This is a genomic window from Algibacter luteus (genome assembly GCF_900141715.1).
In the GTDB taxonomy this organism is placed as follows: domain Bacteria; phylum Bacteroidota; class Bacteroidia; order Flavobacteriales; family Flavobacteriaceae; genus Arenitalea; species Arenitalea lutea.
In genome coordinates, this window is the sequence record NZ_FQYK01000008.1 from 57,672 (window position 1) to 115,342 (window position 57,671).

Consider the following 57,671-nt stretch of genomic DNA (forward strand, 5'->3'; position numbering starts at 1 on the left):
AACGCTCCATAGAACCATTTGTTTGCTGAAGAAACTGCTGAATTTGATAGTCTACATTTTTTCGTACTTCTGCATCAGATACAGGAATACTATCTTGAATGGCATGATGCGCGTACAATTTTCTTTCTAGCATTAAACCAAACAGTTGGCAATCATCAACGCCTTCAATAGAACCTCCTGCAGCTATTATTTGTTCTTTTTCTTTTTGAATATCAGACTCAAGAACTATAAAATCTCCAACAACCGCAGCTACCCCGTCTACTTTTCTGGCTTTAGAGGTATCAACAGAATCCACTTTTTTGGCTACCTCCTTTACTTCATCATCAATGATTTCTTGCGCATAAGTGGCACTCGCTAAAAAGGCAAAGCTTAAAACTAAAAGGGGTTTTAGGTTAATTGTATATTTCAAATTGTTTGTTTTTAATGGCATCTTTTGTGATATCTTTTTCTAATTCTTTTATCAGTTCTAATTTTCGCTTATTAATTACTATCTGGTCTATTGTAGGCTTTACATACTCTAACGGCGCAGTATCATTTCTTACAAGTACATCATTAATTTGCATCAAATATACTCCTAATGAATCTTTGAGTTGTACAAAATTAGATTTTTTTAACAGTTGATTTTTGTTTTCAGAATTTACCGCAGGTATTTTCCTTATAACATGACTAAGTTTAATCCAAATAGAGTCATTAAACGAATAGGATTTAAACTGAATAGAAATAGAATCTAGAAGCTTTTTATCTTTATCATTATAACGTTTAAAGCGTGTTTGAATATCATCATAATTAATAATATTTTCATCGATATGCACGTAACGAAACTTCAGAAGTTCTTCGTTTAATTTGAACACCTCTTTATTGGCTTCATAATATTGTTGCGCTTCATTTAAAGGAACAGTGGTGTCAATACTTCGTTTGACTAAGGCTTCAATATATGCTTTTGAGTATAAATCATTTTTATATTGAACAACCAATTTATTGAATGCCTCTTGTTTCTCTTCGCTTAAGTTAAGTTTTGCGCCATCAACAAATAATTGTTGTGTAGCCCATTTATTAATAAAGTTTTGAACCAAAAGTGTACTGTCTTCTTTTGATATTCCTTCTGCCAAAATATCTTCTATGTCTTCTTGATACAGGTAATTTTCATTGACCCTTGCAATTGGAGTACCATCTACTGATTTTTTAATAAAATCACAAGAACATACTAAAACAAATAGCCCTATTAAAAAGTGTTTTATTCGCACGTTTATTGTTTTTGTTTTGATTTTATATCGCTAAGCACGTCTTCATTAACCTTAACAACATATTTGGCTTTCAAATCATTAAGCCATTTCTCTTCTTTGTAATTTTGATAATCACTAATTACTTTCCCTTTAGCTTCGTTGAAAGACTTTTGTTCTTTGGGTAAAACCTCGTTAACTTTTACAACTACAAAACTATCATTATGTTTATATATTTTAGAAACTCCTTTTTTAAATTCAAATGCTTCTGGTAGTGCTTGATGTTCAGCATCCATAACATCCGAAGTAAAAATCACATCAATCTTATCATTACCATTTACAAGGGATTTAATTTGATCTAACTTCATGTTTTTGCTTAACAGTTTGGATACTTTTTTTAGTGTTTTTTGTTTGGTTGAAACTGCAACCACTGCATTAATCCTTTCTGGTTTAAAATAGTTAGCCTTGTTTTTCTCATAAAAACGCTCAATTTCTATGGAATCTGATTTTGATGAATTCCAGATAGTATTTTCCATTAAATCAAATAACAACAATCCATCCCTATACTCTGCAACAATGTTTGCATAATCTTCATTTTCAGATTCTAAATGATCTTCTTGATACTTTATCAAACTTTCCTTTAAGAATGATTGATATTTATCTGAAACTATTGTTTCGAAAGGTGCTTCTTTTGTTCTTAGACGTTGTGTGTTTAGCAAATAAACTGCAAAATCATTGTTAGTAAATTGCTTATCTCCTATTTTTATTAAAGACTCACGACCATTAAAATTATCAGGCAAACTCCAAGTCCTCTTAAAATAATCGTTGTTTAATATTGATACGAAATACTCCAAATTTGGTTCAACTCCAATATTATATTTTAATTTAAGTTTATTGATTAACGCCTCATCTATTAACTTCGATCTATCATCTCGTTTAACCTTTTCTACCAATTCCGGTTTCATTTCTTCAAAACTCGGCACATTAGTAATCTTATGAAGTTTTACAATATGCCAACCAAACTCTGTTTTAAAAGGCTCGGATACATCCCCTTCTTTTTCTAAATTAAAAGCTACATCTTCAAAAGCTTTGGCTCTTATTTGTCCTCCAGAAAATGGTTTTAATTTCCCTCCATTTGGTGCTGAATTTTTATCGTCTGAAAACTGTTTCGCCAAACTTTCAAACGATTCTCCTTGCGTCAATTTTTTATAAATTTCTTGAATTTTAACTTCGGGCTTTTCACTTAAAGAATCTTGATTTTTTTCAACTAGCATAATGTGAGCCACGGTTCGCTCTCCTCTAGATTTACGCTTATCAAGTACATTAACAATGTGATATCCAAAACGGGTTCTAAATGGCTCCGAGATGTCTCCGACATTTGTATTAAACGCTACGTTTTCAAATTTATACACCATTTTAAAGCCCGTAAAATAACCTAGTTTTTCCCCAAAAAGAGTTTGACCATTATGCACTTCTGCCCTAACCTTTTCAAAACCTTCATTTAATGCTCTATCTCTTAACTTAAGGATTTCAGTATAAGCTTTAAGGGTATCTTGTGGGGTTGCGTTTTCATTTACCTTTACTAAAATATGATCCGCATTCACTTCATATGACATTCGGTTATACGCTTCTTTTACCAACGCATCGGTAACTTTCGAATCTGTAATGTAGTTTTTAGCTAATTGTTTTTTGTATTTATCTAGCTCTTTTAAATACGACGGTTTTTTATCTAATCCTAAACTTTTTGCTTCTTTTAATTTAAGCTTGTAATTTGTAAATAGCTTTAAATATTCATCAATATTTTTTTGAGAATCATCTTGTACTAAATCTAAGTTTTTATTATAAACTCTTAAAAACTCGGATGTATAAACAGGTTCATCCGCAACGGTAAATAGTACATCGTTCTTAACCGATTGCCCATTTAATTGCATAATTAAGCAAGCCAAAAATAATGTTAATGAATATTTTAATTTCATCTGTTCAATCTTTATTAATTTCATAGGTAAATCGTCATTTACTAATAATTAATTATATTAAAATCAACTTAATTATTAATGCTAATTTCTTGGAGTATTTTTTTTTCAACGATTACAAAAATACTAATATAAACCTATAATACAAGTTGTTTTGCAAACGATTAGAAAAAGTAAATATTATACCTAATAAACATAAAAACATATATATAAATTGTATTTTTAATTCAGCTATATTTGGAATATAGATTAACCAGTATTATCAATAAAAGTGAAACCTTAAATGCGAAAATTAAAACTTATTTGGGATTTTCATGGACCCGATGCTCTTAAAATTGCTGAACATCATGAAATCCACCTCAAAGAATACATAAAACTTGAAGATTTAAATATTAATTTAACTGGATGTGAAGTTTTATCCAACAATCATTCTATAGCCTTTTTAGTTGTTGATGAAGACCAAATGAAGCCTATTAGAGATGCTTTAAAACCGCATAGAGGACAAATTTATTCTATTGCATAAAAACGAAAGCAAAATATGATAATATTGGAAATAATTGGGCGATTATCTATTTTAAAAGCAACCAAATAAACCATAATAAAACGTTAACTATTGAGTTATAAGTTATAACTAACCATATTACTACGTAATGAAAATTACAAAATCTATAAAACAACTGGTTTGCTTTTTTAGTATTGTAAGCTTACATTTCTCTGTAAAAGCGCAGACACCAGAAACTGACAATTCTACTCATGAAAAATGGGAATTTGTTTTAGAAGATACGGGCGATATTTTACAAATAGCCATCCCATCAATTGCTGGTTTAACAACGATAATAAAAAAAGATTGGAAAGGCACCAAACAGTTTGCTTTATCTTATGGCACTAGTTTTATTGTTACGCATTCATTGAAAAAAATAATTAAAAAAGAACGTCCTGAAGGGCGGAATTTATTCGATGCGTTTCCCTCAGGTCACACCACTTCTGCGTTTTCCGGAGCTTCATTCATTCAACGACGCTATGGATGGAAATACGGCAAATGGGCTTATTTAGGTGCTGCAATTGTAGGAGTTAGTAGAATGGAAGGACCAGATGGATGGCACGACCTTTGGGATGTTTTAGCTGGAGCACTGGTTGGCATTGGTAGTACTTATTTATTTACGACAGAATATCAAAGAGAGCATATGGAAATGGGTTTTTCTACAAATAAAGATGGGTTTTTAATCGCTTTTAGATATAAATTCTAATTAAGTATTTATAACCAATTTATAGCCAATACCACGTACATTCACAATTTTCAATTTAGAATCAAATTCTAATTTCTTTCTTAGCTTCGATATAAAAACATCTACGGTTCTGCCGATATAATCGCCATCATCACCCCAAACCATGTTTAAGATTACATCGCGCTCTACAGTATCATTAACCGACTTGTAAAGTAAATGAAGTAATTCTGCCTCTTTACTTGTTAATTCTATTTTTTGGTTGTCGATGATAAGCTCTGTATTGTTTTTATCAAAATGATAAGCCCCTAATGAAATCAAATTAGAATTAAATTTCTTCTTTAAAGATTGTTTCCTTTTATAAAAGAAAATTATTAAAATAATAATTACTAGTGCTAAAATAATTGCATAAAAACCGTTGCCAAATTCTTGAGGATTTGAGTCACTATTTAATAAAGTGATAAATTCTGCGCCAGAAAGCTCTTCATCTATTATGGTGAATAAAATATTATAGCACGATTTTGGTTGTATTCTGCCACCACAAGGAATAATATCAAGTTTTGAGGTTTCGTTAACTTCAAAACTGTAAATAATTTCAGAAGTATTGCAATGTTCTACCTCAACAATATAATTATTAGCAATTTCCGTATCATCTACAATATCTTTTACCATGGCCACTAAACCTTCAGAAGTAAAAGCAAAATCAGATTCAAATTGTATTCTATATTGATTGTTTTCTTTAATAACTGGCAACACCCTTGAAGTGCTATCCGAAACGCTTTGTAGAATTTTATGCCCTAGCATACGAAGCGCTACTTCAATATGTTTGTCTTTTAAAGAATTTTGTGCATTCAAACTCCCTGCAAATAGCAATAAGCACGAAAAAATACCAATTTTTGATCTAAAATACCCCAAATTCATTTTACAAAACTATGGTATTAAACGACAATTAATAATGATTTACACAAAATTTACATTAATTTACAATCGTTTAAACAGTTAATTTTCTAGAAGTTATAGATTTGATAGAAATTAATCAAAAGAACAACAGTTATGAAAAAATCAATTATAATTACTTGTATCGTTATTGCAGCCATTAGTTTTTTCGGTTTTAATTATCTGAGTCAAAACAAAAGTGATGAAAAGGCCCTAAATATTGCGAGTATTGAAGTTACTACTGAAGCCAAAAAATCTGATGCAGATTTTATTTATGGTATAGGTCCTAGATTTGGTCCTATTAAGAAAGAAATTATACATAACGATTTATCAATCACTCATTTTTTAGACGACATGCAACAAGATAGAATTACCTCTATAGAATCTATTGAATTGATAGTTATTGAAAACGACGTAGAATCTAATAAGCGAATTAAAGCTAAAAGTAGTGAATTTAACGAAGCACAAATTAACTTGCTTAAATCCATTAATTATTCTGATGGATTTAAACTAAGAATTGATTACAAAGAAAAACATTTTGGATCGACTGAATTATTTGATGCCTATTCTACGCCACACCATACAGTTGTTCCAGAAACACAAGCCGAATATATTTATGGAAAATCTGCCTTAATTAATTTCTTTGTTGAAAACACTAAAGCAGCTACTGCTCAAATTCCTGAAGACAAACTTAAACCTGCCAAGTTATATTTTACTGTAACTAAAGAAGGAAGCATTGAAAATGTGAATTTAGACAGATCTCCAGGATTTCCTGAAATTGATGATTTAATGACACTGTTAATTTCTGAAACTCCAGGTGGATGGATTCCTGCTTCCAATGCTAAAGGTGATAATGTAGACCAAGAATTGGTAGTTTCTTTTGGTTTAATGGGTTGCTAATCCATATAAAATAAGATCATAAAAAAGCTTCGGATTAATTTTCGAAGCTTTTTTTAATACTTTTTTTAGGATATTGCTTTTTTATATTTCTAATTAATTCCTCCAAACCATTTAATTTCAATTCGTAAACCTGCTCCAACATGATTCCCAATTTTCCTTTAGGGAATCCTTTACTATGATACCACACCACATAATACTCTGGCAAATCAATCAAATAGCGATCTTTATATTTTCCATAGGGCATTTTGGTATGTGCTAAGTCTATTAAAAATTGTTTGTCTGGTAGCATAATTTAATTTACGTATAGGTATTTATCATACTTCTTTAATTCAGCATCAATATAGGCTTTCCAAAGTGCTTGTGAGGTAAAGTTCCTAGAAAAATCTGTTTCAGAATCATATTTATCCTGCATTTCAGCTAATTCAGAATTGATATCATTATGCATTTTTTGCAATTGTTTTTTTATCGAATTAGAAACCTTCAACAGGCCAATTCTATATCGAAACTTACGAGCATACAATTCAGTGATATCAAAATGCAATCGTTCGTGATCTAATATATGTGCATCGGCACGTTCCACTTTGTACCAAGACTGCTTTGGGTAAAAGTGTGCATTAACTTCTGTGGTAAAGGCTACCACATCATTATTGCTTTTTTGAGTTATAGAGAAACCAAAAGTAATACCCGAAGCTGTTGTAGCAACTGCATCACTATTTACAATAGGCTTTCCTTTAAAATCAGACCAAGTTATCTTGTTTGAAGGATTCCAAGATATAACCGGTTCGTTTTCTTGTGTTAAAACTGAAAAGAAAAATAAAAATAGAAACTTTAAATTTAATAGTGCCATAAAGTTAAAAACGTATAGCACTTAGTCTTATTGTTTTACCTCAACAATTGTTAAATCGTCGTATTTAACTAAATAAACAGTATCATTATAATAGCCACCAAATAACTTCTTTTTGTAGGCAAACTTGTTTTCTACATATTCGGTAAGTGGAGCATTATTAACAGATGCATACAAATCGTGAGAAGAAACCAAACGCAACACAACATCCATCGTTAAATCGAAACCTTTTACTGCTCTTTTGTTAGGCGTGATGTTATATAGCTTATTATATTTTTTTACGAAAGAATTATGGTCATTTTCACTATACTCTTTTGATGCTGTCGCAAAATGAAATTGTAAGGTAGACAAGTGTGTGTTATTTATTTGATCGCCCTCAAAAGCTGAATTAATATTAGTTGTAAACAACATGATATTAGGTGCTTCTTCATTAGTTTCTGGATCTTTCTTGTTGTTTAAGGAAGCCAAAACACTAGTTACATTCGAGGCGTAACCTTCGTTTTGAGTTTCTAAAAACACCACATTTTTACCTGGTTTTAAAGCGGCTTCAATATCTTCTTTAGTAACAAAAAATTCATCTTTACCTTCTTTGTTTTTTCTAGAATAAACCAAACTTGCCGCATTAAACTCACGTTTTAATTCGTTGGCAATAGCCATATTTTTTGTATCCGCTATAATGATAACATTTCCAACTAAAGTATCAGCTTTTACAAAATTTACCACTTTTGACTTCAGTAAATCGTCCGATGGTCTAGATTGAAATACGTTATCGTATAATTTTAAATTAGTGCCTATTGGTGAAATTACCGGCGTATTATACTTCTTCAAATCTGATGCGACCTTATTAAAACTATCCGGTGTCAATGGCCCAATTACGGCATCAACATCTTCAAAATCGTTATCTCTTAAAATGCGATCTACTTCACTAACTTCATACCGCGTATCATAAACATCAACCTTTAAAGAAATTCCTAAAGATTTTAAAGAATCAACAGCTAACAATACGCCCGAATGAAAATCTAGAGAAGCCTGTAAATAGGGATCTTTCTTTATACTATTTTTAGTGTCCGATATAGAATCAAAATCTACGCGATGCATTCTAAAAGGCAACATCACAACAATATGCTTTGTTTCAAAATCAGAAATACTATCCAATAAATTAATGGCTAAATTCTCACCTGAACCAGCACTTTCAATAGCATTTGAATGCGGTATTTTTAAAATCATACCAGATTTTAAACCCGTTTCTTTAAGGCTTGGGTTTAAAGCTTCAATTTCTTCTTGCTCCAAACCTAATTTAAGTTTTAAACGGTAAAACCCTTCCTTTGGTAAAACTTTATAGTAACTGTATTTATCATCGTATTGTTTTTGTCCTTCTTTATCAATATTAGGAACATTTATAACTTGACCTTCTTTTAAAACCTCATCTATACCGGGGTTTAACATCTCCAACTCAGTTACCGAAATACCAAATTTGTAGGCAATACGCCACTTCCCTTCTTTAGGTTGAACCGTATACTCTTTAGTTGGCGCTACCTCTTCAACAATTTCTGTTATTTTATATATTGGAATTTGAAGTTTGTCACCTTTACGCAAAGCATTGGCATACAAAAACTTATTATATTTTTTTATATCTTCTTCTTCAACTTCATATTTTTTAGACAAACTATAAAGCGTTTCTTTTCGTTTTGTTTTGTGTTCTTTAAAGCCTAAAAGTGATTTGTTGATAGTAATCTTAGGAGTTCTAGCCTTAGAAATAGGAATAATTAAAACCGTGTTAGGTTTCAACTCTTTCTTTACTTCAGGATTAAGCTGATAAATATCAAAAGGTGTCACTAAATAACGCTTTGCAATATCTTCAATTGTTTCTCCTGTTTTAACTTGGTGTGTGCTAAAGTTTTGAGCATAAACTGCGTTAAAACTAAATGTTAAAACCAAAATAAGTACTAATAAAACTCTCTTCATATTGTTTTCTGTGCTCTATAAATATAGTAAAACCTAACCACTTTATAATATACGCTTCATTCTTAAAAAAAGTTTAAAACCAACCCTTTTAATCTTAGTAGCATATAACATGCCAAATTTTATTTGGGCGTTACCACTAGGGTCGGGCTATTCGCTACAAGTCCTCGGTCGTGCCTCCCTGTGGGCTTTTATTCATGCTTTTCTATTTTATATTAATGAATTCATGAACATAAATGTTTCACTAATATCCCTAACGCGGGCAAACCTGCAAAAACCTGTTTATCAAATTATTCCCACTCTATGGTTGCAGGTGGTTTCGAACTAATATCGTAAACTACTCTATTAACGCCTTTTACTTTATTTATTATATCGTTTGATGTTTTTTGAAGAAACTCGTATGGTAGATTTACCCAATCGGCAGTCATTCCATCAGTGCTTTCAACCGCTCTAAGTGCTACACATTTTTCGTAGGTACGCTCATCTCCCATTACACCAACACTATTTACTGGTAATAACATAGCACCTGCTTGCCAAACTTTATCGTATAGCCCCCATTCTTTCAAACCATTTATAAAAATAGCATCAACATCTTGCAAAATACGTACTTTTTCAGCTGTAATATCACCTAAAATACGAATGCCTAATCCTGGTCCTGGAAATGGATGACGTCCTAATAATTCAGGATCAATACCCAAAGTAGCTCCAACGCGCCTTACCTCATCTTTAAATATCGCACGCAATGGTTCTACTATTTTAAGTTTCATAAAATCTGGTAAACCGCCCACATTATGGTGACTTTTTATAGTAGCCGATGGCCCTCCTGTTGCCGATACACTTTCTATAACATCAGGATAAATAGTACCCTGTGCCAACCAAGAAACATCTTCAATTTTATGAGCTTCATCGTCAAAAACTTCAATAAAAGAATTTCCAATCGCTTTTCGTTTTAATTCTGGATCCTCAATACCAGCCAAGGCTTCAAGAAAACGTGCCGATGCATTAACACCTTTTACATTAAGTCCCATGCCTTCATATTGATTTAATACATTCTCAAATTCGTTTTTACGAAGTAATCCATTATTAACGAAAATACAATATAGGTTTTTCCCAATAGCTTTATTCAATAAAACCGCCGCCACTGTTGAGTCAACACCACCAGAAAGACCTAAAACAACTTTATCATTACCTACCTTCTCTTTAATAGCTTCTACAGTTTCTTCAACAAATGAATCTGGTGTCCAATCTTGATGTAAACCAGCAATACTAACAAGAAAATTTTCTAAAAGTTGCTTGCCATCGGTAGTATGATATACTTCCGGATGAAATTGAATGGCATAGGTTTCTTCACCATCAATTCTATACGCTGCATTTTCAACATCGTGTGTACTCGCAATTAGCACACCGTTTGTTGGTAACTTTTTGATGGTATCACTATGGCTCATCCAAACCTGACTTCCGGTGTGGATATGCGCAAAGAATGGCTCGTTGCTTTTAATAAAAGATAAATTAGCACGACCATATTCTCTAGTATTAGATGGTGCTACCTCTCCACCCGAAAAATGAGCCAAATACTGTGCGCCGTAACAAACAGCAAGCAAAGGCTTTTGTCCTCTAATCTGTGATAAATCTGGATGCAATGCATCTTCACCTCTCACAGAATTCGGGCTACCAGAAAGTATCACCGCTTTATACTCTGCTAGGTTTATTGGAATTTTATTGAATGGGTGTATTTCGGAGTATATGTTGAGTTCTCTAACTCTACGGGCAATAAGCTGAGTGTATTGCGATCCGAAGTCTAAAATAAGTACCTTGTCATGTTGCATGCGCAAAAATAGGAATTGATTTTATATTGAGGAATTAGGATTCGTTCTTTTTTTAACAATTTTTAAACCATAGAATCTAAAATCATTTCAATATCCTTTTCTGTGGTATCTGGATTAATAAAACAAAATCTAGAAACCGTTTCGAAAGTATCGCCCGTTTTCCATTTTGTAGGTGTAACCAATGCAAATCCTTTTTCATGATTCTCGTAGGTCCAATGTGTATAATCTTCGGGGTTCCATCCTATTCTTCTATATAAAACACAAGATAAACTTGGTTCTCTAACCAACTCTACATGAGGTAGTTTTTTAATTATTTTACCAGCCATTTGAGCCAGTTCTATACCTCTTTCAACAGCTTCCTTATAGCGATCTGTTCCGTGGGTAGCTAATGAAAACCATAATGGTAACCCTCTAACGCGGCGTGTTAACTGTATTTGATAGTCGGCTGGATTAAAACCATGCGCGCCTTCGTCTTTAAAAATTTCTAAATACGATCCTTCTTGAGAGTGTGCTTTTTTGGCTAATTCAGGTTTTTTGTAAATAACCGAACCACAATCATATGGAGAAAACATCCATTTATGCGGATCTATAGTAATACTATCTGCTTTTTCAATACCATTAAATAAGTGGCGAACAGAATCTGCTACTAAAGCGCCACCACCATAAGCTGCATCAACATGAAACCATAAGTTTTCGTTTGCACAAACCGCAGCAATCCCTTGTAAATCATCAATTATTCCAGCGTTTGTTGTGCCTCCTGTTGCAACAACTGCAAATAATCTTTTTCTTTGATGTATCGTTAAATTATCAATAGCTTCTTGCAACTCGGTACCTAATAATTGATCTTCAGTATCTACCAAAATTACATCGGCATCAATAACTTTTGCCATGGCTTTTATTGATGAATGCGCTCCTATAGATGTTATAATCAATCCTTTTTCACCTCTAAAATCATCATTTTCCCTCCAGTGCTCTCGAGCTGTTACCATGGCCGATAAATTCGCTGCAGTACCACCGCTTGTAAAAACTCCAAAAGCACCTTGAGGCATTCCTGTGAGAGATACCATCCAGTGCATCGCTTCGTTTTCGCAAAATATGCCTCCCGCGCCTTCCATCCAATACGCACCATGAATGCTAGAAGCCGATGTAACTAAATCGAACATAATAGCTGCTCTTGTAGGCGCTGCCGGTACGAATGCTAAATGACGCGGATGATCTATAGGTACATTAGCTTTCATTAAATGCTCTTTCCATAGGTTAAAAGCAAATTCTCCCCCAATTCCTTTCGCTGTGATAGTTTCTCCCACGATTGATTTTAATTCAAATTCACTCTTAGGTTTACCTATTTCTCGCTCAGTAGCCGAAATTCTATCTATGGTATATTTCATAACATCCATGGTCATTTCAACTAAATCTATATCTATTTTGTGCATACGCTTTAATACTTCATTATTAAGAACTCACTTTTTAAAGGTTCTAAATTTTTGATTAACATCGCTATCAATAATTCACCATAATCCAAATAAAACTCCGAAAAATTAGCATTCCGCTCTTGTAAACTTCCATTTGGGAAGAGCTCGTTTTTAATTTTTATCATTCTTTCAACCTCATCAGAAAGTTTTCTTTTTTGAGCTTTTAATAAACGTTTTTCTAAAACATCTAAACCTTTAAGCTGTTTCACCTCTTGAGCTTTTACAGCACCTAAAAAGGATTTATCCGTTTGTTTAGCCAATTTATATAAGTCTTCAAATTGCTTTACTAAATGCTCTTTCTGAGTTGAAAAATCGATGTCTACATTAGAAATTTCCCTTACCTTTTTATTAATAAAAGCGTCTCGCTTTAAAAAAATGTCTTCAGCAGAAACATTTAATTTTTCAAGTTTTTTATGTTGACTTTCAGATTGAATTAAAACAGAATTACGCAATAATAATATGGGAAAAGGTATTTTTACTTCATCAAAAAATTGCTTTAACTGAAACCAATACGCTAACTCTCCTCCTCCTCCAATATAGCATAAGTTTGGTAAAATAACTTCTTGATATAACGGCCTCAAAATTACATTTGGTGAAAACCGCTCAGGAAATTTAGCGACTTCTTGTAATATTTCATCTTTGCCCCAAACAATATCAGTATTTAAAACTTTAAATATGCTATTATCAAAAACGATACGCTCTCTTAAGTTTTCTTTTAAATAGAATAAATTAATTTCACGTGGATTAACTTGAATTTTATAGGCTTCAGAAATCTTCGAAAGTACTTCGTTAGTTTTTGAAACCTGTTTAAAAGATGTTTGATTTATGAGCTCTTCTTCAATATATGGAATAAATAAACGCTTCAATTTAGGTTCATTAGCGTCAATAATGACCAATCCGTAATCTTTAAATAATTCGTTTGCTAAATATCGTGTGGCATCGGCAAGATTATCATGATGTAAATAAGCCTGCTGAAACATTTTTTTCAATTCTTCGGCTTGAGAAGAAGTTCCTAGCACCTGTGATAACAACTCATAAACCTCATTTAAACCTTCCGTATTCAATTCACCTACAGCGCCTTTGGCCTTTCTATTCCATTGAAATTTTCTGCCTTTAAGATTGAAGTAATTTATTTCATCAAAATCATGATCTTCAGTTGCCATCCAATAAACTGGCACAAAATTATATTCAGGATGTCTTTCTTTTAGTGCCTTTGAAAGATTTATTGTTGAAACTATTTTATAAAGAAAGTATAACGGACCGGTAAATAAGTTGAGTTGATGCCCGGTTGTAATTGTGAACGTGTTATCTAAACTAAGACTTTCAATATATTGAAGTGTGATTTCTGAAGTATCTATTTCATTATACTGCTGTTTTAAAACATTTACCAATACATCGCGAGATTCTTTTTTTATTGTGCTTTTCTTTTCTTCAATTTGTAAATTGAAACTGTCGATATCTGGAAATCGATTGTAGAAAGGTTTTAATACTGATTTTTTATCTAAATAATCACAAATTAAAGGTGAGAAATAACCAGTTTCCTTAAATGGTAAATGTTCTTGCTGCATATAACTAATAAAAACATGTAAATATACAGCTATTCAAAATTCTAATATCTAAAATTTTAGTTAAGAAATAGCTATATGTCCATTGATGTAATATTTGCAGAGACTTAAAATAGGTCGATAAAAACAATCATATTTTCAATATTTATCAGGGTTTTTCAATATCAATTCTTATACTTTTTAATTCTCTCATTATTAATTAATTAAATGTTAATTTATTGGCTTTTTTTTCAAGAATTCATTATCTTATTAACAATAAAAAAAAGATAGTTATGAAAACGTTAAAATTCAACAAATACCTACTAGCTCTTTTTCTTTTAATTGTTGGAGTAAACACCTTATTTGCACAAGATACGGACTTCATTGAATTGGAAGCCAGAGTTATAGATAAAGATACTAAAGACGCTTTAGTATTCGCAGATGTACTTATTTTGGACACAAATATTAGCACGGTTACGAATACTGATGGCGAATTTTTATTAAAAGTACCTCATACCAATTTAGATGGAAGTATTATCATTTCTCACTTAGGTTATGAAAAAAAAGAATTGAAAATTTCATCAATAATGAACAATGAAAAAATTGCGCTTGAACCTGCAATAACAGAATTGGATGAAATTAGTATAAGTCTTGTGACAAAGGATGCGAGAGATTTAGTGGAACGCACCCTCGAGAAAAAAAGCAGTCTTTACAATAACGAAAACTCTGTAATGACCGCATTCTATAGAGAAACTATTAAGAAAAGAAGAAAAAACGCATCGCTTTCTGAAGCTGTTGTTAAAATTCATAAACAGCCTTATAATAATTTTAGAACTGATAATATTGAACTAATAAAAGCCAGAAAGAATACCGATTATTCGAAACTTGATACTCTTGCTTTGAAATTACAAGGTGGACCATTTAGCAATTTATATACTGATATTATAAAATATCCTGAGTTCATTTTTACACCTGAGGACATGCCTAAATATAAATTTAGTTACGGAAAATCTACTAAAATTAACAATCGTCAAATCTATGTTGTGAACTTTAAACAGAAAGAAGACATTGGTATTCCGTTATATTTTGGTAAACTTTACATAGATGCTGAAACTTTAGCGCTAACCAATGCGGTTTATAGTTTAAATGTTTCAAATAGAGAATTATCAAGTAGAATGTATGTTAGAAAAAAACCTAGAAAGGTAGATGTCTATCCGACAGAAGCAAAATATCGAGTTAATTATAGAACAACAAATGGCAAATGGCAATACGCTTACAGCAATATTTCTTTAACTTTTAAAGTGAATTGGAAAGGTAAGTTATTCAATTCTACTTATACTTTAAATAGTGAAATGGCAATAACAGATTGGCAAATTCAAGATACAAAACTTGCTAAAAAAAGAAGTAACTTAATTACGCCTTCAACGATTATTAGCGAAAAAGCATCAGGCTTTTCAGATCCACGATTTTGGGGAGCATATAATATTATTGAGCCAGAAAAATCAATTGAATCGGCAATTAAAAAAATTCAGAAGCAGTTAAAGCGAACTTAAAAATATTAAACTTTAATGAATTGCTAGATTAACAAGAATAGGTTCATGATCTGATAATTTTAGCTTAAAATTTTCATGTGAGTGTACTTCAATATCTTTATCAACCAAAATGTAATCTATTCTAATTGGATAATTAAGTCTGGGATAAGTCCCACCAAATCCTCGTCCTGATTCTATAAATGAATCAAACATATTATGTGATAATTTTCTATAAGTATTTGAATACTGTGTGGCATTAAAATCGCCTACAAAAATTACTTTTCCTTTAAATGCATTAGCGTGCTTAATAATTATTTTTGCCTGTTCTTCTTGCATAATTTGAACCTTCTCAACCCTATTAGTGAGTTTAAAAATTCCTGACAGGTTTAAATCGGAATTTCTTGGTCGTAATTTAAAAGATTCAAGATGAATATTATAAACCCTAACAATCTTACCATTGAACTTAATATCTGCATAAATTGCTTGATTTCTAGAATCAGGAAAATCAATATATCCTTTATTAACTATAGGGAACTTAGAAAACATAGCCATTACAGATTTTCCTGAGGTAACTAAATTAGTTTTAAACCAAAATGGATAATCTTTAAACGGTTTATATTTTATTGCTGAGAATTCTTGGAAGCAAACAATATCCGGTTCTCTTTTAATTATAAAATCTGCTATCTTATCATCCCCTTCTCGATTTCCATCTTTACCATCATATTTAAAACCATTTGCGTTATAACTTAAAATTGATAAATTATCTGAATTTATTGATTCTTTCAAAGAATTAAACTGTACAAACGAATCAAAAAAGAAGAAATAAACTATAACAGATAAAATTGAAAGTAAAAAAAATTTATTTCGTGTAATCAACCAAAAAACTCCGAGTATTACATTTAATGTAAAGAGAAAAGGTATAATTAGAGAAAACACAAAAGCTAAAAAACCGTTATAACAGGAAACTATTACACACCCAGTCATCAAAAACAAACTAGGTATTAAAGTCATTGTGCGACCTATATCTCGCCAAACAAATTTGAGAGTAATAGAATTTAACAAGTTATTATTTTTTAAAATAACGTTATTTGGCCATCATCAGCTTCTAAATCTGGGTCTTTAGAATCTGAATCATTTATAGAAGGATTACTTTTAATTTCAGTTGATACTTCTTTTTCATCAACAACTTCTATTTCATCGGCATGCACTTCTTCAGGTGCATCATATGGCAGTGGTTCAAGTAGATTTACTTGATTTACTTTTTCTTTTGTTAATTGATTACCTAATGCGTTAATACCTTTAATTGAAATAAACTCCTCTAAATTGAATTCTAAATTCTCCTTTCGGTCTTTACCTCGTTCTTTAGCAAAAACGACTTCGGCCATGGGTCTCCAGTCTGTTGAAACAATTTCTAATTGAGAATTTGGATGCTCTGAAATGAAGCTTTCTTCTTTCCCTTCCTGTTCTATTAAAAAACGCTTAACATAATACAATTCTTTTTCACCATTAAAGTAAATAGCAGAAATAGGCTTCTTAGGCACCCACTTTTCAAGAACAATCATGTCGTCATCAAAGTGCATTGTAACTTCAGGCGTCACTGTTTTAATTATTCCAGATTGTGTTATAATTAATAGTTTATCTTCGCCTCTAAATTCACCAATGAGCTCTCCTCTTCCGTCTACATTAAGACGTTGAACAGTTTCATCATACCAAATTTTTCGAGGTTTTAAAGTAGAAACTCCTTTTTCTTTTAATTCAATTCTCTTAACAGAGTATTTAGTCACTAAATTTCCTTTAGAAACGCGACCTTTAATAATTATATCTGCGAAATCTATATCCCACTTTAGTTTCTTAATACTTCCTGCTTGACGTAAATTAACCGTGACAACCTCAGCTTCACCATTCGGGTTTGCCGAAAAATATAAAACTGAAGATCCTTTACTTCCATTTGTTAAATCATACTCTCTATCTCTAGTGACTCCTGTAACAGCAAAACGCTTTATGTATGAAGGCCCCTTTCTTCCATCACGATAAATCATATTATAAATAGTACGTTTATCTTTCTTCTTAAATACGGCGACGTGTAAAATATCTTTACCAACAAACGTTTTTGAATCTACTTTTGTAACCATCATTTTCCCTTCGGCAGTAAACACAATAATATCGTCTATATCACTACAATCGCAAACATATTCATCGCGCTTTAATGATGTTCCTATAAAGCCTTCTTCTCGATTAACGTAAAGTTTCGTATTTCTAATAACAACTTTAGTAGCATCAACATCATCAAATATTTTTATTTCTGTTTTGCGCTCTTTACCTGCACTATACTCCTTTTTTAGCCTAGTAAAGTACGCAATTGCATAATCTATTAAATTTGCTAAATGATGTTTTACTTCAGCAATTTGATCTTCAAGCGCATCTATTTTTTGTTGTGCTTTATCAATATCAAATTTAGAAATACGCTTGATTCTAATTTCAGTTAAACGCACAATATCGTCTTCAGTTATAGCGCGTTTTAAATGTTTAATGTGTGGCTGAAGTCCTTTATCAATGGCTTTTATAACGCCCTCCCAGGTTTCTTCTTCTTCAATATCACGATAAATTCTTTTCTCTATAAAAATTCGTTCTAAAGAAGCGAAATGCCACTGCTCTTCATACTCAGATAATTTAATTTCTAGTTCTTGCTTTAGAAGTTGCACCGTGTTGTCTGTTGAACGACGAAGCATTTCAGTTACGCCAACAAACAGTGGTTTATTGTCCTCAATAACACAACCAAGAGGTGAAATTGACGATTCGCAGCTCGTAAACGCATACAATGCATCAATAGTTTTATCTGGTGATAAACCGGAAGGTAAATGAATTAAAATTTCAACTTCGGCAGCCGTATTATCTTCAATTTTTTTTATCTTGATTTTACCCTTATCATTGGCTTTTAAAATCGAATCAATAAGAGAAGATGTTGTTGTACCAAAAGGAATTTCAGTAATTACCAGTGTATTTTTATCTAATTGAGAAACTTTGGCACGAACACGTACTTTCCCCCCACGTAAACCATCATTATAATTTGAAAAATCTGCTTCTCCACCAGTAGGGAAATCTGGTAAAATGGTAAATCGTTTTCCCTGTAAGTGTTTTATTGAAGCATCAATAAGTTCAATAAAATTATGTGGTAATATTTTCGTTGAAAGTCCAACTGCAATCCCTTCACCTCCTTGCGCCAGTAACAATGGAAACATGACAGGCAAGTTAATTGGCTCTTTTCTTCTCCCGTCATAAGAGGCTTGCCATTCTGTGATTTTCGGATTGTAAACTACATCTAGCGCGAACTTCGATAAACGTGCTTCTATGTAACGTGAAGCTGCAGCACTATCGCCAGTTAAAATGTTACCCCAGTTACCTTGGGTGTCTATTAATAAATCTTTCTGGCCAATTTGAACCATAGCATCAGCTATACTTGCATCACCATGCGGATGGTATTGCATGGTATGACCGACTATATTTGCAACTTTATTATATCGACCATCATCCAAATCTTTCATGGAATGCATGATACGACGCTGTACTGGTTTAAAGCCATCTTCAATGGCAGGAACTGCACGTTCTAATATAACGTAAGACGCATAGTCTAAAAACCAATCTTTAAACATTCCCGTAACTCGGGTTATGGTTTCTTTAGGTTCGTCTTGTCCGTTAATTAACTCGTCGCCGTCTTCAATCATTTAAAAAACCTATTTTTTAGGTGTTCCGTTAAGCATTACTCTTCCTACGTTTCTTAATCTATGTGCTTGCTCACTACTCGTGTGTACGTGCAAATATTTATAAGATCTTTTCGTAAAGTGCGCTTTATCCTTGTTATATAACATTTTAGTTTAGTTTGATTTAATTATTTTATACTTGTATATTTCAAGATATACGATATGTAATACAAATTTAAGATATTTTATCACATTAATTTTAACTTTAAACTAGTTTATAATTAGGTCTATTTATCTAAAAATGTACATAAACATAAAACTATTCTACAATATCTAATTCTACTTTTAAATTATCTATAATAAATTCCTGTCTGGTAGGTGTATTTTTACCCATATAGAAAGAAAGTAACTCTTCAATAGACATTCCCTCTTCTAACATCACAGGATCTAACCGAATATTATCTCCAATAAAATGTTTAAATTCATCAGGTGAAATTTCACCTAATCCTTTAAATCGCGTTATTTCAGGCTTCGGTTTCAGTTTTTCAATAGCATCTCTTCGTTCTTCTTCAGAATAGCAATAAATAGTTTCTTTTTTATTTCTAACTCTAAATAATGGGGTTTGTAAAATATACAAGTGCCCTTCTTTAATTACCTCTGGAAAAAATTGTAAAAAGAACGTTATGAGCAATAACCGAATATGCATTCCATCGACATCTGCATCTGTTGCAATTACTACGTTATTATAACGTAAGTCTTCAAGTGATTCTTCAATATTTAAAGCCGCCTGTAACAGGTTAAACTCTTCGTTTTCATACACTATTTTTTTACTTAATCCGTAGCAGTTTAATGGCTTTCCTTTTAAACTAAATACCGCTTGAGTATTTACATCACGAGATTTTGTAATACTACCAGATGCCGAATCACCCTCTGTTATAAATAACGTGGTTTCTAGATTTCTTTCATTTTTGGTGTCACCGAAATGCACCCGACAATCGCGTAATTTTTTATTATGAAGGCTCGCCTTTTTAGCTCTATCTTTTGCTAATTTTCTAATACCCGATAATTCTTTGCGCTCGCGTTCTGCTTGAAGAATTTTACGTTGTATTTTTTCAGCTGTATCTGGATTTTTATGAAGATAATTATCTAGATAGGTCTTTAAAAAATCATTGATATAGGTTCTAACGGTAGGCAAATCGCCTCCCATATCTGTTGAACCTAGCTTTGTTTTAGTTTGACTCTCAAAAACAGGTTCCATCACTTTTATAGCGATTGCGCTTACTATAGATTTTCTAATATCTGAAGCATCGTAATTTTTACCATAAAATTCGCGAATGGTTCTCACAAAAGCCTCTCTGAAAGCATTTAAATGTGTTCCGCCTTGTGTGGTGTTTTGCCCGTTTACAAACGAATGATATTCCTCGCTATATTGGGTTTTACTATGTGTTAAAGCTATTTCAATATCATCACCTCTTAAATGAATAATAGGATATAATCTATCGGATTCATTAATATTTTCACTCAACAAATCTTTCAATCCGTGTTCGCTAAAATATTTTTCACCATTAAAAACTATGGTTAACCCTGGATTTAGGTATACATAGTTTTTTATCATTTTAACTATGTACTCATTTCTGTATTTATAGTTTTTAAAAATAACTTCATCTGGGACGAAGGACACTTTAGTACCTTTTCTACGTGAAGTGTCTTCTAATAAATCTTTATTAATGAGGTTACCTTGTTCAAACTCTGCTGAAGCAGATTTACTATCACGTGTAGACTCTACTCTAAAAAATGAAGAAAGCGCATTAACTGCTTTAGTACCAACACCATTTAATCCAACCGACTTTTTAAATGCTTTTGAATCATATTTTCCTCCGGTATTCATTTTAGAAACCACATCAACTACTTTTCCTAAAGGAATGCCTCGTCCGTAATCTCTAACAATGACTTTATTGCCTTGAATTGAAATTTCTATAGTTTTACCAGCTCCCATAACAAACTCATCTATGGAGTTGTCTAAAACTTCTTTAAGTAGAATATAAATACCATCGTCTGGTGACGACCCATCACCAAGTTTACCAATATACATCCCAGGGCGCATACGAATATGCTCCTTCCAGTCTAGAGAACGTATATTATCTTCGGTATAATTGGTCTGTTCAAGCATAAATAGGTTGTGATTTTAATACTTTCTAAACACAAAAGTATAAGATAGCACGCTAATATAGCACAACCTTTCAAAAAATAAAACCGCAGCGTTACAAAGTAATTAACAATAAAAGTAAATATTGTTGAGAACGTTAAAAATACGACTACTAGTCTGCAAATGGTTATTATTTTTAAACTAATTTACCGATTTAGAACTAGTTTAAATTATTTATCAAGTTGCTTTTCTAGTCGACACTAATAAAATACCAATAATTACCACCAAGGCACCAAAAAGTTGCAACCAAGTTAAAACCTCGTTTAAGAATACGGCTGCCAAAATTATCGTAGATATTGGACCAATACCAGCTAAAATGGCAAAGTTTGAGGAATTAATCATTTTAATTGAGGCAGAAACTAAAAATGAAGGTATAACCGTTGCAAAACATGCAATTAAGAATCCTAAACCATAGACCTCCCACGAAAAACTAAAAATATCCATTTCATTAATCAAACCGTAATGTATGAAGACGCAGACACATGAAACTATCATAGCATACGCAGTAAATTTCATTACTCCAAATTTTGGGATTAACCATCCGCTACCAACCAAATACGACGCATAAGTAATGGCGCTAAGCAAAATAAAAAAACCTCCTAAATAGGTATCTGAACCAGAAATAGCAACCTCATCTGAAAACGCAATAACAATACCCAAATACGTTAATATTATGGCAATAATTTGAATTTTAGTAATTGCTTTTTTTAAGAATATTCTATTAAAAAGTAATACAATCGTGGGGTATAGAAAAAGAATAATACGCTCTAAACTTGCTTTGATATATGTTAATCCTACAAAGTCGAAATAACTAGCTAAATAATAACCTACTAAACCGAAAAATACAAGCCATACATAGTCTTTTGCTTCTACCAAAGCATCAGAATTTTGGTTTCTATACCAATAAGCAATTACAAGATAAAATGGAAAGGAAAATAACATGCGGAGCAGTAAAACACTAATAGCATCAATATTATAGTTGTATGCCAACTTGACCATGACCGCTTTAGAAGAAAATAAAACGATTCCTAAAACCCCAAGAGCTACGCCATACCAAAATTGTTTATCGAGATGCATTGAACGAAAGTAGATTTGATTTTTTCGTTTTAAACCTCGAGAAATAATTTATTACGATGTTCAGTGTTGTTTATGGTAATAAAAATTGCAAAATAACTCAAATACTGAATAGAAAAATGACTTAGTAAGAACACCTGCGTTAGGGATTGTAGTGGATAGCCCACAGCGGAGGCACGACGCGAGGACTTGGAACGGAAAGCCCGACCCAAAGGGTAACGCCAATAAAATAATTTTATACGTTGAACAAGAAGTGCATGACATCGCCATCTTTTACGATGTAGTTTTTACCTTCAACACGCATTTTACCAGCTTCTTTTACTTTAGCTTCACTTCCGTAGCTTACGTAATCGTTATATGCGATAACTTCTGCACGAATAAAGCCTTTTTCGAAATCGGTATGAATAACGCCTGCTGCTTGCGGTGCAGTGGCACCAATATCTACAGTCCAAGCACGAACTTCCTTCACTCCTGCTGTAAAATAGGTTTGCTGATTAAGTAATTTATAAGCAGAACGAATTAATTTTGCAGAACCGGGTTCGTCTAAGCCAATATCTTGTAAAAACATTTGTCGCTCTTCGTAATCATCTAGCTCATTGATGTCTGCTTCTGTTCCTACTGCAAGCACTAAAACCTCTGCACTTTCGTCTTTTACAGCCTCTTTGACTTGGTCTACATAAGCATTTCCTGAAACCGCAGCGCCTTCATCTACATTACAAACGTACATTACGGGCTTATCGGTTATAAACTGTGACGGCTTTACAAAATCTTCGTAATCATCCTCACTAAACTCTAATGCTCTAACGGAAGTTCCTGATTCTAATCCAGCCTTTATTTGTAATAAAACAGCTTCTTCTTTCTGAGCGTCTTTATTACCTGTTTTAGCAGCACGTTTTACTTTATCGAGTTTCTTTTCAACAGTTTCTAAATCTTTAAGTTGTAATTCCATATCGATAGTTTCTTTATCGCGAATAGGATTTACATTACCATCAACATGTACAATATTATCGTTATCAAAGCATCTTAATACATGAAGGATGGCATCGGTCTCACGAATATTGGCTAAAAACTGATTTCCTAATCCTTCTCCTTTACTAGCGCCTTTCACTAATCCGGCAATATCAACAATTTCGACAGTTGCAGGCACAACACGCTCTGGGTTAACCAAAGATTCCAATTTCTCCAAACGTGGATCTGGTACATTTACCACACCAATATTAGGCTCTATTGTACAAAACGGAAAATTTGCACTTTGTGCTTTTGCATTCGATAAACAATTAAATAAAGTCGATTTCCCTACGTTTGGCAATCCTACAATACCTGCTTTCATAATTACTTTAATTTTGCGAGTGCAAATGTAGTTAATTAGATGAATTAGATTTATACATTATTAGGAATATTTAAATTCTTACTCAAGGCAAAAAAAAATCCTAAGTGTTTGCTTAGGATTTTTTAAAATATATTTTTTAGCCATTTTTAACCGTCAGGGTGCATAAAGCGTTGTTTAGCTAATAATTCTTCTTCGGTTTCAACATGGTCTTCATCAGGTACACAACAGTCTACAGGACAAACTGCAGCACATTGTGGCTCGTCGTGAAACCCTTTACATTCTGTACACTTATCTGGAACAATGTAATACAACTCATCGCTTATCGGTTCTTGAGCTTCATCAGCATCAACTTCAGTACCATTAGTTAGTACAACTTTACCATCTAAACTCGTACCATCTTTATAGCGCCAATCATCTGCACCTTCATATATTGCTGTATTAGGACACTCAGGTTCGCATGCCCCACAATTTATACATTCGTCTGTTATTATAATTGCCATAGTAATTTTTTATCTTTTAAAGTTTAAGAACTCTGCATAGAATCCTTAAATTTGCAGTTGCAAAAATAAAGCCAAAACCATTCATAACCAAATTCAGAATGCAATTACAGGAAAGAATTAACGCTTTTGTAAAATTAGGAGATTTTTTAAGGCAATTTTCTAATGAAGTTATCTCAAAAGCAGATAATGTTGAACACAACGAGGTATTCTTTGATGGCTTTAAACACCAGATAAAACTGGCACAAGAACATAATGGGTGGTTTACCGCCGAAAATATTAGGTTCGCATTAAAATCATGGGCAGATGCTTTAACCCTAACTATTTTAGAAGCCTGGTTAAATCCTTATGCCATAGAGAACGTGTCTCCAAAACAAGTAGCAATAATAATGGCGGGGAATATTCCGCTTGTGGGTTTTCACGATTTTCTATCGGTACTTATTACGGGGCATAAAGTCTTAGTCAAACAATCTTCTAACGATAAACATTTACTTCCTTTTTTAGCGAAATATATAGAATATGTAGAACCTAAATTTAATGGTGCTATTTCTTTTACTGAAGCGAAAGTTGAAAATTTTGATGCCGTAATAGCAACTGGCAGTAACAATACAGCACGATATTTTGAATATTATTTTAAAAACAAGCCATCTATTATTAGAAACAACAGAAACTCAGTTGCTGTATTAACAGGAAATGAAACACCGCAGGATTTAAAAAATCTCTCCGAAGACATATTTAGATATTACGGATTAGGCTGTAGAAATGTTTCTAAACTCTATGTGCCAAAAGGCTATAAATTTGATGCCTTTTTTGAAGGTATTTATCATTGGCATCCTATTGTGGAAAAAGCAAAATATGCCAATAACTACGACTATAATAAAGCGGTGTATTTAATGAGCGAATTTGATATGCTTGAGAACGGATTTTTTATGATTAAAGAAGATGAAAGTTTTGCTTCTCCAATAGCGACGTTGTTTTATGAATATTATGACTCAACTGAAAATTTAAAAACAGAACTTGAAGCTAAAAAAAATCAAATACAGTGTATTGTTTCTAGAGGATTTATTGAAAATGAAATTGCTTTTGGACACACTCAAAAACCAGAACTTTGGGATTATGCGGATAGTGTAGATTCTATTGAATTTTTGTTAGCAATTTCTTGAAAAAATTATTGATTTAATAACACAAAATACCTAATTAATTAGCAACTTTGCATCTTAATTTTTTATCACTCAAAATGAAAAAACACAACTTTAGCGCAGGCCCTAGTATTTTACCACAAGAAGTCTTATTAAAAGCTTCTGAAGCGGTAATTGATTATAATAACACTGGTTTATCTTTAATTGAAATATCACACAGAAGTAAAGATTTTGTTGATATTATGGAAAAAGCAAGAGCTTTAGTTTTAGAGTTACTTGGTTTAGAAGGTAAAGGATATAAAGCATTATTTTTACAAGGCGGTGCTAGTACACAGTTTTTAATGGTAGCCATGAATCTTTTGGAAAAAAGAGCTGGATACTTAAATACGGGTGCATGGAGTGAGAAGGCTATAAAAGAAGCCCAAATGTTAGATGATATTTATCAAGTGGCTTCATCTAAAGATGCTAACTTTAATTATATCCCTAAAGGTTATACAATTCCTGAAGATTATGATTATTTTCACTGTACTTCAAACAATACCATTGTTGGAACACAGTTAAAATCATTTCCAAACTCACCAATACCTATGGTGTGCGATATGAGTAGTGATATATTTTCACGTCAGTTAGATTTTTCTCAATTTGGTATTATTTACGCCGGAGCTCAAAAAAATATGGGTCCTGCAGGAACAACTCTTGTGGTAGTAAAAGAAGATATTCTTGGAAAAGTATCTCGTAAAATTCCTTCTATCATGGATTACAAAAAACACATTGGTAGTGGCAGTATGCTTAACACGCCTCCTGTTTTTGCAGTTTATACGTCTATGTTAACTTTAGAATGGTTAAAAGGTCTTGGTGGTATTGCAGCAGTTGAAGAAGAAAATGAAAAGAAAGCGCGTTTAATGTATTCTGAAATAGATTTGAACCCATTATTTAAAGGATTCGCTGCTAAAGAAGATCGTTCTTACATGAATGCTACGTTCACCTTAGAAAACGAAAACTTAAAAGAAACTTTCGAATCTATGCTGAAAGAAGCGGGTATTAGTGGCGTAAACGGACACAGAAGTGTTGGTGGATACAGAGCTTCAATGTACAATGCATTACCAATTGATAGTGTAAAAGCGCTTGTAGAAGTCATGAGCGAATTAGAAAGTAAAGCATAATAAATATTACAGTAAGCAGTCTCAATTTATAGTGCTTACTTAGACATAAAAACAAATTATAAATTGAAGTACAGAGGTAATAGTAATTTCAACTTTACACTCTTAAACTTTAACATTAAACATAAAAAATGAAAGTATTAGCAAACGACGGAATTTCTCAAAGCGGAATTGATGCCTTAGATAAAGCTGGTTTCGATGTTATCACAACCACAGTGGCTCAAGAACAATTGATTAATTATATAAACGAAAAAGACATCGCTGTTTTATTAGTTAGAAGTGCAACAACAGTAAGAAAAGATTTAATTGACGCTTGTCCAGGTTTGAAAATAATTGGCCGTGGTGGCGTTGGTATGGATAACATCGATGTTGAATATGCAAGAGAAAAAGGTTTAAAAGTAATTAACACACCTGCAGCCTCTTCACACTCAGTTGCTGAATTGGTATTCGGGCACTTTTATGGTTTAGCACGTTTTTTACATAACTCCAACAGAGATATGCCTTTAGAAGGAGATAGCAACTTCAAAGGACTAAAAAAAGCATATGCAAAAGGTACTGAGCTTAAAGGAAAAACCTTGGGTGTTTTAGGGTTTGGTCGTATTGGTCAAGCTACAGCTAAAGTAGCACTTGGTGTTGGAATGAAAGTAGTCGCTTTTGATCCGTTTTTAGCAGAAGCAGATTTAGAGTTAGAATTTTTTGATGGTCAAAAAGTAAACTTCAATATTAAAACAATTTCTAAAGAAGACGTTTTAAAACAATCAGATTTTATCTCACTTCATGTGCCAGCTCAAAAAGACTACGTAATTGATGAAGCAGAGTTTAACATGATGAAAGATGGTGTGATTATAGCTAATGCTGCGCGAGGCGGTGTGGTAAATGAAGTTGCATTAGTAAAAGCCATTGAAAGCGGGAAAGTTGCTAGAGCAGCTTTAGATGTTTTTGAAAAAGAACCTAAACCAGAAATGCAATTATTAATGAATCCTGCTTTATCTCTAACACCTCATACCGGTGCTGCAACTAATGAAGCACAAGATAGAATTGGTACAGAATTAGCATCACAAATTATTAATATCTTAGGATAGATTAATAAAATTGTGACTAATTAAAGATTAATGAGTCCTAACTATAGCAGTTGGGGCTTTTTTTGTACATTCAACTTCAATTTTTCAAATTATATTAATCAATAACAATTATAAAATCATGTCTGGAATTTTAGATTTATTAAACAGTGACCTAGGAAAAACATTAATTAACGGCGTTTCTAGTCAAACAAAACAACCTCAAAATAAAACACAAGATGTTTTAACAATGGCTTTGCCAGTTTTAATGCAAGCCATGAGACGTAATGCATCAACTCCTCAAGGAGCAGAAGGCTTATTAAGTGCTTTAAACAGTAAGCACGACGGAAGTATACTTGATAATTTAGGTGGACTTTTTAGTGGAGGTGTTGATCAAAATGTGATGTCCGACGGTGAGAAAATCCTTGGACATGTATTAGGTAATAAACAACGTAACGTACAGAATACTTTAGGTGCTAAAGCAGGAATGGACGCTGATTCTGTTGCGCAAATACTAAAAGTTGCGGCACCAATTTTAATGGGTGTATTAGGTAAACAAACCAGACAAAATAATGTGAGTAGTCCAAATGCAATTGATGGATTACTTGGTGGTTTATTAAAGGGTAATTCCCCTCAACAAGAACAAAGCTTTTTAGAATCGATACTTGATGCTGATGGTGATGGTAGTGTTATTGATGATGTTGCTGGCATGGTTTTAGGTGGAAACAAAAAGAAAGGTGGCCTTGGTGGATTACTAGGAGGCTTATTCGGAAGAAAATAATACCAAATCTCTATAAATAGTTAAAAAAGTCAACATTACGTTGGCTTTTTTTTTGTTAAAAACATTTAAAAAGAACGCACTAAGGAATGATTTTTGTAAATTTAATAAGAAAGCTAATACTTTTTACTCACAACAGAATTAGTTTAAGTTTTACTTTTATTAAAATCACAAATTCTGTATTTATTCAAAAAAAATGCCTAAATGCCATGAAAAAAATAAGTTATATCCTTTGCATTTCAATGTTTATTGTAAGCTGCAACACAACTAAAAAAGTGGCAAAAACATCTACAGATGAGCAATTGGAAAGTTTAAAACAAAATGATACTGTAAAAATTGCTAATGACGACATAGAATATGAAATCATGATTATAGAGCCTGGTTTCAATTTTTGGCTTGCTAGTATAGCCAAACAACGCGGTTATTACTCGCAAGAATTCTTAGAAAACAGAAACAATCTTTATGTTATGGAATGGAATCAGCGTGTTTTGCTTCCTCAACAATACAGAACAGATTTATACGAATTACAAATTGATTATCAACAAGGTATAGATTATGGTTATGAAGTTAATTATGTGCTTTACAATTATTTTATATACTTTCAGAGAAAATACAATCAGAGATTAGGACCGTTCATTCCTAGAATTTAAATCTATTTTATTTATTTTTGCATAAAATTGCAACTTTGGAAAAATTAAAAGCCCGTTGGGGCATAGAACATAATTGGCAAATAATCGTTATACTGATAGTATTTGCAGTTACAGGTTCTACGGCATCATACATAGGCAAACCCATACTTTCATTTTTAAATATTACGACTGAAACCTTTTCAAGTTTCGGTTATTGGACCCTACGAATCGTTTTACTTTTTATAGTTTACCAATTTTTGCTGGTGTTTTTTGGGTGGTTATTTGGTCAGTATAAATTTTTCTGGAACTTCGAAAAAAAGATGCTTCGTAGATTAGGTTTAAAACGATTTATAGATTAATGCATCGTATCAAGGAACATATCATTTTTCGTTTACTAACATTTTTGTTGGTAATAGCATTAATGGTACCTTCTACTATTAAATTAATCCATGTTTTTGAGCATCATGAACATGAAATATGTGTTGGTGGAAACACAACTCATATTCATAAAATAGATTTAGATTGTGAGTTTCAAAAATTTCAATTGACAACACATTTTAACCTTCCCGATGTCGATTTTGCGGTTTTTCAACCTAAAAAAATCTCAACATCTATTGAGTCTCAATACTTCTTTTTAAGTAAATATCAACGTTTACATTTTTCCCTCAGGGGTCCTCCTTCATTAGTTTAATAATTTTTACTGAGCTCAACTTTAAGAGCTTTAGCTATTTTTTTTATTAAATAAAATGAACAAATTATATGAAATCATTATTAAACGCATTGCTATTGTTAGCAATCACAAGTATTTACAGTCAAAATACATTTAGTGGTAAAATTACAGACTCTCAAACCTCAGAACCACTATCATTCGTAAATATCTATTTTTCCGATCTTGAAAAAGGCACAGTTACAAATGAAAATGGAGTTTTTCAAATTGAAAATATCCCTACAGGGAAACATCAAATTATTTTTTCTATGATTGGTTACGAAACACAATCAGTTTCAATAAACATCTCAACAGAAACCAAATTTGAAATTAAGTTAATGCCCACCGCCATAGAAATGGAAAGTATTATCATTTCTACACCTTTTCACAAACTACAGAGTGAAAATGTTATGAAGGTGGAACAAAAATCTGTCAAAGAGTTAAAATCCAGCGGTGCAGTAACGCTTGCAGAAGGTATCACCAATATAGCTGGTGTAGAAAGTATTACTACTGGATTAAGTATAGGAAAACCCGTTATTAGAGGGTTAAGTTCAAACAGAGTGCTTGTTTACACTCAAGGCATTCGCTTAGAAAATCAGCAATATGGCGATGAGCATGGTTTAGGCGTAAACGAAACAGGTATTGAAAGTGTAGAAGTTATTAAAGGTCCAGCTTCGTTGTTATATGGAAGTGATGCCCTTGGTGGCGTTTTGTATTTAAACCCAGAGCGTTTTGCAAATACCAATTCGTCTTCAGGCGATTTTGGCGGTAACTATTTTAGTAACACACAAGGTTACAGTACCAATGCAGGTGTTAAAGTTTCAGGAGATGAATTTAAATTTTTATTTAGAGGAAGTTTAGCAGAACATGCTGATTATAAAACGAATGATTACCGTGTAACAAACACACGTTTTAGAGAACAAGATTTAAAAGCTGGTATAGCCTACCATAACAATGCATTTAAAACAGAATTTCGTTATAACGTAAACCAATCTAAACTCGGAATTCCTGAAGACATAGGCATACAGAACACCAACAGAATGCCACTTCTGCCCTACCAAGAAGTTACCAATCATGTGTTTAGTTCAAAATCTACATTGTTTTTTAATGATTCGAAATTAGATATCAGTTTAGGGTATATTTATAACAATAGAAAAGAATTTGAAGAGCATCACCATGACGAGGATGAAGATCATCATGACGAAGATGAGCATGACGAAGATGAACACGAAGAAGAAGAGCATCATGATGAAGCAGATGAAATTCTAGAAGCAGCTTTGAATATGAAACTCTCAACCGCGAGTTACGATGTGAAGTATAGTCTACCTAATCTTGGGAAAGTTGAAACTATTTTTGGAGTTCAAGGCATGAATCAAGTTAATGCTAATTATGGTGAAGAAGCCTTAATACCCAATGCCACAACTAACGATATAGGTGTATTTGCAACATCTCATATTCATTTTGATAAAGCCGATATTCAATTAGGTGCTCGATATGATAATAGACACTTAAATATTGAAAATAGTCTCAACAAAACCTTCAACAGTTTTAATGGCGCCTTAGGGTTTAAAACAAATATCACACCTGCAATAACAACACGAGTTAATTTAGCAACTGGTTTTAGAGCGCCTAATTTATCTGAATTAGCATCCGATGGGTCTCATGGTGGAACCAATCGGTATGAAATTGGAAACATCGATTTAAATAACGAACAAAATTTTCAAACCGATGTGGCATTCGAATTTAAAAATGAACATTTAGAATTATTTGCCAACGGGTTTTATAATACCATAAACGATTACATTTTTTTAGCTCCTACCAGCGAGATTATTGATGAAGACCCCGTTTTCAGGTATGCTCAAGAAGATGCCAAATTATATGGTGGGGAGTTTGGATTGCATTTACATCCACATCCTCTAGATTGGATTCATTTTGAAAGCAGTTTTGCAATGGTAACTGGCAAGCAAGATAATGGTGCGTATTTACCATTAATTCCAGCAAATAATTTAACCAATACCATTAGAGTAGAATTTGAAAATAATTCTATAAACCAAGGCTATGCTTTTATAACCTTACGCTCTACTTTTAACCAGAATAATGTGAGTATTTTTGAAACTCCAACCGGAAGTTATAATTTGCTTAGTGCCGGTTTAGGAGGAAATTTAACCCTTTTTAAAAACGAAGTAAGTTTTAGTCTTTCTGGAACTAACCTAACTAATAAAACTTATATTAATCATTTATCTCGATTAAAACCAGACGGTATTTTTAATATGGGTAGAAATATTAGTCTTGCGTTTACTTATAACCTTTAGGAGAGATAATGGATTATAACATAAATACAAACGAATTTTATGAAATCAAACCTATCGAAAAAAATTACTAACTTCGTTTAACATGTCGTAATAACACGAGGTACTAATTATTTAAAACATTTATATGAAAACTTGGCGTTTTAAAGTAAAAAGTAATCCAGTTGAAATTAGTAAGAAATTAGAATCTTCTCTAGGAGCAGTTAAAGGATTTGTTTTTGATATGAATCAAGACAACAGTGATTCAGTAACATTTAAAGTTCGCAAGCGTATTTTATATGCGTGGTACATGGTATTTCAAAACTGGACTGTTGTTAATGGTAAATTAATAAAATCTAATGCAGAAAATAAAACCAATGTAGAAATTTCATTTCATCAGCACTTTTTAATAACACTAATCATCATGACTCAAATGTTTTTAGGAATAGGTTTATTAGTTGGAATTATTTCAGGAATTAGTAACAATACTTCTATGTATTTTCTTGGAGGCATACTTATAGTTTTAGCAATTGTTATTTGGATCGCAATACAGAAGAAATTTGAAAAAGATATTCTAAAATATAAATCTTTAATTACTCAAATTTTAGAATCTTAGTAATTTTGATTGTTAGACATCAAGTACAACGGTAAAACGAAAGTCTTAAAAACAAAAAGCTACACTTAAACAGTGTAGCTTTTTGTTTTTCTATAATATAGGAATACTACCTAGAATAATTTGGAGATTCCTTTGTAATGGTTACATCATGTGGGTGGCTCTCGTTGATACCACTTGCCGTAATTTTAACAAACTGTCCTGTTTCTTTAAGTGTCTCTATATCTTTTGCACCACAGTAGCCCATGCCAGCGCGTAACCCTCCAATAAACTGGTGGATACTTTCAAATAAATCGCCTTTATATGGAACACGTCCTACAATACCTTCTGGTACTAATTTTTTAATATCATCTTCAACATCTTGGAAGTAGCGGTCTTTACTACCTTGTTTCATGGCTTCAACAGAACCCATTCCTCGATAAGATTTAAACTTTCTGCCTTCGTAAATAATAGTTTCTCCTGGAGATTCTTTTGTTCCTGCTAAAAGGGAACCTAACATAACTGTATCCGCTCCTGCGGCAATGGCTTTAGGAATATCACCTGTGTAACGAATACCACCATCTGCAATCACTGGAACACCTGAGCCTTTTATGGCCGCAGCAACTTCCAACACCGCAGAAAACTGAGGAAACCCAACTCCTGCAACAACACGTGTTGTACAAATAGAACCTGGACCTATACCAACTTTTACAGCATCAGCTCCTGCTTCAACTAGATATTTAGCAGCCGCCCCTGTGGCTATATTACCAACAATGACATCAAGTTTTGGGAATTTAGCTTTAATTTCCTTAAGTACACTTACCACACCTTTGGTATGACCGTGCGCTGTATCGATAACAACGGCATCAACACCAGCTTTAACCAATGCTTCTGCTCTATCAACTGCATCGCCTGTAACGCCAATGGCTGCAGCAACACGTAAACGCCCATATTTATCTTTATTGGCGTTTGGTTTCTGACTTAACTTAGTAATATCTCTAAAGGTTATTAAACCCGACAGTTTAAAATGATCGTCAACAATAAGAAGTTTTTCTATTTTATGTTGTTGAAGAATTTTTTCGGCATCTTGTAATGAAGTGCCTACTGCAGCTGTAACCAGATTTTCACTTGTCATGACCTCAACAATTGGACGTTTGTTATCATGCTCGAAACGTAAATCACGATTGGTTACAATACCTTTTAAAGTTCCTTCTTCATCAACGATTGGAATACCACCAATACTATATTCAGACATATATTTTTTGGCGTGTTTTACTTTCGCTGTCAGAGGTAAAGTTACTGGATCGATAATCATTCCGCTTTCTGCACGTTTTACCTTTTTTACCTTTTGTGCTTGAGCTTCAATAGACATATTTTTATGAAGCACTCCAATACCACCTTCTTGAGCCATGGCAATAGCCATTTTGCTTTCTGTAACCGTATCCATGGCAGCAGAAATAATTGGTACATTAATGGTGATGTTTCGTGTAAACTTTGTTTGAATATTGACTTCGCGCGGAAGTACTTCTGAAAAGGCTGGAACTAATAGAACGTCGTCGTAGGTTAACCCTTCTCCAACTATTTTGTTTTCGTGTGCAGTCATGATGCAATTACAGTTATAATTGCGTGCAAATATACAATTTAAAAATAGATTTTTACACCTATTAATTGTTAAGAAATTAATAAGAGTATTTTTAGGATTTTTTAAACAACTGTTTAAAAATAATGACTGTTGAAGTTGTAAATGTAATAGTCATTAAAAAGCCCGAAAACATCACAATATACTTCATCCAGAGGACACCTATCCATAACAAATATAGTCCGCCAAAAGTTAAAAGTACTGAAACGAATGGTTCTATAATAAGAAACAATTTTAGCTTTCTGTTGAGTTTAGTTATTGAAACAAGTCCGCCAACTAAAAAGAAAATAATGGACATGGATAAAATATGGTTATGTACCAAGGTTAGCATTTCTTGATCGCTTTTTTTGAAACGCATAACCTCTGCGTTTTCATCGTCTTCATTTCCTAAATAATGCTCTTCTATACCGTTCGGGTTAGCTGAAGAGGTTTCGCCTACAAATAATAAACCCGTATAAAAACCAATACTTAATAGGATTACAAATGCACCGATTAACAATTTAATCTCTTTAGGAAGCGTAATTATTAATCCGTTTAGTTGCATTTACAGAATGTTTTGGCTTTGAAGTATTTGAATAGATTTTAATAAATCGTTCATAGCGTTCGTCATGGAACGCACAGAAATGGTTGCCCCAGAAATGGCCATAATATTATCGCCATGTTTTAGTTGGTCGCCACCTTTTTTACCTATAAACTGTTTTAACCAGCGTGTACTTCCTATCTCGCCTCCATACTCTTCGCGATACATGAGTACTTTTGATTTTAAAACTATTAAATCTTTATCGAGCAGCACTAAATAATCATAAAGAGCTGTTTTACTTGGTGCTTGTGATAAATAGGCGTATCCTAAAAGTTTGTTATCGGCCTCAATTTTAAAGAGGTTATTTTCTTCGAATTTTGAAGGTAAATCTTTTGAAATTGATTTAGCAATTTTTACTTCTGTAAAATTGAAGGTTTCAATACCGAATGTTTTAACAATTTCTTTATCAACCTTTTTTTGGATGTTTTTGGGCAGACCAAAAGACATTAAGACTAATGCTAAAATTAATATTGAAATAAATTTCATTTTCATAATACAAAAGTATTGCTTTTTATTGTTTAAATCTTAAAAATCCAAACAGCTTATTCGTATTTTCTTGTTTTACGAATAAGCTATTTGGTAATTGTCCGTTAGGGATTGTAATGGTTAGCTTTTGGCGAGGCGTGCATTGAGCCAAAACTAGTAATGGAAAGCCCGACCCTCGTGGTAACCTACCTGCCAGCAAGCAGGCGCTCAAATTATTTTAGAACCAAACCCCTATTCCGAAATTTAATCTATTGGCAACATCGCCGCCAGATACCGCATTATCTCTAAATTGGTAATCGCCTTTTAAAACAACACCCGGAGCAATGTGATAGCTTAAACCAGTTGTTAAATCGTTTCGGTTGTACGCATCGTTTCGTTGCAAAGCACCTGCCGTATTAGCGTGTGTATCGTACTGTTCGTAACGTGCAAATGCGAATAAACGTTGTGCCTTTTCTTGTGGTAATAAATTGTATCCTGCTTCGAGGTACCAACCTTGTAATTCGCTACCTAATTGATTTCCTGTTAAATTGTTGTAAGCTTCTGTTCCTGATAAAGAACCGTGTACAAACTGACCACGAGCTGTGAAACGTTGGTAAGCATAACGAGCATCTAAACCTATCATTGAAATACCAATATTAGCGCCATCGATATTTTCTACATCGTCTTCTGCTTGCGTATCTCCAAAATATCCTGAAAGTCCTAATCGTAAACCTGGAATACCATAGTAATCAAATTTAACAGATAATGTTGGACTATCTACAGTAGATTGAATGGCTTTTTGACGACCACCACGTAATCCACTAGAGCCTTGTAAAGCACCGTTAACACCACCTGAACCATCAAAAGATGTTGATTTAAATCCGTTAAATATATAGGCTTGATAACCTAAAGATAAATCATTAAATCTTCCTGTTACACCTACTCCCAACTCTCTCCAAGTGGTTGGAATAATAACGTTATCAACAGAAGGACGTTCTACACCGTTAAATGTTGTTGGTTCGTGAAACTCATTAATAATGCCAAAAGGAACTAACATTAAACCACCACGCAGACTTACATTCTGGCCTACATTATAATTCACAAAAGCTTGTTCTACGAAAACCTCAACAGTATGCTCCATTTCTAATTCTGTTACAAACTGTGTTTTATCGTTAAATTTATAACCAAAAAGTAATACCAAACGCTGTACATCCAGCTCGCCATTTGCAGATTCTGGTTGGTTATAGGTTAGCTCTCCATAAGCACCTACAGTTACCGCTTTACCATAGTTTCCAGATAAAATACGTTGCGCTGCGTTTAATTGTTGTTGTGGGTTAAAAGTGATTGAATCTTGTAAGGTTTGTGCACCAACCATTGATGCCACTAAGATTGAAAAAAGTAGGGTTATTTTCTTCATTTTTTGTCGATTGATTTTGTTTATTTAGACTTATTATAAATAATACTTAATTTGAAGCTGCAAATATAAAACTCATTATTACTTACGCAAAGTTTATTTAGATTAAATTTAAATAAAGAATTTCGAACAAAATTAACCGTCTATAATTCAATATATTATAAACAAATTTTAACATTTAAATTTTAGGGAGAAAATGTAGAATTAATGAAAATGATTGAAAATTTTCGATGCTTCGTTATAAGCACTTTCAAAACTAAGAGCGTTTAAAGGGTTGTTTTTTTGAGAAGTGAAGTATGACAATAATTTTTCGGTTGGCATATTACCTGTAAGTTCGTCTTTTGCCATTGGGCAACCTCCAAAACCTTGGATTGCACCATCAAAACGATGGCATCCCGCCTTGTAAGCAGCGTCAATTTTTTCAAACCATGTACTTGGAGTGGTATGCAAATGTGCTCCAAATTCTATATTCGGATACTTTGGAATTAAGTTAGAAAACAAATAGTCAATACTTTCTGGGTTTGAAGTTCCTACGGTATCGCTTAAAGATAAAATCTTTACACCCATGCCTGCCAGTTTTTCGGTCCACTCGCCTACAATATCCACATTCCATGGGTCACCATATGGGTTTCCAAAACCCATAGATATGTAAACAACTACTTCTTTATTGGTTTTACTGGCTATTTCTAAAATTTCAGAAAGTGTAATTACAGATTGCTCAATAGTTTTATGCGTATTACGCATCTGAAAGTTTTCTGAAATAGAAAATGGATAACCTAAATAGTTAATGGCCTTGTACTTACTGGCATCTTCTGCTCCACGAGTATTGGCAATAATCGCTAAAAGTTTGCTCTTCGTTTTACTTAAATCTAATTGTGATAATACCTCTGCCGTATCAACCATTTGAGGAATAGCTTTTGGTGATACAAAACTCCCAAAGTCTATCGTATCAAAATCAACGCGTAATAAAGACTGAATGTATTGCACCTTCTGCGCTGTTGGAATAAATTGCTTTATTCCTTGCATAGCATCACGCGGACATTCAATAATTTTTATGGGTTTTGACATGGTTACTCAAACGAAATTCAGAGGTTAAAAATACTATTATTTTTAAGAATGTAAGTTCTAATCTTAATTCCCGACCCATCTAATCCGAAACTAATCCATTTATCGCCTTTGTTATGAAAAACATTACTTTATTATTTTCTTTTTTATTATGCTCTTTTGCTTTTAGTCAAAGTACTGCAAACTACACCATAACAGTAAGCACTATATGGAATGCTACTGACCATACTTCTATACCAAACGATCCACATTGGTCGCCTTTAGCAGGAGCAACACATAAAAATGCTAATGATATATTGGAGTTTAATGTTCCCGCACCACTGACAAATGGTATCAAAAATATAGCTGAAACTGGTAACACCATAAATTTTCAAAATGAAATAGCAGCCAATTCAGATGCTGATCAGTATTTACAAGATGGATTTTCACCGCGTCAAGCTGAAGGTAGTATAGCTGAAGTAAATGTAACAATTAGTGAGTTATTTCCATACGTAACATTAGTTTCTATGGTTGCTCCCAGTCCTGACTGGTTTATAGCTGTAAATAGTGAAAATTTAAGATCTGGAAACAACGCTGTAAATAATGGTTGGAAATCGACTTATACTATTGATATGTTTGCATATGATTCAGGCACTGATGATGGAACCGATTACGAATCGAGCAATTCTGCTAGTAATCCTAGAATGCCTATATCTATGATTACTGGAACTCCAATAAATGGGAAAAGGATGGGAACTATGACCTTTACATATAATTCTTCAACTTTAAGTTCTAATACGGGCAATACAATCGAAAACCTAAAGATATTTCCTAACCCTTCTAAAGGGCAAATCAGCATTGCAAATATTCAAAACCTTAGCATTAAATCTATAGAAATTTATAACGTTTTGGGTACTCTTGTCAAGCAAATTTCAATAAAGCAAAATACGTCGAAAATTAATCTTAATTTATCCGAACTGAATAGCGGTATTTATCTTTTATCTGTTTTAGATGACTCTGGAGCGAGCCTTACTAAAAAGCTTGTTATTGAATAAATATAAAATACCTTAAAAGCACCGAATTTCTTAACAAATCTTCAAATATCTGAGCGTAAATGTTAAATTATCGATAATTTTAACATTTTAACGTTTTTATTACGGTTACAATACATTTCCAGATACATTTACTAGTAAATGTTTTTACCCCAAATGAATATTTTAACCTATAGATTAACTCTTTTAGTACTTTCGGTAATTTTATCGACGTCTGTAAGCCTATTTTCTCAAAATAGTGAAGCGATTAATTGCGGTAATACAACATCCACAAAAACCTTAGATTTTTACAAAAATATTAAGCCTCAATTAAAAAAATATGAGGATGATTTTCTTGTGTCTAAATCTGCAAAAGGCACGGTGCCTTACCAAGTTTTAAATGCGATACCAGTTAAGGCATATATTGTAAGAAATTCAGATGGATCAGGAGGATTGGATATGAACGATTTGAATCATGCAATTTCAAATCTAAATGAAATCTATAAAGATGCCTACCTAGAATTTTTCTTGTGTGATGGTGTTCAATATATTGATGACGATAATTTATGTCACTTTAAAAAAGGAAACGAAAAAGATATTATCGAGAGTAACTATGTACCTGGGTTATTAAATCTTTATTTTACAGACTACATTGAGAATGAATCTAGTGAAGCCATTTGCGGTTATAGTGACAACGTTGGAAGAAACGATTTTGTGGTCATGAGAAATAGTTGTGCAACTAATGCTTCTTCATTACCTCATGAAATAGGTCATTTTTTCTCTTTATTACATACTCATGGAGCAGATAATAATGGAACAACCGAGTTAGTTGATGGTAGCAATTGTGATACAGATGGTGATGGTATTTGCGATACACCTGCAGATCCTACTTTAAGCTATTCATCTGTTGATGATTCATGTAACTACACAGGTTCAGCTATTGATGCTAATGGTGATGCTTACCATCCAGATACAAGAAACATGATGTCTTATTCAAGAAAAGAATGTAGACAATATTTTTCTGAACAACAATTGGCTAGAATGTATGCGTTTTATATGACTACCAAGAGTTATTTGTCTTGTCCTTCATTCAATGCGAATATTGCAGTTAATGAAAGTGAAACATGCGACGACTATTTAACAGTGAATTTTGAAAGTTTAAATGATAATGTTACCGATTGGCAATGGGATATTGATGGTGATGGTATTATTGATTACAACACACAGAATCCTTCTCACACGTTTGAAACAGGTATTTATGATGTTATTCTTACCGTATCAATTAAGTCGAGAACTATAAGTAAAAAGTTTGTAAACTTTATTAAAGTAGGAACTTTTACAGATCTTTTAGATGAAGATTTTGAGGAATTCAATTTACTCGACCAACATGGTTGGACTAGTCGTGATGTTACCGGACATGGTTATAATTGGTACACGAATTACGGTAATACTCAATCAAATGAAACTGGGCCTATAAATTATTATAAAAAGTCTGAAAGTGAATTGAACACCTATATCTATGCTGAAGCATCTGGTGCAAGCGTAGGAGATATTACTGAATTGATTTCACCATGTATAGATGTGAAGTATCAAAATAGCGAATTGGAATTTTCATATCATATGTATGGAAAAGATGTTGGCGAACTTCATGTAGATATCAAAACTGATACTGGCTATAACTTAGATGTTATCCCACCTTTTATAGGAAGTCAACAGAATACTCCAGAAGAAGATTTTAAAACAAAAACCATTGACTTATCGGCTTATGCAAATCAAACAATAAAAGTTCGATTTAGAGCTGTTAGAGGCTCTGGTTGGAAAGGCGATATTGCCATTGATAATATTTTAGTTAAAACTATTCATACTGCCATTTCCGATAATATCTACAATGTGTATCCGAATCCTATTCGAGAAGGATTACTCTATATTAAAAACAATGATTTAGACAATGTTTCTACCTATATAGTTACTAATCTAGTTGGACAACCATTTTTATCTGGCACCATTACAGAAAGCCCTATTGATCTGAGTAAATTATCTTCAGGAACCTATTTGCTTACTTTAACTAATGGTAAAAATAGAGTGGTTAAGAAAATTATTAAATAAGCTTATTACTTAAGAATTGCTTTATTAATAGCTTTAATTAAGCTTGGACCTTCATAAATAAACCCTGTATAAATTTGAATTAAGTCTGCTCCAGCATCTAATTTTTCTATGGCATCTTTTGAAGAATGAATACCTCCAACACCAATTATAGGGAATGCTTTATTACTTTTTTCTGAAAGGTATTTTATAACCTTAGTACTTTTATCCTTTATAGGTTGACCACTTAATCCTCCATTACCAATAGCTTCGAGTTGTGCTTCACTTGCCTTCAATCCACTTCTGTCTGTGGACGTATTACTTGCAATCACACCGTCTAAATTAGTGGTTTTTACTAGCTCGATAATTTCATCTAATTGGGTAGTATTTAAATCTGGTGCAATTTTTAAAAGAATAGGCTTTTGCTTTTCAAAAGTATTGTTCGCTTTTTGGACTGCGCCAATCAATTCTTCTAAATAATCCTTATCATTTAATTTGGCGTGACTGCCTACATTTGGACAACTTACATTTAACACAAAATAATCAACATATGGGTGCAATGCATTGAAACAAGTTAAATAATCAGCCGTATAATCAGCGGGTTTTGTGTTGGTGTTTTTTCCAATATTACCACCAATTATTAATTTACCTTTATTCTTCTTTAATTGCTCGATTGCAGATTCCAACCCTTCATTATTAAAACCCATACGATTAATAATGCCTTTATCGTCTTTTAATCTGAACAATCTTTTTTTAGGGTTACCCGCTTGACCTTTAGGGGTTACAGTTCCTATTTCAATAAAACCAAATCCGAAATTTGCCAATTCGTTATACAAAACTGCATTTTTATCAAAACCCGCGGCTAAACCAACTGGGTTTTTAAAAGTGAGTCCAAATAATTTTCGCTCTAATCTCGAGTCGTCAACAACATATAAACTTCTATAAATACTCTTGAAACCAGGAATTTTAGAAGTAAATTTTATTAACGAAAACGTGAAATGATGAATTTTTTCAGGATCGAATGAAAAAAATATTGGGCGAAGTAGTAACTTATACATCAGTCTTATTTACTGCAAAAATAAGTTGAAATCCTGTAAATAAAAAATCGTTCGACACTTACTTATTCAAACTTAATAATTGTAAATTAGAGCCTGATTAAAGCCTTCAGTTTCTTGTATAAAAACTAATATTTATTTCATGATATCAAAAGAACACATTATAAATCGATTTGTTAGTTACGTGACTATTGATACAGAGTCAGACCCAAATTCTGAAACAACTCCAAGCACCAAAAAACAATGGGATTTGGCCAATAAACTAGCAGAAGAGCTTAAATCTATTGGCATGCAAGATGTAAATATTGATGAGAATGCTTATATCATGGCTACTTTGCCTAGTAATATTGATTATGAAGTGCCTACCATTGGGTTTATTTCTCATTTTGATACATCTCCTGATTTTACCGGAGCCAACGTAAAACCTCAAATTATTGAAAATTATAATGGCGAGGATATTGTTTTAAATGAAGCCAAAAACATTGTACTATCCCCAGATTATTTTGAAGATTTATTACTCTATAAAGGTCAAACATTAATTACGACAGACGGTACCACACTTTTAGGAGCCGATGATAAAGCAGGGATTTGTGAAATAGTTTCAGCCATGGAGTATTTAATACAACATCCAGATATTAAACACGGTAAAATAAGAGTAGGTTTTACTCCCGATGAAGAAATTGGTAGAGGTGCACACAAATTTGATGTTGAGAAATTTGGAGCAGATTGGGCATATACTATGGACGGAAGCCAAATTGGTGAATTAGAATATGAAAATTTTAACGCTGCCGGAGCCGTTGTGAAAGTAAAAGGTAAAATTGTGCATCCTGGTTATGCAAAAGATAAAATGATAAACTCTATGTATATAGCTACCGAGTTTATAAACTCTTTACCAAGATTAGAAACGCCAGAACATACTGAAGAATATCAAGGTTTTTTTCATTTACATCATATAAGTGGTGATGTGGAAGAAACAACGCTTCAATATATTATTAGAGATCATGATAAATTACATTTTGAAGCACGCAAAGAAGTGATGATAAAACTTACTCGAGAATTAAATTCACAATACGGACGCGAAGTAATAACGACTGAAATCAAAGACCAATATTATAACATGCGCGAAAAGATCGAACCCGTTATGCATATAGTTGATATTGCCGAGGAAGCGATGAAACAGCTTGATATTGAACCTCTAATAAAGGCTATTCGCGGTGGAACAGATGGTTCGCAGTTAAGTTATAAAGGGTTACCCTGCCCAAATATATTTGCTGGTGGTCATAATTTTCATGGACGCTATGAATATGTACCTGTTGAAAGTATGATAAAAGCTACTGAAGTGATTTGTAAAATTGCGGAGTTGACGGCTTTGAAAAATAAAGACTAGTTGATAAAGCAAAATTTCAAAATACTAGTTTTCAATATTAGTTATAAAGCTTTTGAACGAATTATATGGTGATTGATAAAAACGCTTAGCCTCTATAGCAATTGAGTATACTTATACCCAAATATAATTGAGTATCTTCCAATAATAAATGAAATTATTATGAAATTAAACTTATTGTCGTGTAATGCTCAAAGGCCAGATAGAAGAGCGATTGCCAATTGTATTACAGAGATTTCATTAAATAGTAGCGAATCATTATCGAAAGAACTAACTGATATACTTTTAGAAGGTGACGCTGTTGATATTCAAGTGGAAGATAAAAACTCAGGCTCTGCTTTAAGAGCATTGCGAAAGCTAAACATTGACTACGAAATTCTAGAATGAAGCGAATAACCAGAATAATTTGTCTATTTATTCAAAAATAATTTCTCTTACCACATCCAAAACAATTAAATTATCTTTGCGTCAGAATAAAAATCACTATGCGAATAGATATCATTACTGTTTTACCAGAATTACTTAAAAGTCCTTTTGAAGCTTCAATATTAAAACGTGCTATTGAAGCCGGTTTGGTTGAAGTTCATTTTCATAATTTAAGAGATTACACAACCGACAATTATAAATCGATTGACGATACGCAATTTGGTGGAGGAGCAGGAATGGTCATGATGGTTGAACCAATTGACAAATGTATTTCTGCATTACAAGCTGAACGTGATTATGATGAAATCATATACATGACACCCGATGGTAAAACCTTAAAACAAGGTATTGCCAACCAGCTATCGTTAAAAGAAAATATTATTATTTTGTGCGGTCATTATAAAGGTGTAGACCAACGTGTGCGCGACCATTTTATAACTCGAGAAATATCGATAGGTGATTATGTATTATCTGGTGGTGAGTTAGGAGCTGCTGTGCTTTGCGATGCTGTAATAAGGTTAATACCTGGAGTTTTAGGTAATGAGACTTCTGCCCTAACCGATTCGTTTCAAGATGGATTATTAGCGCCACCAATTTATACAAAGCCTAGAGAATACAAAGGTTGGAAAGTACCAGAATTATTGTTTAGTGGTAACCTACCAGAAATTGAAAAATGGCGAGAAGAGCAAGCATATTTAAGAACAAAAGAACGACGCCCTGATTTGTTAGATAATTAAAAGGTGATATGGATAACATAGACAATATACAGCTTCAATACGCTTTAGCTAGTTTAATGAATGGTGTAATACATTTAATAGTACTTGTTGCTACTATAGTTTTAATTATAAAAAAAAGATCGATGGCTACCCTACTGTTATTTATTGGTAGTTTACTAACCAGTTTAGGATTTATTGGCGGATTTATCTACAATGCTATTGCTGCAAAAGATGGAGCCGAAGCCTTACTCAATGCTCAAGTATATCTTAATTTTTTCAGTGTTTTTTCTTTTTTTCTATTTGGTATTGGCTTTTTGCTTTTAGTTCTAAACAACTTCAAGAAAAAATAAGCTACATTAAAAATTAAATTCACATCTGAAAAGAGGCTTGAAATATGTGTTAAGGATTGAACGGTATGTTTGAGCTCGCCGACGCAGGAGGAAGCGAGTAGTGAAAGCCTGACTTTTTGCTATTACTAGATATAAAGCCTTCCTGAATTTTTAAATCAAAAAGAAACACCAAAAAAACAAATAAAAAGATTGCAGATTATGAATTAATAGTTATTTTTGCAGCCAATTTCGGGTTAACCTCTGGCGAGAATCGTGAATGTTGTTCTGAATTAATTATAATAAATTTAAAGATATGGAATCTTTAGTAAAATTTGTACAAGACGAATTTGTAACAAGAAAAGATTTACCAGAATTTGCTGCTGGTGATACAATTACAGTTTACTACGAAATTAAAGAGGGTAGCAAAACGCGTACTCAGTTTTTTAGAGGTGTAGTATTACAAAGAAGAGGTTCTGGAGCGTCAGAAACTTTTACAATTAGAAAAATGTCAGGATCTATAGGTGTAGAGCGTATCTTCCCGGTTAATTTACCTGCATTACAAAAAATAGAAATTAACAAGCGTGGTAAAGTACGTAGAGCTCGTATCTTCTACTTTAGAGGTCTTACTGGTAAAAAAGCCAGAATTACTGAGCGTAGACGTTAATAATAATACAACTGCGAATGCAGTATTAAAAGCCTTGAGATTTCTCAAGGCTTTTTTTATGAACAATTGTTAATAACAACGGTTTATAACTGGTTGATATCTAATTAGTTAAAAAGCTTGGTTATTTTGTGGTTTGGTGCTATATTTACAGAAGGAAAAATGACAGCTTAGGCTGGTTTCGATTCAACACCGAATTTGCATAACTTTCTAAATAAGGTAACGTTCTTTATAAAATTGTTTTTGAGGTTTTGAGGGATAGCGTGTATGCGTTGAAACAAGAAACCATGACGTTATAAAAAGTATCGCATATGTAAGTAGGCGATAACTAGTATAACCGAAAGCTTAAAAAGCAACAAAAGTGAAAGCAGATGTTGTAATGAGAGCAATGCTAGAGGCAAATTTAACGCGAAAGCGAAGGAAGAGATAATAGCATCAAGAAAACAATTACAGAAACATAGTTGTAATAGGTCAATACATTTTGAAAATTGCAAAAATGTTTCGTTGAAATAACATTAACTTGAACTGAAACGGTTTAGATGAAAATTTTAAACAATCATGAGTAGAAATGCTCATTAGGTCACGCTAAGTTATTTCAAGAAAGCCATGTCAAAAGTAGATTAAATTCTGCAATGATATGGCTTTTGTTTTTTATTAACTTTCCTTCTTCTTTTTTAATAATTTCTTATCACATGCAAGCTAAATTGTGAATATCTAAAATCTATTTGGCATAATATATTAGTTAATCGATTAACCTATTTTAAATTGCATTTTTTTGTATATTCGCAACGCTAAAAACTAAGGGTGTTTCTTAATCACTTCTTTAGCCACAAAATAACTCTAAAAAAACAACTATAGGAATGTCTAAAATCATTTACACAAAAACCGATGAAGCTCCTGCTTTAGCAACTCGATCACTTTTACCAATTGTACAAGCTTTTGTTAAATCTTCAGGAATTAATATCGAAACAAAAGACATTTCGTTGGCTGCGCGGATTCTAGCTGTTTTTCCAGAATTTCTATCGGACGACCAAAAAGTATCCGATGATTTAGCTGTTCTAGGCGAATTAGCAAAAAAACCAGAAGCTAATATTATTAAATTACCAAATATTAGCGCTTCTATACCACAGTTAAAGGATGCTATAAAAGAATTACAAACTAAAAGTTTTAACATTCCTGATTATCCTAATGAAGCCAATACTGATGCTGAAAAAGATGTTAAAAGTCGTTATGACAAAATAAAAGGTAGTGCTGTTAACCCTGTGCTACGTGAAGGTAATTCAGATAGACGAGCTCCAAAAGCTGTAAAGAATTATGCCAAGAAAAATCCACACTCAATGGGTGAATGGTCTAAAGATTCTAAAACACATGTTGCAACAATGAGCTCAGGTGATTTTGCACATAATGAAAAGTCAGTAACTCTTTCAGAAGCTACGAGTGTAAAAATTATACATACAGATACAAACGGCAATGCTACTACTTTAAAAGATGCTTTTTCGATTCTAAAAGGAGAAATTATTGATGGTACTGTAATGAGTAAGAAAGCCTTATTGGCATTTTTAGATCAGCAAGTTGACGATGCAAGAGCGCAAGGAATTTTATTCTCTCTTCATATGAAAGGTACCATGATGAAAGTGAGCGACCCTATTATTTTTGGTCATGCTGTAAAAATATTTTTCAAGGATGTATTTGCTAAACATGGAGAAACAATTGAAAAAATAGGTGTTAATGTTAATTCTGGATTAGGAAATTTATTAGAACGAATCCAAGAATTACCAGATGCCAAACGTAAAGAAATTGAAGCAGATATTGAAGCAACTTACAAAAAAGGTCCTAGCGTCGCCATGGTAAATTCAGATAAAGGAATTACTAACTTGCATGTGCCTAGTGATGTGATTATTGATGCATCGATGCCTGCCATGATTCGTACTTCTGGACAAATGTGGAATGCAAAAGGTCAACTTCAAGATACTAAAGCAGTTATTCCAGACAGTAGTTATGCTGGTATATATGCAGCCACTATTGATTTCTGTAAAGAAAACGGTGCCTTCGACCCAACAACTATGGGAACTGTTCCAAATGTTGGACTCATGGCTCAAAAAGCAGAAGAATACGGTTCTCATGATAAAACTTTCGAAATTCCTTCAAATGGATCGGTAAAAGTAATAGATTCAAATGGCAACACGTTAATTGAGCACCATGTTGAAGAAGGTGATATCTGGAGAATGTGCCAAACTAAAGATGCACCTATTCAAGACTGGGTAAAACTAGCTGTGACGCGTGCCAGAGCTTCTGAAACGCCAGCTGTTTTTTGGTTAGACAAAAATAGAGCTCATGATGCTGAATTAATCAAAAAAGTAAATGCGTATCTTAAAGATCATGACACCACTGGATTAGATTTGAGAATATTATCGCCAATTGAAGCTACAAAATTTACTTGCGAGCGACTAGTTAAAGGATTAGATACTATTTCTGTTTCAGGAAACGTTTTACGTGATTATTTAACCGATTTATTCCCAATTTTAGAAGTTGGTACAAGTGCAAAAATGCTATCTATTGTTCCTTTAATGAATGGTGGTGGGTTATTTGAAACTGGTGCAGGTGGTTCTGCTCCTAAACATGTGCAACAATTACTTGAAGAAAATCACCTAAGATGGGATTCACTAGGTGAATTTTTAGCCATAGCAGTTTCTTTAGAGCATTTTAGCGAAGTGAATAACAATGCTAAAGCCAAAATATTAGGCGAAACTTTAGATGACGCTACCGAAAAATTATTAGAGAACAGAAAAGGACCTTCAAGAAAATGTGGGGAATTAGATAACAGAGGAAGTCACTTCTATCTAGCGTTATATTGGGCGCAAGAATTAGCTAATCAAAATGAAGATGAAGCTTTAAAGGCGGAATTTACTCCAATAGCTAAAGCATTAGCTGAAAATGAAGAAAAAATCGTAAACGAATTAAATAGTGTGCAAGGAAACCCAACAGATATTGGCGGTTATTATGAACCAAACGAAACATTAATTAATCAAGTAATGCGACCAAGTAACACCTTTAATGCAATTCTAAATTAAGAATTAAAAAATTTTATAATTTCAAAAAGCCCCTTTTTAGGGGCTTTTTTTATATTTTTATAAAAAAATTGTTAAATGAAGTATAGCCTTTTTTGGTTTCTTTGTGTGTATTGTTTTACTTTTAATTTACTTCACTCACAACAAAAATTTACGATTAGCGGATCTGTCTCTGAAGAAAAAAGTAATGAAACCTTAATAGGTGTCAATATTATTTTTCCAGAAATTTCTGCAGGAACAACAACCAATGAATATGGTTTCTATTCCATTACATTGCCAGAAGGCACTTATAATATGGTAATAAGTTATCTTGGTTTTACTACAATCACAGAAACCATAAATCTTAAAGATGATATTATAAAGAACTTTAGTTTAACCGATGCCTTGGAAAGTTTAGATGAAGTCATTATTACCGAAAATGTTGAAAAACTAAATATAAGAACACCTCAAATGAGTGTTAACAAACTCACTTCGGGTACAATTAAAGAAATCCCTGTTGTATTAGGCGAGTCTGATATTATTAAAGCCATTACGTTATTACCTGGGGTTACAAATGCTGGTGAAGGCTCGTCAGGATTTAATGTTCGAGGTGGATCTGCTGACCAGAATTTAATTCTTTTAGATGAAGCCACCATTTATAATTCTTCACATTTATTTGGCTTCTTCTCCGTTTTTAATCCTGATGCGATAAAAGATTTAAGATTATACAAAGGAGGTATTCCTGCCCGTTATGGAGGTCGAGTAGCATCAGTATTAGATATTTATCAAAAGGAAGGCAACAGTAAAGAGTTTCATGCCAATGGCGGTGTTGGGATTGTTTCTAGCAGATTGTTAATTGAAGGACCACTCAAGAAAAATCAAGGTTCCTTTTTATTAGGCGGTCGATCGAGCTATGCACATTTGTTTTTGCCTTTATTCGATATTAATAATATTGCATATTTCTACGATTTAAACACGAAAATAAGTTATAAACTAAACGCTAAAAACAACATTTATCTTTCTGGTTACTTTGGTAGAGATGTGTTTAGAATTGAGGATTCTTTTGAAAATATATACGGTAATTCTGTTTTTAATTTTAGATGGAATCATTTGTTTTCAGATAAACTATTTTCAAATCTATCATTGATTTATTCAGATTACTATTATAATTTAGAATTAGGTTTTGTTGAATTTGATTGGGTTTCTGGCATTCGAAATTTTAACTTAAAATACGACTTCAAACATTATATCACTGATAAAATAAAACTGCAATACGGTATTAATAGTATTTATTACAAATTTAATCCAGGTGAAATTAAACCTACTAAAGCATCTTCTGGAATAAATCCATTTAAACTCATAGATAAATACGCCTTTGAAAATGCTTTATATGTTGATGCTGAGCACAAAATTTCAAATAATTTAGCATTATCCTATGGATTTCGTTTAAGTAGCTTTTATAGGCTGGGACAAGATGAGTTAAATGTATATCAAGATAATCAAGCAGTCGTTTTTAATGAAGACTTCCAAATTTATGAGAAAGCAGATCCTATAGATACCGAAACTTATAAACGAAGTGATGTCATTGAGAGTTTTCATAATATAGAACCTAGAGCATCCGTAGCATACCAATTATCTTCAAATAGTTCTATTAAAGCTAGTTATAATAGAATGAGTCAATATTTACACTTACTTTCAAATACCAACTCACCTACTCCTCTGGATATCTGGACACCAAGTGGGAAGTATGTCAAGCCACAATTACTAGATCAATACGCAATTGGCTATTTTCAAAATTTTAATAATAACAGATTTTCTTTAGAGCTAGAATCATTCTACAAAAAAGTAAAAAACAGAATAGATTATATTGATGGTGCAGATTTAATTGCCAATAATGCCATAGAACAAGTTATTTTAAATGGTCGCTCGAGAGCATATGGCTTGGAGATGCTTTTTAGAAAAAACGAAGGTCAATTTAAAGGTTGGTTAGCGTATACCTTGTCAAAATCTGAACAACAAACCCCAGGGAGAACAGTTATTGAAACTGGAATTAATAATGGAAATTGGTACAATACACCTCACGATAAAACCCACGACATTTCTTTTACTGGAAGTTATGATTGGAATAACAAATGGAAAATAAGCACCAATTTTCTATTTCAAACTGGGCAACCTGCTACATTTCCTAATGGTCAATATCAATACAATGGTGTGATTATTCCGAGCTATAGTGGAAGAAATTCTGATAGACTACCATCCTACCATCGATTAGATTTATCTTTAAACTACACGCCAAAACCTAATAAAAACAGTGGGTTACAAGGAAATTGGGTGTTTAGTATTTATAATATTTATAATCGAAGAAATGCGAATTCAATTTCGTTTGATAGAAATACGGATACCGGCAGAAATGAAGCAACACGATTGGCAATTTTTGGTATTGTTCCGTCCATTTCATATAATTTTAAGCTCTAAGATTATGAAAAAATATGTAATTGTACTTTTTAGTTTATTTTTTATTTCATGTGAGGATGTTATTGATGTTGACCTTGATACGTCTGAACCAAGATTGGTTATTGATGCTTCTATAAATTGGATTAAGGGAACAACAGGCGAAACACAATTTATAAAACTGTCGCTTTCAGCACCATATTTTGATGAATCGATTCCTGCTGCTTCGGGCGCATCCGTTCTCATTACAGATTCAAATAGCAATACTTATAATTTTATTGAAGAAGGAGCTTCTGGTATATATGTAAATGATTCGTTTGTACCTGAAATTGGCATGGTATACAATCTTTTAATAAATTACAACAACGAAATATATACTGCTAGCGAAACCTTAATGCCTGTCGTTCCTATTGAATTTGTAGAACAAAAGAATGATGGTGGTTTTGCAGGAGATGAAATTGAAATAAAGGTCTTTTATACAGATCCTGGAGGTATAGATAATTATTATTTATTTGAATTTATTAAAACATCAAGTAACTCCCTAAATCTGGAAGTTTATGATGACGAATTTAATGATGGTAATCGCATATTTGCATTTCATTCCGATGAAACTCTTGAGGCTGGAGATGAGCTAATTATTCGAAACGCTGGGGTTTCAGAACGCTATTACGAATTTTTTAACATTCTATTACAGCAAACTGATGAACAATCTGGTGATCCATTTCAAACTCAACCTGCAACAGTAAGAGGAAATTGTATTAATCAAACCAATCCAGAGCACTACCCTTTTGGATATTTCAGAGCATCAGAAGTTGATGAATTTATCTATTTTATTGATTAGATTCAAGTGATTCAAAAACTGAATCTATTAACTTATTGAAGGTTTTATCAATCTCAGGATTTGAACAGTTTATTAATATCGTTATTACGACACCTTGCTCAGGGTATATATAAAAAATACCATACCCGCCTAAACCGCTTCCAACGTGTCCAAAATAGAACCTTCCGTTGGAGTCATTACTAACTTCAAAACCCAAACCATAATAGGTAGAACGAGATTCATCAGTATTTAATTTTTGTGCTGTAATGAATGGCCTTAATTGATCATGTTGAATTAGAGAATCTTTTAATAAAACATTGCCAAATTTGGTAATATCCTCTGAAGTTGATAAATATCCGCCAGACGCTAACTTAAAATAATTACTAACTTCACTCACTGGCTTGAAGCGTCTTTTCCCTTTCTTTCTATAAAAAATGGCTTTCCCATCTATGACTTTATTCTTATCGGCAACAGTTTTATTCAACTGAAAAGGATTCAGTACACGTGTTTTTACAAAATCTTCAAAAGGAATTTTAGCCTGTTCTTGGATAGCCAACGAAATTAAATTCCAATTATAGCTCGAATAAGCAAAATCAGTACCTGGTTTGAATAAGAGGGAATCCGATTCAAATAACTTTATTCCATCTCGAATTCTTAAAGGTTTATTATTTTTAAACTCATTACCCTTATAATTTCTAATTCCAGACATATGTCCAGCTAATTGCCTAATTGAAATATCATATCGTTTTTTAGGGAAATAAGGCACATAGTTGTAAATAGAACTATCTAACATAACTAATCCTTCTTCGACAGCTTTTAACAATGCCATGGCCGCAATAGGCTTAGAAACACTAGCAATTCTAAATACTGTGTTATTTGGAATAACGGGAATCTTATTTTTTAAATCAGCATACCCAAATCCTTCAGACCAAACGACTTCTTGATTTTTAGAAACCGTTATTGCCAATCCAGGAATTTTGTGCTTCCGAATCATTCTACTAATAATACGCTCTGCCCTATTAAACTTTTCAGTTGCTCTTTGTGCGAGTAACTGATTAGAACATGAAAATATAATTAAGCAACTAACTAAAATTGAAAGTGGTAATCTTCTCATTTTAAAAATATTGTCCAATTCCAAATACTATTCCTTTTGAAGCATTATCAGTTACACCAATACCATAATCTATCCTAAAAACAGCGTTAAATATTTTAGTATGTATAAAACGTAGACCAACTCCAGGATAAATTCGGATATTATGCGATTTGGCAAAATCATTTAACTCGCCACCTGGGTTACGCCAAGTACCTGCATCAATAAATATATTACTTTGCATTGCAAACCAACCTTTTTGAATAAGTGTATGGCGATACTCGGTATTTAAAACAATGACACCGGTACCTCTATCTATTAAATTACCAACTCCCCTAAGATTCAAATTATTATCAACTGAAAAAGGAGCGAACGGACTTTCACTATTTGAAGACAAACCTAATCGTAATCTGTTTGCCCAATTACCTCTTTTTCCAACTTGTTTGTAAAAGAAAAAGTCATTCCAAGCTATATAAAATTCATCCTGAAATGAATTACTAGTTGTAACAAATTGTGCACTTAATAAACTTCTAAATCCACTCACATACTGATAGTTATAATCTAAGAAATCTAAATCGTAAATAAATTTGAATAAAACTTTATCTATTTCAAATTGAGTAGGAATATCATCAGATGTTAACCCCGATAAATATTCATACTTTTCCGTAAATAAATTAACTCCAAACTGAAATTTGTGATTAAAATTCAACTCAAACAAAGCGAGGGCTTCAATAGACTTATTGTTATAAAGATAATTAGAGCTCCCGTCGTTAAAATAAAGTGGTTCTTCACTTCTCCAATTTTGATGGTTTATTGCAATCCCCCAACGGTTGTTAAATAGATAAGGTGCTCTAAGATTAATACTATAGGTATCGTATCCATTATTTTGATAAAATCCACCAAAAGCAATGCCTCGACCTAAAAAGTTATAATCGTATAGTCCAATTTTATATGCAAATTGTTGGTTGGTTGCGGTCCATACATTTACTGCTGGAATAAGTGTGAAATTTTCTTCAATATTTATGAATACGTTATAACTGGTATCATTGGAAGCAAATACCTGATAACTTGCATGAGATACTAAAGGTAATCGCTTTAACCTAGTCATATCCTTATCTAACTGCAACGAATCCAATACCCCACCGGAATGAGAAGAAATTACATTCTCAATAAAACTTTGCTTAGTTTTCTTTAATCCACGAATATGAAGCGTTGCAATAGAAGTTTCTTGAGAAAACAACAACAAAGTCATGAAGTGGCTTATCAAGATGAGTACAATTTTTCTCATGCCTCAAGATAATTAATTTAGTATTAACCTAGCTCCTAAATTAAATGTTTGCCCAAGACCAGAATCGTTGCCTCTTATAAAATTGGTATATAATGCTTCTAAATTTAAAGTATCGGTTAATTGGTATTTCGTTCCACCTCCTACTGCTGTAAAATTTTGTTCAAAATTATTTCCTAAATCAATGAGTTGAGAATGTTGCGCTAAAGCTAAGATGGTAAATTTTGAACTGGGGAAATAGCTAAAGAAGACACCCGGAGTCAACCTTAAACTATTATTCGCAAAACTGCCTTGTGTACTATTTCCATTCGTTCCAAACTCCTGTTTTTTACCGAAATTAAATTCTGAGTTTAGCTCTGAAAATAATTGAAACTGATTGCCTTCAAAAGTATAATCATAGTAAAATCGGTTTTGCCATGTAAATCCTTTCTGATCAAAATACACATTGTTTTCAACCTCATTATCTATAAGTGGAATGACCAAAGAACTCTGAATAGAAAAATTATTTACACTACTAAATGGAACAAATTTTATTGAAGGTGCAATAGATGTTAATCCACTTCTGGCCGTATTAGCATCACCGTCAAACTTAAATACATCTAAAGCATCTCTGTTACCAATTACATTACTTCTAAATTCAAAAATAACGCCAATATTTATTCGTTTATTTTCAGAAACTCCAGTATATGCCTCTAAAGTAGAGGTGAAAAATGTTTCTCTTGGAAGATTTTTGCTTATATCCCCACTGTTATCAGCCGATTTAGTTTGTGTATATAAATTATTAAACCATTTAATATCATATTGTCCATTCGCAATTAGTTTGGAAGGCGTAAGTGTTTGAATAACAGAACCTCTTGGTTCTTCTGCCTGATTATCATCTATCTGTGCTAGTGCAACATTATGGTTAAACAACAATACTATTGTTGATATTTTAAAAACTATTCTCATATTTAAAAAATTCATAATTAAATGTTATTTAGTGTCCAATCGTATGGGTAATACTCAATCTTATAATGGGTAGGTATATGTTCTTCTCGGTATTTATTTATGTAATCAATAAGTTTAGATTCTTTAGGTGAAAAATCTTTTAAATACCATTTAAATATTTCAGAAACAGCTACTCTTTTTCTCTTTTCGTTTAACCGAATAAAATTTGGGTCGTTTAGGGCTTTTTTAGTTTGTTCTTCCAATTGTGCATCTAAAGTTTTAGGAAAATAAGCACGGTTTATAATAGGCGGGCAACCCAAACCAGCACAAACCAGAACAAAATGGATTCTAGCATCATCAAATTGAGCTCTAATTTTTTGGTTTTCAATAGTATTCAATGTTAGGTTTTCATCACCAACTTTATGCTTTTTATTGTCAAAAAAACCAGATACAGCTAATGGCGATTTAATAGGATAGTTTTCAATCACACTTTTAATTGTAATCAAATTATATAAATTAATCCAAAATGCTTTCTTTGTTTCTGAATCTAGATCACTTATAGCAACAGAATTTGAAAGCTCTAACAATGTATTTAAGCTTTCTGAGTTTTTCTTAATTGCCTTATAATTTACCAATCCGTTACTAACATATGTTGAAAAAAACGCGTCGGCTTGATTAAAAAAAGCATTACTATTTTGTGAAAATGTATTTAATGAAACTATTAGAATTGAAGTAAGTAAAAATGATTTCATAAATTGGATTTAGCTATAGGTCGACAAATAAAATGAATTCTTACATATATCGATTCTAAATTATTTATTTGCGAATTATTTTAAGACCTTTGCACAGATAAATTTTAAGATTATGTCTTTTACGAAAACTACAGAACAAGATTCTAATTATAATCATCTAGAAAAGATGAGCGTTTCAGACTTACTTAAAAGTATTAATGAGGAGGACAAATCGGTTCCTTTAGCGGTTGAAAAAGCACTACCACAAATTGAAACTTTGGTTCAGCAAATTGTTTCAAAGTTAAAACAAGATGGTAGATTATTTTACATTGGTGCAGGAACTAGTGGAAGATTAGGGATTTTGGATGCATCCGAATGTCCTCCAACTTTTGGTGTTTCTCACGATTTGGTTATTGGTCTTATTGCTGGAGGTGATTCTGCAATAAGAAAAGCAGTCGAGTTTGCTGAAGATTCTACAACTCAAGGCTGGAAAGATTTAAAAGAATATCATATTAATCCGAATGACGTTGTAGTCGGAATAGCGGCGTCAGGAACCACACCTTATGTCATTTCTGCATTAGAAGCATGCAATACAAACAATATCATTACAGGTTGTATCACATGCAATAAAAACAGTCCATTATCCAAAGTTTCAAAATATCCTATTGAAGTGATTGTTGGCCCTGAATTTGTTACAGGTAGCTCAAGAATGAAAGCTGGTACCGCTCAAAAACTTGTCTTAAATATGATTACAACATCTACCATGATTCAATTGGGACATGTAAAAGGAAACAAAATGGTAGACATGCAATTGAGTAATAACAAACTAGTTGATAGAGGTACAAAAATGATAATGAACGAACTTAATATCCCTCAAAAAGAAGCCGAGGCCCTTTTAAATAAGTATAAAAATGTTCGATTAGCAATTAAAAATTATAACAATGGATAACAAAACAGACAAAACAATACTTTTTAAAGGCATAAAAACCCTTGTATTCGCTGCAATGAGTCTTTTCATGGGACCAATTCTTCTTAGCTTTGCATTTAGTAAACCAGAAGCATCTCTTTACTATCCACTTTTAATTGTGGGTTGTCTAATATGTGCTTTTGCTGTCTTTCTAATGTTTAAAGGCATCAAACTTATAATGAACAGCATGTTCAATAAAAAATGAATTAATTTAATTCGGATTTTTTTGGTGTAGTGGGGTTATAACCAAACTCGGTATCAATTATTACAACCCCTAAACTATCAAATATATAATTTATAATTGCATAATGATGTATGGTATGACTGTTGGCTTGCGCTAATAAAGATCCATAAGTATAAGGAATTTCCGTTTTCCCTAATCCCAAATCATCAATCACTAAAACAGATTCATTCATACCAAATGTTGCTGATTTCAACTTTTCAACAATTGATTTTAAATAATCTTTAGCACAACCACAATCTGATTCTACCTCTATATTTCGACTTCTATTGGTTAAATCTATCCTGTTGTTTGAATTCATATTAAAAATACACTCGTAAAAGTCTAAAATATGCCTAATATGAGTTCCGATACTAGAATAATATGGTGGAACAGACGTGTCGCAAAATTGAGAATTCGATAAATGCTCCAAAATAATTTGAGATTTATGTAATGATTTTAAAGTAGATTGTATAATAATGTTCATTGACGCTAATTTAGCTAAATTAATTGAATATTATAGTGTGGTTAACTTTGTCTAAACACCTTTCAATCCTTACATTGAAGACGGCCAATTCATAAAAATCCCTTTCCATTAGCATTCCTATTTACTTAAATCCTCCAACACCAATCTTATTTCACCATAACTATATTTATCATCCAATTGATGTTTCAAATCAGAAAGATTTTCAAATTTTTTCTTCGGAATTATAACCTTTA

The 57,671-nt window shown here is 32.6% G+C and carries 54 protein-coding genes (2 of these 54 cut by a window edge); 25 read left to right on the forward strand and 29 right to left on the reverse strand.

What is annotated here, in order from left to right; genetic code table 11:
- The 3 genes in view from BUA46_RS13295 to BUA46_RS13305 are tightly spaced (at most 2 nt apart) and all read right to left on the reverse strand, a layout consistent with a single transcriptional unit that may run on beyond the window.
- Nucleotides 1-430: the 5' end (the start) of a peptidylprolyl isomerase gene (locus tag BUA46_RS13295; RefSeq protein ID WP_019388330.1), read on the reverse strand. The gene continues 1,019 nt to the left of window position 1, outside the view; only the first 430 of its 1,449 coding nucleotides appear in the window; its start codon is at nt 428-430; its stop codon lies off the left edge, out of view.
- Nucleotides 393-1,244: a hypothetical protein gene (locus BUA46_RS13300; protein ID WP_019388331.1), complete on the reverse strand. Its 852-nt coding sequence runs from the start codon at nt 1,242-1,244 to the stop codon at nt 393-395. The genes BUA46_RS13295 and BUA46_RS13300 overlap by 38 nt, the downstream gene beginning before the upstream one ends.
- A gap of 2 nt (nt 1,245-1,246) precedes the next feature.
- Entirely contained in the window at nt 1,247-3,220 is a 1,974-nt protein-coding gene (locus BUA46_RS13305; protein WP_143148139.1) for a peptidylprolyl isomerase, read from the reverse strand.
- A 256-nt stretch (nt 3,221-3,476) separates the two neighbouring features.
- Between BUA46_RS13305 and BUA46_RS13310 the strand changes: the two genes are divergently transcribed.
- Both BUA46_RS13310 and BUA46_RS13315 read left to right on the forward strand, forming a co-directional pair.
- A complete protein-coding gene (locus BUA46_RS13310; protein WP_019388333.1) occupies nt 3,477-3,716 on the forward strand; it encodes a hypothetical protein in 240 nt (79 codons plus the stop codon).
- Between the two features lie 127 nt (nt 3,717-3,843).
- Nucleotides 3,844-4,440, forward strand: a complete 597-nt coding sequence (locus BUA46_RS13315) for a phosphatase PAP2 family protein (protein ID WP_019388334.1) — start codon at nt 3,844-3,846, stop codon at nt 4,438-4,440.
- Here BUA46_RS13315 and BUA46_RS13320 read toward each other — a convergent pair whose 3' ends face one another.
- Nucleotides 4,441-5,271: a winged helix-turn-helix domain-containing protein gene (locus BUA46_RS13320; protein ID WP_244890601.1), complete on the reverse strand. Its 831-nt coding sequence runs from the start codon at nt 5,269-5,271 to the stop codon at nt 4,441-4,443.
- Nucleotides 5,272-5,469: 198 nt separating this feature from the next.
- Between BUA46_RS13320 and BUA46_RS13325 the strand changes: the two genes are divergently transcribed.
- Nucleotides 5,470-6,252 (forward strand): energy transducer TonB, encoded by a 783-nt coding sequence (locus BUA46_RS13325; RefSeq protein WP_019388336.1) that lies wholly within the window; start codon nt 5,470-5,472, stop codon nt 6,250-6,252.
- A gap of 34 nt (nt 6,253-6,286) precedes the next feature.
- Here the strand turns inward: BUA46_RS13325 and BUA46_RS13330 are convergent, their stop codons facing one another.
- From BUA46_RS13330 to bshC, 6 genes are all read right to left on the reverse strand, one after another.
- Nucleotides 6,287-6,541 (reverse strand): DUF3820 family protein, encoded by a 255-nt coding sequence (locus BUA46_RS13330; RefSeq protein WP_019388337.1) that lies wholly within the window; start codon nt 6,539-6,541, stop codon nt 6,287-6,289.
- 3 nt (nt 6,542-6,544) lie between these two features.
- Nucleotides 6,545-7,099, reverse strand: a complete 555-nt coding sequence (locus BUA46_RS13335) for a DUF922 domain-containing protein (protein WP_019388338.1) — start codon at nt 7,097-7,099, stop codon at nt 6,545-6,547.
- A 27-nt stretch (nt 7,100-7,126) separates the two neighbouring features.
- Nucleotides 7,127-9,061 (reverse strand): LysM peptidoglycan-binding domain-containing protein, encoded by a 1,935-nt coding sequence (locus BUA46_RS13340; RefSeq protein ID WP_019388339.1) that lies wholly within the window; start codon nt 9,059-9,061, stop codon nt 7,127-7,129.
- Between the two features lie 287 nt (nt 9,062-9,348).
- On the reverse strand, nt 9,349-10,884 hold the full coding sequence (gene guaA, locus BUA46_RS13345) for a glutamine-hydrolyzing GMP synthase (protein WP_019388340.1): 1,536 nt from the start codon (nt 10,882-10,884) through the stop codon (nt 9,349-9,351).
- Between the two features lie 62 nt (nt 10,885-10,946).
- Nucleotides 10,947-12,317 (reverse strand): pyridoxal phosphate-dependent decarboxylase family protein, encoded by a 1,371-nt coding sequence (locus BUA46_RS13350; protein ID WP_019388341.1) that lies wholly within the window; start codon nt 12,315-12,317, stop codon nt 10,947-10,949.
- Between the two features lie 5 nt (nt 12,318-12,322).
- The gene (bshC, locus tag BUA46_RS13355; RefSeq protein ID WP_019388342.1) at nt 12,323-13,924 is read right to left on the reverse strand and encodes a bacillithiol biosynthesis cysteine-adding enzyme BshC; all 1,602 of its coding nucleotides are present in this window, start codon (nt 13,922-13,924) and stop codon (nt 12,323-12,325) included.
- A 269-nt stretch (nt 13,925-14,193) separates the two neighbouring features.
- Here bshC and BUA46_RS13360 point away from each other — a divergent pair, with 269 nt between their 5' ends.
- On the forward strand, nt 14,194-15,453 hold the full coding sequence (locus BUA46_RS13360; protein WP_019388343.1) for a carboxypeptidase-like regulatory domain-containing protein: 1,260 nt from the start codon (nt 14,194-14,196) through the stop codon (nt 15,451-15,453).
- A 12-nt stretch (nt 15,454-15,465) separates the two neighbouring features.
- Here the strand turns inward: BUA46_RS13360 and BUA46_RS13365 are convergent, their stop codons facing one another.
- From BUA46_RS13365 to BUA46_RS13390, 7 genes are all read right to left on the reverse strand, one after another.
- The gene (locus BUA46_RS13365; RefSeq protein ID WP_162129540.1) at nt 15,466-16,218 is read right to left on the reverse strand and encodes an endonuclease/exonuclease/phosphatase family protein; all 753 of its coding nucleotides are present in this window, start codon (nt 16,216-16,218) and stop codon (nt 15,466-15,468) included.
- 287 nt (nt 16,219-16,505) lie between these two features.
- On the reverse strand, nt 16,506-19,154 hold the full coding sequence (locus BUA46_RS13370; protein WP_019388345.1) for a DNA gyrase/topoisomerase IV subunit A: 2,649 nt from the start codon (nt 19,152-19,154) through the stop codon (nt 16,506-16,508).
- Nucleotides 19,155-19,163: 9 nt separating this feature from the next.
- Entirely contained in the window at nt 19,164-19,298 is a 135-nt protein-coding gene (locus BUA46_RS15290; RefSeq protein WP_262482098.1) for a hypothetical protein, read from the reverse strand.
- A 151-nt stretch (nt 19,299-19,449) separates the two neighbouring features.
- Nucleotides 19,450-21,300, reverse strand: a complete 1,851-nt coding sequence (locus tag BUA46_RS13375; RefSeq protein ID WP_019388346.1) for a DNA topoisomerase IV subunit B — start codon at nt 21,298-21,300, stop codon at nt 19,450-19,452.
- A 213-nt stretch (nt 21,301-21,513) separates the two neighbouring features.
- On the reverse strand, nt 21,514-22,413 hold the full coding sequence (locus BUA46_RS13380) for a DMT family transporter (RefSeq protein ID WP_019388347.1): 900 nt from the start codon (nt 22,411-22,413) through the stop codon (nt 21,514-21,516).
- 232 nt (nt 22,414-22,645) lie between these two features.
- Nucleotides 22,646-23,740 (reverse strand): redox-regulated ATPase YchF, encoded by a 1,095-nt coding sequence (gene ychF, locus BUA46_RS13385; protein ID WP_019388348.1) that lies wholly within the window; start codon nt 23,738-23,740, stop codon nt 22,646-22,648.
- Nucleotides 23,741-23,886: 146 nt separating this feature from the next.
- Nucleotides 23,887-24,240 carry a 4Fe-4S dicluster domain-containing protein gene (locus BUA46_RS13390; protein ID WP_019388349.1) on the reverse strand — a complete coding sequence of 118 codons (354 nt, stop codon included), beginning with the start codon at nt 24,238-24,240 and terminating at the stop codon, nt 23,887-23,889.
- Between the two features lie 98 nt (nt 24,241-24,338).
- On the opposite strand from BUA46_RS13390, the gene BUA46_RS13395 reads away from it, so the two are divergent.
- From BUA46_RS13395 to BUA46_RS13435, 9 genes are all read left to right on the forward strand, one after another.
- Entirely contained in the window at nt 24,339-25,400 is a 1,062-nt protein-coding gene (locus tag BUA46_RS13395; RefSeq protein ID WP_019388350.1) for an acyl-CoA reductase, read from the forward strand.
- Between the two features lie 74 nt (nt 25,401-25,474).
- Nucleotides 25,475-26,539: a 3-phosphoserine/phosphohydroxythreonine transaminase gene (gene serC / locus BUA46_RS13400; protein WP_019388351.1), complete on the forward strand. Its 1,065-nt coding sequence runs from the start codon at nt 25,475-25,477 to the stop codon at nt 26,537-26,539.
- 128 nt (nt 26,540-26,667) lie between these two features.
- The gene (locus tag BUA46_RS13405; RefSeq protein WP_019388352.1) at nt 26,668-27,618 is read left to right on the forward strand and encodes a D-2-hydroxyacid dehydrogenase; all 951 of its coding nucleotides are present in this window, start codon (nt 26,668-26,670) and stop codon (nt 27,616-27,618) included.
- A gap of 118 nt (nt 27,619-27,736) precedes the next feature.
- Complete coding sequence (locus BUA46_RS13410; RefSeq protein ID WP_019388353.1) at nt 27,737-28,375, forward strand: DUF937 domain-containing protein; 639 nt, start codon at nt 27,737-27,739, stop codon at nt 28,373-28,375.
- 206 nt (nt 28,376-28,581) lie between these two features.
- Complete coding sequence (locus BUA46_RS13415) at nt 28,582-29,022, forward strand: DUF6146 family protein (RefSeq protein WP_026010112.1); 441 nt, start codon at nt 28,582-28,584, stop codon at nt 29,020-29,022.
- A 35-nt stretch (nt 29,023-29,057) separates the two neighbouring features.
- Nucleotides 29,058-29,360 carry a DUF6787 family protein gene (locus BUA46_RS13420; protein ID WP_019388355.1) on the forward strand — a complete coding sequence of 101 codons (303 nt, stop codon included), beginning with the start codon at nt 29,058-29,060 and terminating at the stop codon, nt 29,358-29,360.
- Entirely contained in the window at nt 29,360-29,692 is a 333-nt protein-coding gene (locus tag BUA46_RS13425; protein WP_019388356.1) for a hypothetical protein, read from the forward strand. Before BUA46_RS13420 ends, BUA46_RS13425 begins: the two co-directional genes overlap by 1 nt.
- 68 nt (nt 29,693-29,760) lie before the next feature.
- Complete coding sequence (locus BUA46_RS13430; protein WP_019388357.1) at nt 29,761-32,019, forward strand: TonB-dependent receptor; 2,259 nt, start codon at nt 29,761-29,763, stop codon at nt 32,017-32,019.
- Between the two features lie 124 nt (nt 32,020-32,143).
- A complete protein-coding gene (locus BUA46_RS13435) occupies nt 32,144-32,611 on the forward strand; it encodes a hypothetical protein (RefSeq protein WP_019388358.1) in 468 nt (155 codons plus the stop codon).
- A 106-nt stretch (nt 32,612-32,717) separates the two neighbouring features.
- Here BUA46_RS13435 and guaB read toward each other — a convergent pair whose 3' ends face one another.
- The 5 genes from guaB to BUA46_RS13460 form a co-directional block, all read right to left on the reverse strand.
- Nucleotides 32,718-34,190, reverse strand: a complete 1,473-nt coding sequence (gene guaB / locus BUA46_RS13440; protein WP_019388359.1) for an IMP dehydrogenase — start codon at nt 34,188-34,190, stop codon at nt 32,718-32,720.
- A 91-nt stretch (nt 34,191-34,281) separates the two neighbouring features.
- A complete protein-coding gene (locus tag BUA46_RS13445) occupies nt 34,282-34,770 on the reverse strand; it encodes a hypothetical protein (protein WP_019388360.1) in 489 nt (162 codons plus the stop codon).
- Complete coding sequence (locus BUA46_RS13450) at nt 34,771-35,298, reverse strand: FMN-binding protein (protein WP_019388361.1); 528 nt, start codon at nt 35,296-35,298, stop codon at nt 34,771-34,773.
- 211 nt (nt 35,299-35,509) lie between these two features.
- The gene (locus BUA46_RS13455) at nt 35,510-36,688 is read right to left on the reverse strand and encodes a porin family protein (protein ID WP_026010113.1); all 1,179 of its coding nucleotides are present in this window, start codon (nt 36,686-36,688) and stop codon (nt 35,510-35,512) included.
- A 201-nt stretch (nt 36,689-36,889) separates the two neighbouring features.
- On the reverse strand, nt 36,890-37,753 hold the full coding sequence (locus tag BUA46_RS13460; RefSeq protein ID WP_019388363.1) for a hydroxymethylglutaryl-CoA lyase: 864 nt from the start codon (nt 37,751-37,753) through the stop codon (nt 36,890-36,892).
- Between the two features lie 113 nt (nt 37,754-37,866).
- On the opposite strand from BUA46_RS13460, the gene BUA46_RS13465 reads away from it, so the two are divergent.
- Complete coding sequence (locus BUA46_RS13465; protein ID WP_019388364.1) at nt 37,867-38,784, forward strand: T9SS type A sorting domain-containing protein; 918 nt, start codon at nt 37,867-37,869, stop codon at nt 38,782-38,784.
- 153 nt (nt 38,785-38,937) lie between these two features.
- A complete protein-coding gene (locus tag BUA46_RS13470) occupies nt 38,938-40,866 on the forward strand; it encodes a T9SS-dependent choice-of-anchor J family protein (protein WP_019388365.1) in 1,929 nt (642 codons plus the stop codon).
- A 5-nt stretch (nt 40,867-40,871) separates the two neighbouring features.
- Here BUA46_RS13470 and BUA46_RS13475 read toward each other — a convergent pair whose 3' ends face one another.
- The gene (locus BUA46_RS13475) at nt 40,872-41,900 is read right to left on the reverse strand and encodes a quinone-dependent dihydroorotate dehydrogenase (protein ID WP_019388366.1); all 1,029 of its coding nucleotides are present in this window, start codon (nt 41,898-41,900) and stop codon (nt 40,872-40,874) included.
- A 139-nt stretch (nt 41,901-42,039) separates the two neighbouring features.
- Here BUA46_RS13475 and pepT point away from each other — a divergent pair, with 139 nt between their 5' ends.
- The 8 genes from pepT to BUA46_RS13515 all read left to right on the forward strand — a co-directional run bounded on the left by pepT (nt 42,040) and on the right by BUA46_RS13515 (nt 51,752).
- Nucleotides 42,040-43,284, forward strand: a complete 1,245-nt coding sequence (gene pepT, locus BUA46_RS13480; RefSeq protein ID WP_019388367.1) for a peptidase T — start codon at nt 42,040-42,042, stop codon at nt 43,282-43,284.
- Nucleotides 43,285-43,443: 159 nt separating this feature from the next.
- Nucleotides 43,444-43,668, forward strand: coding sequence for a hypothetical protein (locus BUA46_RS13485; protein WP_019388368.1), 225 nt, complete (start codon nt 43,444-43,446; stop codon nt 43,666-43,668).
- Between the two features lie 98 nt (nt 43,669-43,766).
- Nucleotides 43,767-44,444 (forward strand): tRNA (guanosine(37)-N1)-methyltransferase TrmD, encoded by a 678-nt coding sequence (trmD, locus tag BUA46_RS13490; RefSeq protein WP_019388369.1) that lies wholly within the window; start codon nt 43,767-43,769, stop codon nt 44,442-44,444.
- A gap of 8 nt (nt 44,445-44,452) precedes the next feature.
- Complete coding sequence (locus tag BUA46_RS13495; protein WP_019388370.1) at nt 44,453-44,773, forward strand: hypothetical protein; 321 nt, start codon at nt 44,453-44,455, stop codon at nt 44,771-44,773.
- Nucleotides 44,774-45,065: 292 nt separating this feature from the next.
- Nucleotides 45,066-45,416, forward strand: a complete 351-nt coding sequence (gene rplS / locus BUA46_RS13500) for a 50S ribosomal protein L19 (protein WP_019388371.1) — start codon at nt 45,066-45,068, stop codon at nt 45,414-45,416.
- Between the two features lie 857 nt (nt 45,417-46,273).
- On the forward strand, nt 46,274-48,484 hold the full coding sequence (locus BUA46_RS13505) for an NADP-dependent isocitrate dehydrogenase (RefSeq protein WP_019388372.1): 2,211 nt from the start codon (nt 46,274-46,276) through the stop codon (nt 48,482-48,484).
- A gap of 75 nt (nt 48,485-48,559) precedes the next feature.
- Nucleotides 48,560-50,935, forward strand: a complete 2,376-nt coding sequence (locus BUA46_RS13510; RefSeq protein WP_019388373.1) for a TonB-dependent receptor — start codon at nt 48,560-48,562, stop codon at nt 50,933-50,935.
- Between the two features lie 4 nt (nt 50,936-50,939).
- Nucleotides 50,940-51,752, forward strand: a complete 813-nt coding sequence (locus tag BUA46_RS13515) for a DUF4249 domain-containing protein (protein WP_026010114.1) — start codon at nt 50,940-50,942, stop codon at nt 51,750-51,752.
- Here BUA46_RS13515 and BUA46_RS13520 read toward each other — a convergent pair.
- The 4 genes from BUA46_RS13520 to BUA46_RS13535 are packed head-to-tail and all read right to left on the reverse strand — an operon-like array spanning nt 51,742 to nt 55,785.
- Entirely contained in the window at nt 51,742-52,845 is a 1,104-nt protein-coding gene (locus tag BUA46_RS13520) for a serine hydrolase domain-containing protein (protein WP_143148141.1), read from the reverse strand. The two genes, BUA46_RS13515 and BUA46_RS13520, sit on opposite strands and share 11 nt — an antisense overlap.
- 1 nt (nt 52,846) lies before the next feature.
- Nucleotides 52,847-54,109, reverse strand: a complete 1,263-nt coding sequence (locus BUA46_RS13525; RefSeq protein ID WP_035106493.1) for a BamA/TamA family outer membrane protein — start codon at nt 54,107-54,109, stop codon at nt 52,847-52,849.
- Between the two features lie 12 nt (nt 54,110-54,121).
- Nucleotides 54,122-55,069 (reverse strand): hypothetical protein, encoded by a 948-nt coding sequence (locus BUA46_RS13530; RefSeq protein WP_019388377.1) that lies wholly within the window; start codon nt 55,067-55,069, stop codon nt 54,122-54,124.
- A gap of 2 nt (nt 55,070-55,071) precedes the next feature.
- Nucleotides 55,072-55,785: a DUF547 domain-containing protein gene (locus tag BUA46_RS13535; RefSeq protein WP_019388378.1), complete on the reverse strand. Its 714-nt coding sequence runs from the start codon at nt 55,783-55,785 to the stop codon at nt 55,072-55,074.
- 112 nt (nt 55,786-55,897) lie between these two features.
- Between BUA46_RS13535 and murQ the strand changes: the two genes are divergently transcribed.
- The gene (gene murQ / locus BUA46_RS13540) at nt 55,898-56,713 is read left to right on the forward strand and encodes an N-acetylmuramic acid 6-phosphate etherase (RefSeq protein WP_019388379.1); all 816 of its coding nucleotides are present in this window, start codon (nt 55,898-55,900) and stop codon (nt 56,711-56,713) included.
- Complete coding sequence (locus tag BUA46_RS15335; protein WP_019388380.1) at nt 56,706-56,936, forward strand: DUF6095 family protein; 231 nt, start codon at nt 56,706-56,708, stop codon at nt 56,934-56,936. Before murQ ends, BUA46_RS15335 begins: the two co-directional genes overlap by 8 nt.
- A gap of 1 nt (nt 56,937) precedes the next feature.
- On the opposite strand, the gene BUA46_RS13550 is transcribed toward BUA46_RS15335, so the two are convergent.
- A complete protein-coding gene (locus tag BUA46_RS13550) occupies nt 56,938-57,438 on the reverse strand; it encodes a hypothetical protein (RefSeq protein ID WP_019388381.1) in 501 nt (166 codons plus the stop codon).
- 117 nt (nt 57,439-57,555) lie between these two features.
- On the reverse strand, nt 57,556-57,671 hold the 3' portion of the coding sequence (locus BUA46_RS13555) for a helix-turn-helix domain-containing protein (protein ID WP_019388382.1). 2,320 nt of this gene lie beyond the right edge of the window; only the last 116 of its 2,436 coding nucleotides appear in the window; its start codon lies off the right edge, out of view; it ends in the stop codon at nt 57,556-57,558.

Excerpts from the sequence above, each read along its gene's own strand:
- BUA46_RS13305 (WP_143148139.1), bottom strand. The coding sequence starts at position 3,220 with ATGAAATTAATAAAGATTGAACAGATGAAATTAAAATATTCATTAACA.
- BUA46_RS13310 (WP_019388333.1), top strand. The coding sequence starts at position 3,477 with ATGCGAAAATTAAAACTTATTTGGGATTTTCATGGACCCGATGCTCTT.
- BUA46_RS13315 (WP_019388334.1), top strand. The coding sequence starts at position 3,844 with ATGAAAATTACAAAATCTATAAAACAACTGGTTTGCTTTTTTAGTATT.
- BUA46_RS13325 (WP_019388336.1), top strand. The coding sequence starts at position 5,470 with ATGAAAAAATCAATTATAATTACTTGTATCGTTATTGCAGCCATTAGT.
- BUA46_RS13330 (WP_019388337.1), bottom strand. The coding sequence starts at position 6,541 with ATGCTACCAGACAAACAATTTTTAATAGACTTAGCACATACCAAAATG.
- BUA46_RS13335 (WP_019388338.1), bottom strand. The coding sequence starts at position 7,099 with ATGGCACTATTAAATTTAAAGTTTCTATTTTTATTTTTCTTTTCAGTT.
- BUA46_RS13340 (WP_019388339.1), bottom strand. The coding sequence starts at position 9,061 with ATGAAGAGAGTTTTATTAGTACTTATTTTGGTTTTAACATTTAGTTTT.
- guaA (WP_019388340.1), bottom strand. The coding sequence starts at position 10,884 with ATGCAACATGACAAGGTACTTATTTTAGACTTCGGATCGCAATACACT.
- BUA46_RS13350 (WP_019388341.1), bottom strand. The coding sequence starts at position 12,317 with ATGCACAAAATAGATATAGATTTAGTTGAAATGACCATGGATGTTATG.
- bshC (WP_019388342.1), bottom strand. The coding sequence starts at position 13,924 with ATGCAGCAAGAACATTTACCATTTAAGGAAACTGGTTATTTCTCACCT.
- BUA46_RS13360 (WP_019388343.1), top strand. The coding sequence starts at position 14,194 with ATGAAAACGTTAAAATTCAACAAATACCTACTAGCTCTTTTTCTTTTA.
- BUA46_RS13370 (WP_019388345.1), bottom strand. The coding sequence starts at position 19,154 with ATGATTGAAGACGGCGACGAGTTAATTAACGGACAAGACGAACCTAAA.
- BUA46_RS15290 (WP_262482098.1), bottom strand. The coding sequence starts at position 19,298 with ATGTTATATAACAAGGATAAAGCGCACTTTACGAAAAGATCTTATAAA.
- BUA46_RS13375 (WP_019388346.1), bottom strand. The coding sequence starts at position 21,300 with ATGCTTGAACAGACCAATTATACCGAAGATAATATACGTTCTCTAGAC.
- BUA46_RS13380 (WP_019388347.1), bottom strand. The coding sequence starts at position 22,413 with ATGCATCTCGATAAACAATTTTGGTATGGCGTAGCTCTTGGGGTTTTA.
- ychF (WP_019388348.1), bottom strand. The coding sequence starts at position 23,740 with ATGAAAGCAGGTATTGTAGGATTGCCAAACGTAGGGAAATCGACTTTA.
- BUA46_RS13390 (WP_019388349.1), bottom strand. The coding sequence starts at position 24,240 with ATGGCAATTATAATAACAGACGAATGTATAAATTGTGGGGCATGCGAA.
- BUA46_RS13395 (WP_019388350.1), top strand. The coding sequence starts at position 24,339 with ATGCAATTACAGGAAAGAATTAACGCTTTTGTAAAATTAGGAGATTTT.
- serC (WP_019388351.1), top strand. The coding sequence starts at position 25,475 with ATGAAAAAACACAACTTTAGCGCAGGCCCTAGTATTTTACCACAAGAA.
- BUA46_RS13405 (WP_019388352.1), top strand. The coding sequence starts at position 26,668 with ATGAAAGTATTAGCAAACGACGGAATTTCTCAAAGCGGAATTGATGCC.
- BUA46_RS13410 (WP_019388353.1), top strand. The coding sequence starts at position 27,737 with ATGTCTGGAATTTTAGATTTATTAAACAGTGACCTAGGAAAAACATTA.
- BUA46_RS13415 (WP_026010112.1), top strand. The coding sequence starts at position 28,582 with ATGAAAAAAATAAGTTATATCCTTTGCATTTCAATGTTTATTGTAAGC.
- BUA46_RS13425 (WP_019388356.1), top strand. The coding sequence starts at position 29,360 with ATGCATCGTATCAAGGAACATATCATTTTTCGTTTACTAACATTTTTG.
- BUA46_RS13430 (WP_019388357.1), top strand. The coding sequence starts at position 29,761 with ATGAAATCATTATTAAACGCATTGCTATTGTTAGCAATCACAAGTATT.
- BUA46_RS13435 (WP_019388358.1), top strand. The coding sequence starts at position 32,144 with ATGAAAACTTGGCGTTTTAAAGTAAAAAGTAATCCAGTTGAAATTAGT.
- guaB (WP_019388359.1), bottom strand. The coding sequence starts at position 34,190 with ATGACTGCACACGAAAACAAAATAGTTGGAGAAGGGTTAACCTACGAC.
- BUA46_RS13445 (WP_019388360.1), bottom strand. The coding sequence starts at position 34,770 with ATGCAACTAAACGGATTAATAATTACGCTTCCTAAAGAGATTAAATTG.
- BUA46_RS13450 (WP_019388361.1), bottom strand. The coding sequence starts at position 35,298 with ATGAAAATGAAATTTATTTCAATATTAATTTTAGCATTAGTCTTAATG.
- BUA46_RS13455 (WP_026010113.1), bottom strand. The coding sequence starts at position 36,688 with ATGAAGAAAATAACCCTACTTTTTTCAATCTTAGTGGCATCAATGGTT.
- BUA46_RS13460 (WP_019388363.1), bottom strand. The coding sequence starts at position 37,753 with ATGTCAAAACCCATAAAAATTATTGAATGTCCGCGTGATGCTATGCAA.
- BUA46_RS13465 (WP_019388364.1), top strand. The coding sequence starts at position 37,867 with ATGAAAAACATTACTTTATTATTTTCTTTTTTATTATGCTCTTTTGCT.
- BUA46_RS13470 (WP_019388365.1), top strand. The coding sequence starts at position 38,938 with ATGAATATTTTAACCTATAGATTAACTCTTTTAGTACTTTCGGTAATT.
- BUA46_RS13475 (WP_019388366.1), bottom strand. The coding sequence starts at position 41,900 with ATGTATAAGTTACTACTTCGCCCAATATTTTTTTCATTCGATCCTGAA.
- pepT (WP_019388367.1), top strand. The coding sequence starts at position 42,040 with ATGATATCAAAAGAACACATTATAAATCGATTTGTTAGTTACGTGACT.
- BUA46_RS13485 (WP_019388368.1), top strand. The coding sequence starts at position 43,444 with ATGAAATTAAACTTATTGTCGTGTAATGCTCAAAGGCCAGATAGAAGA.
- trmD (WP_019388369.1), top strand. The coding sequence starts at position 43,767 with ATGCGAATAGATATCATTACTGTTTTACCAGAATTACTTAAAAGTCCT.
- BUA46_RS13495 (WP_019388370.1), top strand. The coding sequence starts at position 44,453 with ATGGATAACATAGACAATATACAGCTTCAATACGCTTTAGCTAGTTTA.
- rplS (WP_019388371.1), top strand. The coding sequence starts at position 45,066 with ATGGAATCTTTAGTAAAATTTGTACAAGACGAATTTGTAACAAGAAAA.
- BUA46_RS13505 (WP_019388372.1), top strand. The coding sequence starts at position 46,274 with ATGTCTAAAATCATTTACACAAAAACCGATGAAGCTCCTGCTTTAGCA.
- BUA46_RS13510 (WP_019388373.1), top strand. The coding sequence starts at position 48,560 with ATGAAGTATAGCCTTTTTTGGTTTCTTTGTGTGTATTGTTTTACTTTT.
- BUA46_RS13515 (WP_026010114.1), top strand. The coding sequence starts at position 50,940 with ATGAAAAAATATGTAATTGTACTTTTTAGTTTATTTTTTATTTCATGT.
- BUA46_RS13520 (WP_143148141.1), bottom strand. The coding sequence starts at position 52,845 with ATGAGAAGATTACCACTTTCAATTTTAGTTAGTTGCTTAATTATATTT.
- BUA46_RS13525 (WP_035106493.1), bottom strand. The coding sequence starts at position 54,109 with ATGAGAAAAATTGTACTCATCTTGATAAGCCACTTCATGACTTTGTTG.
- BUA46_RS13530 (WP_019388377.1), bottom strand. The coding sequence starts at position 55,069 with ATGAATTTTTTAAATATGAGAATAGTTTTTAAAATATCAACAATAGTA.
- BUA46_RS13535 (WP_019388378.1), bottom strand. The coding sequence starts at position 55,785 with ATGAAATCATTTTTACTTACTTCAATTCTAATAGTTTCATTAAATACA.
- murQ (WP_019388379.1), top strand. The coding sequence starts at position 55,898 with ATGTCTTTTACGAAAACTACAGAACAAGATTCTAATTATAATCATCTA.
- BUA46_RS15335 (WP_019388380.1), top strand. The coding sequence starts at position 56,706 with ATGGATAACAAAACAGACAAAACAATACTTTTTAAAGGCATAAAAACC.
- BUA46_RS13550 (WP_019388381.1), bottom strand. The coding sequence starts at position 57,438 with ATGAACATTATTATACAATCTACTTTAAAATCATTACATAAATCTCAA.